Genomic DNA, 57,671 nt, shown 5'->3' with positions numbered 1-57,671 from the left:
CACCGTTGCTTTGTAACTTGAAAATAGCAATGGATATTCAGCTTCTGGCCAATGGCTGTCCCAGCTATCTCCATTCCAGAAGCGATGCTCACTGTAAGTGATCGTTCCAGGATAATGCTCACCTGAATAAGCATGGCGAAGTTGTGCTACTGCCTCATGGTAAATTTGCAAACATTTAGCACCAGCCCCTTTGATGAAGTCACCGTCATAACGTTCATCAGCCACATAATAGCCGCCACGAGATAATAAGGCTTCAACCTCGACAGCCTCAGTCGTCGTCAACCTTGGCGTTAAAGGCTTCATTGCATAATCTAGCCCTGCCCACTTTCTATCTTCAGCAGTTACTTGTGGTAAGTTCTCACATTGAGCAGCCACATTAGCAAGGTATTTAGCATGCCAATCTTCGAAACAAAGTAGATCAGCCTTGGCACCACTTTCGTGTGTTATTGCTCCTTTACCAAAGCCTGGCAGCTGCATCTCCAAAGCAATATCAACCAGCAGTTGCTCCATACAAACATGTTGGCCAGCCTCTGTTTTCACCGTTCGCGGCGTCACCAGTGGCGCAGCAGCAACAACGCCTAGCATGTGTGACCCCCACATACGGTCGGCGGCATACTCTTCCAGCATTGAGCGATCAGGAATAAAGTAATCGGCATAGCGATTGGTCTCATTCATATGACAATCGATGCCAATAATTAATGGCAGACGCTTTGGATCGGCAATGCTCGCGACCACCTCTTGGCTGATTGAAGCGGCACTATAAAGGAAATTATTACGCCAATTGAATAACACTTTAGCTTGATACGGATCGTTATTGGCATGGCTAGTCCACTGCTCTGCAGCATTCATCGCTGGCAGTACTTCATGCCACGGCGTGCTAGCTGGATATGGATTTTCGCCTGTCGCCACTTTTTGCTTATATTCCGTCGATGATTCATAAGCACCATCACGACATGCATTAACCACCCCATCAAGGTTAACGCCATTGCCAATATCAGCTAAATCGTAGCGCCCCTCCATGCCACCAATCGGTCCATTACCATAAATAGCGCCACCTTTAGCGTCATGGCTACCGACTAAGGTATTTAAAGTCGCCCAGATCCAACCCATTACAAAACCATCTGATGAGTTAGTGCCGCCATTTCCAGCCACACAAGCCTTACGGCCAAATTGACCTAAGTCCTTTGCCACTTGGCGCATATCTGCAACTGCAATGCCCGATTTAGCGGCATACTCTTGCATGCTAGTACGTTGCGCTTCCTCTCTAAGCAAATACAACGATGAGGCTAATTTTACCTTGCGTCCGGCTTTGTTCTTAAGGGTTTGACTAACAAACAGCTCCGCCTTATCACCTTTATTAACCGAGACAAACTCTTGGCTACCCGCTTTAATAATGATTGCTTCATCACCACCTAAGCCAAAGTCTTTAGCTTTGGCAAAGCGACGAGATTGCGGATGTTTCGCATCCACAATCACTAAGTGGCCAGCATTAGTGTAGTTTAACTCCCCGGCAGCTTTAGCCGCTTTTTCACTGGCACCTTCAAGGTGAGTTTTATTAAACCAACCCTCTTCCAACATAGTGCGAATAACACCAAAAGAGAATGCTGCATCTTGTCCGGGTTTAACTGCCAACCAAGTCGCATTCGTATCTGCCGCTACAGTAGTTCGAAGCAGTGGGTCAACACACACATACTTGAGCTTTCTATCGACTCGGCTATCTGCAAGGCCACGACCAACGCGGTTTAAGCTCGCGCCAGAAGAGCCAGGGCTGGTACCCATGAACAGACCATATTCGACATTTTCCCAATCAACATCATTGAGCCACTCTTCAAAACCTGCCGCCATACCCAAACTGTAACCCGTTGCTTGAGCAGCGCCACAATAGGCATGCTTAGTGCCTAAATTACTTGTGCCCCATGATTGCTGCATAAAGCGAGCGTAAAAGCTGCCACGTAACGTGTCTTCTGCACAATAAGTGGCAAACAGATGGTTAGCAGCAGAACCAAATTCAGGGAAACCCGGTTTTACTGGTTTATCGAGTTGACGCAGACTGCGTAATCCTTCGACATGCCCTTCGCCAAATAGATCGCCACCGTCCAATATCTCTTTTAATGCTTGCTCGTAACTAATGGTGACCCATTTACCGTCCCCACGTTTACCGTCGCGTTTAAGTACTTGGGTTACACGGCGTTCATCATCGACAGAGTCAGCACAACTAGCACCTTTCGCACAAGTTGTTGCGCGGTTTTCAAGCCCTTTTTCACCCGCTAAAGCGATATAACTTTGCTTTACGCTAGTATCTATTGCTAACGGTGAACCCGAGTTATTTTCACAGTAAGGGTTCCCGCCAACTTTCAAAACTTTGTCATTTTTCTCATCTATACGCACCCGCAAGCCACAAATGTTGTAGCAGCTAAAGCAGCGTGAATATGCGGTACGAACACCAGCAGTTTGTTGCCACTCACCATTCACATCTTGCTGACACTCAGGCGGGATCGGATGGCCGAACCTGCTCACATCTTGGCTACGTGTAGGATGTATCGAGTCGGACTTATCACTACAGCCAACAGTTGCCGCAGTAACAGAAACAATGCCTGCCTGCGTTAAAAATTTACGTCTATCCATTACCAGCTCCTAGCGTTGCCATTCGAGGAAGTTAAGTGACAAGATTTGTTTGTCTTGCGGCTGTTCAGGCAAGCCGATATAGAAGATATTTGGTTTTGTGCCCTCTGCTGCCAACATGGCATATACCTTATTATCAGCAACCAGTTTTGAGACGGCGCTATTGGGATCGTTTAAATCACCAAAGCTGCGTGCCTCGCCAATACAGGTTTCAACACAGGCAGGCAGCAGACCCGCTGACACACGATGAATACAGAAATTACATTTTTCAGGAGGAGTCTCTAAGCTTTCATCTTTACGTCTTGCCCCATATGGACAAGCATCGACACATAACTGGCAATGAATACACTCGTCATGATCGATCACCACAATGCCATCTTCTTCGCGTTTGTAAGTTGCCTCAGCAGGGCAGACATCGACACAAGGAGGGTTATCACATTGATTACATTGATTAGGTACAGCAAGAGTAGCCAAACCAGAGCTGGTTTCGAGTGCTGCTTGGTTGACACGCGTTCGACAACGGCCTGCCTCAGTTTGATTTTCCATTGCACAGGACACAGTACAAGATAGACAGCCTGTGCAACGGCGAACATCAAACACCATAGCCAATCTTTTTCCAGCGGTCTTAGCTTGAAGTTGCGCGCTAGGGATGAGAGTCAACATTGCTCCACCAGCGGCCATTTTTAATATGGATCGTCTATCCAACATATTCTTTCCTTATTGTGAATGCAGTAATTAATACTCATAACACTTATAAAAATCTATTTTTAAAATACACTTAAAAATATAAATATATAAACAAAGGAACAATTAAAGCTGCAAATATCAAATAATGGTCACAATAGAAAAATAATTTAATATTTAATGAAATTAATTCTAGAGATAGTTTTAGGAGAAAGTTCACATTGTAAAAATAATTTTATTTTTGATGAAATTAAATCTATAGATAGGTTTAAGGCAAGCTTCACATGACAAAAACACCGACTTAGACCTATATCACGGTTTTTCAAACACCAAGAAATAAAAGCAGTAAACCCATAACTATCAAGGCGTTGCGAGGTGGTTGATTCGAGAGCGACATAGTGCTGACGTACAAGTTAATAACAACCCACGGCTGAATTAACTCCTCAGAGTAAATATCAATATTTGATATTTGCAAATATTAATATGTAAAACACGAGAGCTAAATCATAAATATAAAAACAAGCTTTTAAAAAGTGTGACTTATAACACTGAATATCACAACTCTTATATAGATTATATAAACCATATAAAACACAGGTGATTTATCCATGAACAAAATAGACCAATTAAATTACAATCAATTAAAAGTATTTATTGCAATATATGAACATGGTCAAAGTCACCAAGCTGCAAATGAGTTAGGTATGACCGCTTCAGGAGTTAGCAGAACTTTAAAAATACTAAGAGATATATTTAAAGATTCTCTCTTTATAAGGCGTTGTTCTGGTTTTGTCGCTACCGAGAAAACCCACCAACTTATTCCTATGGCAAAAAGCCTTGTAGAACAGTATCAAAAAATTGAGATGCAGCATTCTGTATTTACCCCTGCGGAATCAGGAGGACAGTTTGTCATCCATGCCTATGATGAATTTGTTTATGCGGTACAGAAAGTCGTTCGCGATGACATTCAAAAAGAAGCACCCAATCTTAGGTTTGATGTTCGCGTTCTGACTCATGATTGTTCCACAGAGCTTGCCAATGGAGATATGGACTTTGTAGTCGTTTACGAAGGGTTTAATGGCAAGAACCTTAATTATGAAATGTTCTCTGAGACAGACAGCCTGTATATCTTGGCCCAGCGTGATCACCCTATTTTCCATCAAGCTATTACACTTGAAAACCTTTCCCGCTACACCTGCTTAGAGATCGATAACTACGACGATCTCGCCTGTCCACTTTTGGTCAACTTATGTCGTGAGCAAGATCTATGCATGGAAGTGGAAGGTTACACCGACAGCCTAGCATCAGCAATGCGCTTACTCAGCGAGACCGATGCCATCACACTCAGCTGCAACCAGTTTACACGTCAATTTGTCGATATGTTACCCGGCATTGACTACATCAAATTACCCGAAGAGCTAGCACAAAAATGCCGTATACGACGGCGTGAAAACCGCGAAATTGGCAACTATGTGCTGTTCGGAGACACCAATCATTCGGCCGCATTCAACTGGGTCAAATCTAAATTAATTTGCGGGCTAGAAAGAGAATGGCGTATCGCCAGTGAAGCCTAGCGTTATATCAATAGGAGAAGTCAGAAGCCAGGTCGATGAGAGACCTTATTCTGCAGTTAAAGGAGTAATGCCGTAACCATAAACACGCCAGACCGAGTGAGTACTTACCACGCCTGAAATCAAGCTGCTCACAACGCTATATCAATGTCGTCAATGCGAAAAGAATAAGTAGTGAATTAACACTATCAAGATGGGGAAAACATATGAAAATTAACAGACGCACCTTCCTGCAGGGAGTTGGAGCCAGTTCTGTTGTCGGTTCTTTGTCTGGCTTAGTGCCAGGTATTGCCACTGCAACGGAGCGCGGAGGCGCACCAGACAAGATGCTTAAACGTGAAGGAAAGATCGTTTATCACACTTGTCAGCGTAATTGTGCTGACCGTTGTCTGCTGAAGTTTACCGTTCAAAATGGCCGAATGACCTATGTCGAAGGCGCATCAGAGATGAAGAAAATGGGGACATCTCCGTGCGTTAAAGGCCACGCCTACGTCCAGTATACTTATGCTGCCGACCGCATTTTGCACCCAATGGAGCGTGCGGGAGCAAAAGGTGAAGGTAAATGGCGCCGCATCAGCTGGGATGAAGCTTATGAAAAAATCTCTAGCCGCTTACAACAGATCATCAAAGAGCATGGCGCTGACTCCATTTTGCCATACAGCTACTCAGGCCATGAAGGCGTTATCGGTAAATACGGCGGACCGAGCCGTTTCTTTAACGCTGTTGGTTCTCGCAAGCTAGATCGTAAAGTGTGTGTTTTCGCCGCTTATGAAGGGCTCAAGTCTGTTACGGGTACTTACCAAGGACCCGATCCCTACGACAACATTTACACTAACTGTTATATCTCTTGGGGGCAGAACGAAACAGCCACAAACGTACACGGCATTAAGTTCATCAACCAAGCGCGTGATAAAGGTGCCAAGCTATTGGTTGTAAACCCAATACGTACACCTATCGCCTCGCAAGCCGATATCTGGTTACAGCCAAAACCAAGTACCGATACTCATCTTGCAACGGGCATCATGAAGTACCTCATAGAGAATGATCTAGCCGATACCAAATTTATCGAAGCGAATACTATTGGTTACCAAGACCTGCTTAAACGCGTCGACGAAATGAGCTATGACGAGATAGAGAAAGTCACAGGTGTGCCAAGAGAGAAGATGTTTAAGTTTGCCAAAGTTTACGGTGAATCTGAGCTCTCTGTTATTCGCCTAGGCTATGGTATGCAGCGTAACTACAACGGTGCACGTATGTCTCGAGCTATCGCTATGATGCACGCCGTTGCGGGTCAATACGGTAAAATTGGTAATGGCTTCGTTTACGATAACACCCAAGCCGATGACAGCTTAAATTACTCTAAAGGTCGTGCGGATCATATTCATCCTAATGGTGACACTGTCGGTCATGTGAATATGACTGAGATCGCTAAAGCGATCCATCCAACGAACCCAACCGCTTACGGTAAACCCATCAAGCCTATTAAAGCCGTCATTAACTATAACGGTAACTTTGTTTCGGTAGCGCCAGACTCGAATGCCTGTCGTTTAGGCGCAATGCGTGATGATCTGTTCTTGGTGGTGCATGACTTCTTAATGACAGATACCGCAGAACTGGCTGACATTATTGTGCCATCAACCACCCAGTTTGAGTTCCCAGATATGGGCACCGACTACAACTGTTACCACATGCAAACCTCGGAAAAAGTAATTGAACCTTTAGGTGAATCTAAAGATAACTGGATCTTCTTTAAGGAACTTGCTGCTCATATGGGACTCGATCATCACCCAGAGATGCGCGTCGACTATGAGCAGATCCTCCGTGATTTCTTAGACACCGAAGAGCCAGCATTTAGACACAACAACATCACTTATGAGCAGATCATCAAGGAGAAGTTTGTCACTGTCTATGATCAGCGCCCTTACTTTGGCGACGGTAAATATAAGACCCCAAGTGGCAAGATTGAGTTCTACTCAGAGATGATGAAAGAAGCGGGTTACCACCCGGTCATCGACTTTGGTTTACCGGAAGATGAGATGATCCCAGAAGAGAAGAGCTTGCCATTCCGCATGCTATCTCCAGCGATCCCTCAGCGTGCCAACAGTTCATTCTATAACGTGAAGTACATCCGTAACTTCCCAGCATACTTCGCCAAAATTAACACCGAAGATGCAAAAGCACTTGGCATTAGCAATAACGACAGAGTCAGACTCAGCAACCAGCGAGGCGAGGCATTCTTTGTCGCACAGGTTTCAAGTCAAGTGGGTCGCGGCACCGTAATGGCGCCAAAAAACAACTGGCGTCGTATGGACCCACAAGGTAAAGCCAGTTGTACCAACAACCTCACCACCGACAAGTTAACCGATATGGGTGGCTGTTCAGCCTACCACTCGACTAATGTCGCGATAGAAAAAGCCTAAGGAGTAAAAGATGTCTATTAATCAAAAAGTGGGCTTTGTCTTCAGACAAGAAAACTGTGTCGGTTGTGGTGCCTGTACTGTCGCCTGCCAAATTCACAATGAACTGCCTGAAAACCACCGCTTCCGAAAGGTCGATCGCTATGAAGTACAGCGCGAAGATGGCGCGGTTGATGTGTGGCTATCTCACTCTTGCATGCACTGTGAAAACCCAGCCTGTTTGATGGTCTGTCCGGCAAAAGCTTACCACGTTAGAGACGACGGTATTGTGGTACTAGACCGTGAGAAATGTACTGGTTGTGGCTTATGTGCCAGCGCCTGTCCCTATTCAGCAGTCAGTATTCGCGAAGATGATGGCAAGGCCGACAAGTGCAACATGTGCGTTGAACTTCTTGACCGTGGCATGAAGCCTGCCTGCGTCACCGGTTGCCCTGTGCAATGTATTGACACAGGTAACATCGATGAGGTGTTAAAGAGGCCTTCCGCAAGTAAAGAAGGCATCGGCTACGGTGATTGCATCACCAAACCTAACATGGTGATTATTAAGGAACGCGCATAATGACTAGCCAATATGGCCCAACTGCAACGGCTTACTTTGCCTTTAAATCGATGGTTTTCTTTCCATCTAAGACAGAGGCGTTAAACGGATTGATCGCGTATCTCGAAGCGAATAACCCACAAAGCCCTTTGTTAAACGAAGCAAAGCGCTTTATCGACGATGCATCTGAACTGGAATTTGATTTCAACCGCATGTGTATTGGGCCATATAAGCTGTTGGTTGCTCCCTACGAGGGCGTCTACCGCAGCGGCAATCATGTCATGAATACCGACGAGACTGTCAGAGTCGCCGAGTTCTACCAACACATTGGCTTGATCATTGACGAAAAATTCAATGAACCAGCCGATTTTATCGGTAACGAACTGGAGTTTCTCTACTGTGTTCACGCGTTAGCAAGTGAGCAGAAAGCGGCAAACAATATCGAAGCCTTTGAGGAACTCACGGCCATTGCCGATGAATTTCTCACTAAGCATCTGGGTACTTGGATCACTCCCTTCTGTGAAGGAATAAAAAACCATGCCCAACACGCGTTTTGGCGCGAGTTTGCTAGCGAACTGCACCTTTTTGTCACGAAGCAAATGCAGTAATGGTTTAACTTTATAGCACATAAGTTAACCCACTATGCACCAAGAAAAACGGTGATAGCCGTCAATAACTGAACCTTCAGGTAGTCGGCGGGTAGAACCCAAACAGCGATCAACAATCGCTAAAGGAGTTATGAATGAACAGAGCAATAAGATTGTTTAGTTTTATTGTCATCAGCCTGTTTGTCTCAACGGCAGCCATGGCTGCTGACGTGGCAACATTGCAGCCTCAGCAATGGCAAACTATTCAGGAACACGCAATTCCAGGTGATATCCCGGAAATACGTGGTATGCCAACGCAAGTTGAATTGTTAATGCCGGCATCAATACCTGAAGATGCCAATGAAACGGTACTCGGCTACTTAGGTGCCACCGACAGTATCGCATTTTTAGTATTTGCTAGCCTATTTGGCGTCATCGCACTATTTATCATCTTTATTATGGTGAACGGTATCTCACGTCTAGATAAGGGCTTCTCAGGCAAGATGATCAAACGTTGGTCAGGGCTAAGCATCAGTGTGCATTGGCTAGGCGCTATCGCTTGCATCCTGCTCATGCTAACCGGCTTAGTTTTGACTGGCGGTAGACATTACTTCGAGCCAAGCATGAATGCGCCTAGCTGGGCATCACTTGTAGGGATTTCAAGTGGCCTACATGAGCTCATGGCGTTCCCGTTCATCTTGGGTTACGTATTGATGATACTGATGTGGGCACCAAAACAAATTCCAGCAAGCTACGACTTAAAATGGTTTGCAGTTTTAGGTGGCTACCTCAACACAGGTAAGAAACATCATCCAGATGCAGGCTTTGCTAACGCAGGTGAAAAACTGTGGTTCTGGGTATTCGCCCTCTTTGGCGGCGCGATGGTGCTTTCAGGCTTAACCATGATGTTCCCAGAAACCTTTGTGGTCAGCAAAAATACCGCCAATACCATGCTGCTGCTACATATCGTTTCAACGGTAATTATCTCAGCATTCTCAGTAATCCATATCTTCATGGCAACCGTCATGTCTGAAGGCGGTATGTCAAACATGACCTCTGGATACTGTGACGAAAACTGGGCTAAGCAACACCACAACTTATGGTTTAAAGAACTGAAGTAACTCAGTCACTAAATAGTACAGCCCGCCCATCAACGCTTAGCTGTTGATGGGCAATCCAACAGCAAACATTTATTCGTTCAGCACCAACTCTAGCCTCTAGAGAGGGCGAGTTTTTGCTGCCGAAATATAGGGAAATACACAGATGAGATCGTTAAAATCAATTGTCGCGGTTGCAGTAAGCTTATGCTGCGTTAACGCTTATGCCACTGATAACAATGCGGAATTAGAAGCACGTATTGCCAAGCTCGAAAACAATGCAGCACCGTCGCAGTTCAAAAATAGCCAAGTCAGTTTATACGGCTCAATTCGACCTACATTAAGCTACCTAGATGATAGCCAAGATGAAACTTGGGATGTTCGCGATGCTCTATCACGCGTGGGCATTAAAGCCAGTACTGAATTTGCCGACGGCTGGACTGCGATTGCCCAAGGCGAGTGGAGCGTCGACATTGCTAACTCAGGTAACTTCGGCAAAGCGCGCCAAGCCTACGCCGCCATAGCTTCGCCATATGGCCAAGTCGGTATAGGTAAGCAACGCCCTGCACAGTACACCTTAGTGGCTGAATATGTCGATATCTTTAACCACGGTAATAGCCCATACGCGTACGACCATGAAAGCCCATTCTTCGTCGATAACTTTGTCACTTATCAGTTGGTCACGGGTGACTTTACCTGGATGGCGGGCGCCCAGTTTGATGGTGACAAAGGCGATGATGCGACCGACATGGTCAACCTAGGTGTTGGCTATGACATTGACCAACTACATATAGGTTTGGGCTATGTCACGCAAAACACAGTTGATAGTAATAACATTGAAGGCGACGACAGCACCTTTGGTGGCGTAGTGGCTTACACCTTCAGTAATGATCTGTATCTTGCCGTGAGTTATCAAGACAAACAGTACAATTTTGATGCTGGCAGCATGAATAAAGATCGTAGCGGCAGCACCTTAGACACCGCATTGGCCTACCCTATTTTTGATGATTACAAAATCAAACTCGGGTACTTCCAATTTAAAGACGGTATCGATGGGGAAACATCTGCAGATTACGATGGCTTCAACACCACTCTAGAGTGGAACCCGCTCGATAATGTGCGTGTACATTTAGAGTATTTAGATAAGAGCTACGATCATCAAGAGAATGATCACGCGATTACCATCGGCTTTAGATACGACTTTAACCTAACGTGGCAAGGCTAACTTAACCGTAAACCATAAGCTCCCACCAGAAGAGGCCTCCAAGGCCTCTTTTTATTAGCATGACTCCGTGGAGAAAGAAATTGTTAGGATTTAGAAAATCGCTCATCGCGTCAATGGTTGCTATCGTCGCCCTGTGTCTAATTATCTCAAACTGGTTGTCTTACATCGAGATAAAACAAAACACGATTGCTAACACCAATGAAAAACTGACTAACGTCGTTAAATATGAATCCAGTAAGATTGAAAGCTGGTTTAAAGAGAAAGCCGATGCCATCGATGCGCTAGCCCAGCATTATCAAACTGGCACTTATCGCAACAACTTTGTTAATGCAGCAAGACTGTCTACCGATGTGGGCGGCGTAGCGCGGATCTACTTTGGCTTTGACGATGGTAGTGCTTATTCTACTGAGACCAACAGTAAGTGGATCGACGGTAAAGCAATCGCGGATAAATACGATCCTCGAACTAGGCCTTGGTATCAGCAGGGAAAGTCATCACACAACCTTGATATTACTGACATTTATATCGATGACGGTACTGGTCATGATGTCATTTCTATTCTCAAAAACCTCGGTGATGGCGTTGTTCTAGGTGATATTGAGCTCACCTACCTGAGCGAAACGGTCAAAGCCGTTCATTATCCGGGCGCAGTAACATTAATTACCGACCAAACTGGTAAAGTACTGGCATCAGAGTCACAAAAGCTGGTCACCGGAACGCGCTTTTCAGACTTTGGCTTAGCGCAAGTACAACAAAAATTACTATCTAACGATGAAGCGATGCAAGAATACACCTTAGATGGCATCGACAAACTCGCTGTTTCAAAAGCAATTCCATTAGTTAACGGCAAGAAATGGTACCTATTCATTGCGCTTGATAAGTCGGTGGCTTACGCAACAGTTAATAACGCGCTTTATAATTCAATAATCTCCTCCAGCGTAATGCTCACATTAGCGATAAGCCTGTTACTTGGCGTTTTATACCTGCTTTATCGTCCAATTTTGTCGCTAAAAGAGATGGTCACCGAACTGTCTACCGGCAATGGCGATCTCACCCGCCGCCTAGATGTCAAAAATGATGACGATTTAGGCCAAATATCCGCAGGTATTAACCGTTTTATCGAAAACCTGCAAACCATGATGCTAGAGGTATTGCAATCCTCAACTCATATCGCCAACAGCGTAGAGCGCTTAAAGTCAGAAACTGAAGCCAATAGCGCCATCTTGGTCGCCCATACAACAGAGACGGAACAGATAGTTACCGCGGTGGAGGAGATGAGCGCCACCGCCAATGATGTCGCCAGAAATGGCGCAGAAACCGCTTCCTTCACTCAAGTCACCAAAAACCAAACAATGGAGTCAAAGGCCGTTGTTGCAGAGGCAACCTGCACCGTCGCGCAACTGGTGCAAGAGGTGGAAAGTACTTCCAGCAACATTGAGCAGATAGACAAAGACACCATCAACATTACCCAAGTGCTTAAAGTGATTGGTGAGATTGCTGATCAGACTAACCTTTTAGCGCTTAACGCCGCCATTGAAGCGGCTCGCGCAGGGGAACAAGGCCGCGGCTTTGCCGTTGTCGCTGATGAAGTCAGAGCGCTCGCAGCGCGAACCCAAGCCAGTACCGCCGAAATAGAGCTGACGCTTAATCAACTTCGAGAAGCCTCGAATGCAGCGATGGTCTCGATGGATGCGACCAAAAACACCTGTATCAAAACGGCTGAAACCACTGAGGTTGTCGCCTCAGATCTTGACGCTATTGGTGACTCAGTGAATCAAATCAATGATCTTAATACTCAAATCGCTACCGCTGCGGAGGAGCAAAGTTCGGTATCCAGCGAAATTACCCGCAATATGTCAGCCATTAGCGAAATGGCCAGCGAGCTGGCAATCAATGGTGAGACTACTAGCAGCGAAACCGTCAATCTGGCGACAGCGAACCATCAGCTAGAACTGATTGTGGGTCAGTTTAGGCTTAAATAATCAGTCGCTGTGACACACGGCCTTGCTCTAAGCAATCAAACTTCGTTTGATAAAGGTCGTGGTGCTTCGCCCACACCAGACCAAAAAGGGGAAAGCGCTTGTCCCCCTTTTGGATATCCCTCAGCGCCCCGGCGAAATTTAAAAATCAAAATTTCCAACGGGGGAGATTGCTGTCTGCAAGATTAGCTAATTAAATATGAATATGGGTGATTATGGGTACAAAGGTTTATCAATTTTAAAGCACTAACCAGTAACTCAAACGTTGATAATTCACGCCTTTATAACCCAGTGCAGATGCGGCTGAGGCCTTCGAAAACAAGGAGGTTTTCGTAGAGCCCACAGGGATGTGTTAACGGCGAGCCTCTGCAGTATCTGTACATACGCCGACCGCAGGTCATTGGAACCACAAATACTCGATACTACAGCCCAATGGTTTACCGATAACAAAGATATTCCTATCTATTTTTTCATTTTAAATTTGCTTAGTTTTAGAGTATTCAATTCTTGAATGAGGTAAGAAAAAACGATATTTCTCTTTGCTGTGTTTGTAAGGTGAAAACCAACCAATATAGTATTGAATTTCTTGTTGGCTATCCTCTGTTATTAGAGTCGCTTTGCTCATCCCTTTTTCGTATTTTTTATTTATTAGATTTACTTCAGTTGAAATCGCATGATTCAAATTGATGAGATAGACATGTTCCTGATTTACTTTGTTTTCAGTTAAAGTCCTAACTTGCAAATGTAGTGTTGAAATACATTCTGTTATCTTGTCGATCAGAATATTTACATCTATCGGGTTTGCAAAATTATCCAGTAACTTGGCATCTATATTTGATTTCCCCAATACCCTTTCATGGGGTATTGAAGTGTTAGTATTAAAGAAAATATTCTCACTATCATTGTTAAAAGAGGTGCTAATGGTATCTGACAGCAAGACATTGTGTTGCATGAAATTGCGAAGTTTTAAACCTAATTCTAATTCTGGATTTTCTTCTTTAATTTTGGACTGAAACTCTTTAACGTCTATGTTTTTTGAGTCATTTTTTAAAATATTCGAGACCATACTCGAAACTTCAGTGGGCTGCTTTTTTCTATAGTTTTCCCAATAGAACTTTTCGTAGTACATCTTCGCAAGATTCATATACGCACAAATTAGAAAATTTAGGCTTGCCCTGTGTTCATGCATTCTCACATGTATTTGGTCAGATATACCATAGCTTTGCTCCATTAAGCCAATTTCGTATGCTTTTGACTTAAACTGATTAAATGCAAGCATTAGTGCAGCATAGGTACTTTCACTGTCTAAAGCTTCTCTCAGCGAATCCATTGCAAGCTCTACTTTGACAGCATCATAACTAGACATGGAAATATGCTTGGTTATTGTTTTTTCTTTCGAACGGAAAACCTCTAGTTTTAACAGCACAATATCTGACCAACCAATCTAGAATTCATTTGCCATACTTATAGCACTTTTTTGTCGTAAGTGAATAATTAATATACATTATATTGACACTTCTATTTGTAATAAACCAAGACACTGCTTTAGAATAGCCCCCCGTAGTAGTTGGTATAAGAGTTTTATTTGAACTGCTGCGATACAAATTTACCCACCCCAGTAAGTTCGAATAAACACACTTGGAATTCAGCGATGTTTTTTAAAAGAAAAAAAGAAAAAAGGCCAACACTGGCTTGGGAACGACTCGATAATAATGGCGGACCTGCATATACATTTAGAACCAAGGTGCCTGGAGGTTGGTTAGTCGCAACGCGAGAGTCTCATGGTGATGGCGTTGGCAGTGGAGCTACATTTATTCCTGACCCAAATCACCAATGGAATGGCTACTCACTCGGCCAAGAAGAGCGAGAACAACAAGAGATCGAGCAACAAGTTCCAGAAGCTCCTTGCACAAAGTGCAAAAAGTTAACCAATCACATCGTAGGCGGTCAATATAAATGTGGCTGGTGTGACTAATTTGCCACCTCCTTGGCACACACTATAAAATTTGGGGCAAAGTAATGCTCATTGCTAAGCCCCGATAAATGAGTCGTACACTTCAGTGCAATATAAAGCACCTTCGGGGGCTAAAAAACTTTACCAGACCAGCAAACGACCTCGCCTGTCAGCAAGCACTTACCACAGATAAAACGCAACAAGCCATTAACAACTAACTATTTGTTATTTATAGATTAATCTAGTAGCATCCCAGCCATAAACATTGGTAGCCTTGCCATAAACCAATCAGATTTTTCATTTAACAGGACGTTAGAATGGACTCATTTCCAAAATCTCAGGTCATCGCATTCAATCGCAAAGATATCGCCAGTATCGAGCAAGCCTTAATCACATATCAAACAAAGCTCGCAGCGCATCAAGCCTTCAAAAATAGTCAATTTGATATCGCATTTATGGACAATAGCAGCGGCCAATGTCAGCACCTTCAGCTTGCCGATACGCTGCACGCTGAGCTCGCGCTGCAAGCACTAAACCTCACCCCAGATGGCGGCTACAATCTACAAGATATAGTGACGGAAAAGAGCAGCCTGTATATTTCAGAGGCGCTGTTATTTGCTATTGCCCTTGAACATGACACCCTAAAACCACAGCTTCGCCGCACGGCGCAAGCTATGGTCGATTATGCTCGCTATGAAAATGACACCAGCGAGATGTGGGTCGATGATATGCGGGTTTTTGGTGCTGAAGCTCTGTTTATGATGGCGATGCAAGACGCTGAAGATGCCGCCTATTTAGCGCAGTTTTTTATTCCCTACTGGGATGATGAACATGCCACAGGCTATGAGCATATGCTGCTCACTCTGCTGCGCCACCACGGCTGGTGTGACGCCATGATAAAGGCATTTGTCTGGTGTGATAATAGCGCCTTTCGCTTCGCCTTTTATGGCAGCCACAGGGAAAGCACGACGGCGGAATATCAGCCGCTGGGCGAGTTTTTGCAGCAAAACCCGCTGCAATATCCGCGTTTTATTGAATTGCTCAAACAACGTTTTACTGCGCAGCCGATGCTGGTTGAGAACGAAAGCCAAGATTTAGATAGCCAAAAGCCAATACTGGCAATTTATCAAAGTTTATTTCCCGAGTTTTGCAGCTGGGAGGATGAAGAGGTAAGCCGGCAACTCGGGCGTCATTTTATTAATGACACGCTTGAAAATGAGGCAATGGATTTACAGCTACAGCTAGAAAATGAACTCGATAGCCCACTATCGGCCTATGCTCAAAGTGTCTTCCAGCGGCAAGAGGAAGATCGCCGATATGACCAACTCAAGGAGGAGCGACAAGCCGAAATGGGTGGCACCCATATGCTAACGGATTTCATCGCTACTTTAGACAATAGCGATGTACTGTTGAAATATGTGGTACTCAATGAAAATCCTGCGATTCTCGAGACTATTGAGCCCTTTGATATTTGGGCACATTGTAAAATTCATGCTCCTTCGCTTTATGATGCAATGGATGAGGCTTGCTGGGATAGAGGCAATTTAGACAATCTGCGCGAGAACATCCATGAGGTGCTTAGCTATCCAGCCAACGATCTACTCGAAGATGAAGAGTGCTATTTTGATGTTAAGTTTGAGCAAGGGGTTATTTGCAAAGCCTACCTAAGCCCAGGTGAAAACAGTATTAGCCATGTAAAATCTGCGCACATAATGCTGCGGTTTGTCGATATTTTCTATCGTGTTTTAGGTCAGAAAACCTTATCTGCAGAATTATGTGAAATGCTCACCGGTGAAGGTGACTATCAGCCGATTATGACTACTGAAGCCTACTATGCTCGTTTTGACCCTGCGCCCGCTGCAGCAGAAGGCGAACTCAGCAAGCATGATAAACGCAAGCTAGAACAGATTATCGATGCTTTTTGCGATATGGATGATCCGGTCACCCACAGTATGTTGCAGCGAGCCGACAACCTCTTCAAACAGCGAGCTTGCTATGACGTTAGCCACTGGCACGAAGATAATCTTGCCACCGATGCACTTAAAGCGTACCTGCTACAGCAAGATGCCAGTAGGCACATTAATGATACCTATACAGCTGGATTACAAGCAGAAATAGGCAAGGTATTTGAGCGCGCCCTAACCTTGCTGCTTGAACACGCCGAAATTCAAGGCGAAGGTCATTTCGAAGACAAGGGTTTTAATCAAACAGAGCTTGAACAAGTCAGAAACTTTTTCACCCAAGAAAATCCAACGCTTAGCCAATGTGAGATAATTGCGCTGTTTGATAAACACCTGCACCGAGACGAAATATGTCGCAGATCTAATCTGTATTTTCCTAAAATCAGTGAAAAGCAGATCAGTTACCACTTTTTCCAAGACTACGATGATGATTACCAGCGTGTAGCGATTAGCTGTTTTTGGCTTAAACAAGTGCCGAGCGCGACAGCTAAAATTGCAAAGCGATTATGGCAACTGTTGATCACTATGGCACCAACGAAGATGATCCACCATATGGGCCGTCTTTATAGCTGCCGTGATTATGGTTTAAAGTTCGACAATCAGCTCGATGAAATTAACTTTTACCAGCTGCTAAATCGTCACGGTATCGCCGAAGATTACACCTTAGCTTATCAAGTCGAGCAATCGATTGGCAGCAGCAGTCGCCAAAGTGAATACCTTGCGCTAATTGATTTGATGGAAGAGACCATTCCCGCTAATGCAGCCCAAGGCGGCATGATAGCGGCGAGCAATAGAGCTCAAGCAAAAGCTTTACTGCGAGGATTAGACTATACCTACCAGAGCCATAAACTTGAATTTCATCAAGATGTCGCGCTGCAGTTCCCCGAACTTCCTTTTCAGTTAGATGATGACTTACGCCAATGTTTGCAGCACTTTATTGCACTCAATAGTCAGTCATGGGAAAGCGTCATCGCGAATCAGTTTAGCGCAGCCACACTGTATTTCGGTCATGCCACCGACATCAGTGACCTACCAAAGAAGCTGCGCTTACCCTATCGATTACACCCTGATGTCGACACCAGTCAGCCGCGTCATTGCGCCAATATGAGTTGGATTAATGCCACAATCGCCCAACAAGTTGGCGACGAGCTGTTGATCTTGGTGCTCGATAAAGATTCAGCAAACCACGACCAGCTCTATATCGGTGGCCAGCTGCTTATTCTAGACAGCGATATCGATGCGGCGATGGTCATAGAGGCGGTCAATAAGCTGCCAGAGCTCAGTGAGCGTCAACAGATCCTCGAAACCGAGCTTTGGTCTTACCTACAAGGTGACTGCAGCTATGAAGTTATCGCGCCGCTGTTTCAAGCCTACCTGTCAGCCCAAACAGTGGCCGGTGTCGATGAATACCGCAGTTATAGCTTAGGGCAGTTCTTATGGCGTATCGATGAGCCGCGCCGTGAGCGACTGATGCTATTACTGGCGAATCATAGCTATCGTGCGTATAAGATAATTATCGAGCAGATGGTAACGGCACAAATGGATCAACAGGTCAGCCAAGGTAAAATTGACCTAGCCACTCGATTTGAGCTAGATAGCGATGATTATGAGCAGAACGCTTACAAGCAGCTGATGGATTGGTTATTTAGCCATGATGTAAAGCGTGAACTCATCGTACTGTTTGCCATAAAGAACTACCGCAGTTGTATGGGAGATTATCTGGCGCAGCTAGCTCGGCAAGGAGAGCTGAAACCGATATTGGCCTATCTGCATGTGAGCAATCGCGCCACATTAGTGGATATCTTAGCCGAACAAACGGACGCCGCCGAACTGCTAACGATATTTAAAGGTGAGAAATCTCGCCAAGTGCGAGATCGCATTGCCGCAGCCACTCCTATGGTACAAACCTAAAGCCATAGCCATTAGCCAAGACTACGCCTAAAGGTCATCTGTCGATGTCGCTTTAGGCTTCAATCAAACCAAGCTGCGGTCTTTTCCGCGGCTTGGTTTTTGACTTTGCCATCAACGTACATAGACACCATCGCCAAAACTTCTAATTCACTTATTAATAATGACCATAATCGTTATATCGCTTGCCATTAGTGACTTGATAGATTTACTCCTATAAATCATACCGTCGACTGATATTAATTCAGTAGCACCATTTATCATTCTGCCTTTCGATTCTATCGTATATGCTTCCAAAGTGACCAAAAAATTCAAGCTGCAGCGTCAGATGAGTGCATCTAAAACGGGGGCTCTTTTATTTAGCTTTTACATCGCTCAATAAGCACCTTTATAAATACATAAGCAAGTAACATCAAAATACATGGAGAGTATATCAATGCGTAGATTGGATCTAAAAGAAGCATCGCAAGTCAGTGGTGGAGTACACAAAATAATAGTTTATGTTGCTCAAGAAGTTTTTAAAGCTTCAATTAGCAACGTCATGAACGGACATCAAGGTCAACCAGGTGCTCCGTCAGAGCCTGGAGGCTCTCGATATGATGGTGCTGAAGGCTCTCTCACATGTGAGAAGGGCAAGGATTTAAACGTCAATAAAAAGGAAGGGACACTGTCCTGCACTTAACTTGGCAAAGTCGCTGGCTCAGTTTAGCCTGATTACTAATCAGGCTATTTTAAAAGGAATTTTACTACCAATGCAGCTACAGGCTTTACATTTTTCAGGTAAAAAACAACTAATGGAATTAACCTGGAGCGTGCTTCTGATAACAGGCCTATTTTGTTTTTTATATATAAATCAACCTAAAGAGGTTGACTGGTCTAAAGCCCCTGTAAAAACAGCTCAACTAAACATATACATAGGGTCTGAATCGCATACAGGCATACAGTACCTTGAGGTTAGCCATTCTAGACATTATCCAATAACGGTAACCTACAAAGTACTTGATGAATATTTATTACAGTTCACCGAACAGGTGCTGCTCACAAGCCCTGCGAGCATAGCCCCTAATACAAAGACTCGGGTAGCAAATTACCTTCCCATCGATGGAATGAATCAAAGTGGTTTAGGTTTCAGTAACTTTCATACTTCCTATGCCAATAATCAAAATAATATTACGTCAAAACCTTATATTCCCCCAATAAAAGCCGAAGCACTGGTAAAGCAAGCGCCAAATAAGGATCACTTTAAACCTTGGATGCTAAAACTAAATAGCCACCAAGGGGTTAACGTTAACGCCATTGATTTTGACGTACCTATTGGCACCCCCATTTATGCCATGGCAGCGGGGGAAGTTGTAAGCACCTATGAAGACTCCGATTTTGGTTGTCTCTCCAAAAAATGTCGCCCATATGGTAATGAACTAGATATCCTGCACGAGGATGGCAGTGTCGCAGCTTACGCGCACCTTAAGCAAAATGGTATTAGCGTTAATTTAGGCGACAAGGTCACTGCTGGTCAACTGGTCGCTTACAGTGGCGACACTGGTTCTGGAGGAGCCCATTTACACGTACAAATAGAAGCATTGCAGTATAGTGACGACGGAGAGACTAAGATAACGACTTTACCGTTAACTTTTATTGATGAAAATGAAACTGCCATTGAGCTTTCTGAGGGGGACTATATCAATGCGACATCGATGACTGCCACTATGATGAACCGCTTTAATCGCGCTTATTATCACTAGCATCACCCAGTAAAATTAGGCTGGTTTTCAGTCAAAACCTGATGTTCATGCCTTAGTAACATAATGAACGGACACCAATGCCAATCAGGTACTCCAGAAGAGTCTGGAGGCCCTAGTTACAGGAAAGTAAATCCAGATGGCAGTTCTGTTGAAGTGAACTGCGGTTCAGGTCAATCTATGGAAGTAAACACGAGTACAGGCTCTGCGTCCTGTAAATAATGCAATGTAACCTTTATGACCTAGCTGTAAGTTAGGTCATTTCAAAATGAATTATGGTAGATATGCAGTTACAAACTTTGAGCTTTTCAGGAAAAACACAACTTGCAGAGTTAGGCTTGAGCTTGCTGCTATTAGCTGGCTTATTCTATTGGCTATATATCATTCAACCTCAACCCATTGACTGGTCTAATGCCCCTACATTGCAGCAAGACTGGAATATTACGACGAAAATAGAACAACCAAGCGGTATTCAACAGCTTTATATTGAAAATTTCACTCCCTATCCACAAACGTTCACTTACCGGCTGTTAGATGATTACTCACAGTTGCTTACAGAGAAAGCTTACCTGCCAAGCCCTGTAATGGTTCCTGCGAACACCAAAGTGCATGCTGCTGACTATATAGCTATAAAGAACCGTGAACAAAAGGGGATCGGGTTCACCTTCCTGAATCATACCTATGCACATAACACTAACAATATTCAACAGAAGCGATATGTATCCCCCATCAAAAAGGAAGCATTAGTTCTGCAAGCGCCAAATAAAGAGCACTTTAAACCTTGGATGCTAAAACTAAATAGCCACCAAGGGATTAACGTCAACGCCATTGATTTTGATGTCCCGATTGGCACTCCCATTTATGCCATGGCGGCGGGGGAAGTTGTAAGTGCATATGAAGATTCTGATTTTGGTTGCCCGACCGAAGAGTGTGTGCCATATGGTAATGAATTAGAAATATTACACGAGGATGGCAGTGTCGCAGTTTATGCGCACCTAAAGCAAAATGGTATTAACGTTAGCTTAGGAGATAAGGTCACAGCGGGTCAACTGGTCGCTTACAGCGGTGACACTGGCGGCGGAGGGGCGCCGCACCTACACGTGCAAATAGATGCACTTAAGTATAGTGACTCCAGCGACACAACTGTTACTAGCTTACCGTTAATCTTTATTGGTGAGAATAGAACTGTCATTGAGCTTTCAGAGGGTGACTATATCAATGCGACATCGATGACTGCCACTATGATGAACCGCTTTAATCGCGCTTATTATCACTAATATCAGCCTGTAGAACTTAGTTGATATTTAACCTAAATCTAATCAAACCAAGCTGCAGTCTTTTCCGCGGCTTGGTTTTTTACTTTGTCGTCAACGTACATAGAGACCATCGCCAGTGCGGCAGCCAGTGCACCTAAATCGTCGGAGAACCCCACCACCGGGGTTAAGTCGGGAATGGCATCAATAGGTGCGATGAAATAGGCCAGCGCGCCAAAGATCACCGTTTTGGCCCACTTGGGTGTATCCGGCCGCTGCGCCGCATAATACAAACACAGTGCATTATCGATCACTTCACGACCGGCTTTTTTGGCAAATTGTTTTACCTTTAACCAAAAGCTATCGTCGCTGTAATCTGAGTTATTTGGGATATCTGAATTATCAGCCATTATACACTCCAATAAAAAAGGGAATACCCAATGATATTCCCTTATTTTTGATGATTTAGCTAGCGCTTGTGATCAAGAACAATCACTACCTTTGATGCTTTGGCGTGGTGCCCCAGGCATTCTTTTTAACTGGACGTTTTCCGCCTGGCTTCGCCCCTTGGCCCTGTTTATTGCCGTTGGCTTTACCTTGACCAGCTTTACCTTCGCCCGACTTTTTCTGTCCAGCTTTGCCTTGCTCCGACTTGCGCTCAGCAAATTGATCGGCAGAGAAGCGGGTGAAAGCTTTTTTGCCTTTGCCATCATCTTTAGCGTTTAGCTTCTTCTTATTACGCAGTGCTTCACGCTCTTGACGAGATTCAGCTGGCACGAGACAGCTTGGACTGTTACCAATTAATTTCTCCTTACCCATCGCAATTAATGCTTCTCGGATAAGCGGCCAACCTGCGGGATCGTGGTAACGCAACAAGGCTTTATGTAACTTACGCTGACGGCCTTTTTTGGGTACTGACACCTCTTCACTCGTGTGCTTTACATTTTTCAGTGAATTGAGTTCGGTATGATAGATTGTCGTCGCATTCGCCATCGGTGAAGGGTAGAAGTTCTGTACCTGATCAAGCTTGAACTTCTCGCCTTTCAACCATAAGGCAAGGTTGACCATGTCTTCATTGGTGGTTCCCGGATGCGCCGAGATAAAGTAAGGGATCAGGTATTGTTTCTTACCTGCCTCTTTTGAGTACTTATCAAACAGATCTTTAAACTTATCGTAACTGCCCATGCCCGGCTTCATCATCTTATTCAGCGGGCCCTCTTCGGTATGCTCAGGTGCAATCTTCAGATAACCGCCAACATGGTGAGTCGCTAACTCTTTCACGTAACGTGGATCTTCTGTGGCCAAGTCATAACGCACACCCGAAGCAATCAATACTTTTTTGATCCCTGGAACATCTCTTGCCGCACGATATAGATCTATCGTCGCTTGATGATCGGTATCTAAGTGACCACAAATTGATGGGAATACGCAAGATAGACGGCGACAGGTGCTTTCTGCTTTCACGCTTGAACAGCCTAAGCGATACATGTTGGCCGTGGGACCACCAAGATCAGAAATGACGCCAGTAAAACCGGGGACCTTATCTTGGATATCTTTAATCTCTTTCACAATCGAGTCTTGTGAACGGCTTTGAATGATTCGCCCTTCATGCTCTGTAATTGAGCAGAATGAGCAACCACCAAAGCAGCCTCGCATGATATTGATCGAGGTCTTGATCATGTCGTAGGCAGGAATTTTTTCTTTACCGTACGAAGGATGCGGCACGCGCTTATAGGCTAAGTCAAATACGCCGTCCATCTCATCGGTATTCAGCGGCCACGCTGGCGGATTCACCCAAATGGCTCGCTCTGCGTGCTTTTGAAACAGCGCTCGTGCACAGCCAGGATTTTGCTCTTGGTGCAAAATCCGTGATGCATGAGCGTATAAGAATTTGTCTTCAGAGACCTTCTCGAAACTTGGCAGCAGCACATAGGTTTTCTCCCAAGGTTTAGGCCTTGGGGGCTGTACGCTAATCGCTTTCGGCGCATCATTGTCGAAAATTTTCTCATCCGTTGGCCCCGACAAGTTTTTACAACCCACATCATCGGCGCCATAAGGATTCGGAATAGGATCTATCTTATGCAACTGATCCAGCTTGCGCGAATCCATCCCTTTCCATTCAGGCAGAGGTTCTTTGCGGATAACAGTCGTACCGCGAATATTATGCAGTTGACTGACAGGCTCGCCGCTGGCTAACCGGTGTGACAGCTCAACTAAAGGACGCTCGGCATTGCCGTAAACCAAAATGTCGGCTTTAGCATCTAAAATGACACTGCGGCGCACCTTATCTGACCAGTAATCATAGTGGGCAATACGGCGCAGGCTGGCTTCGATACCGCCGATAACAACTGGCACCTGTTTGAAAGCTTCTTTACAGCGTTGGGTATAAACCGTAACGGCTCGATCTGGGCGCTTACCACCAAGGTTACCCGCGGTATAAGCATCATCATGTCGCATACGGCGCTCTGCCGTGTAACGGTTGATCATCGAATCCATATTGCCGGCGGTAACACCGAAATAGAGGTTAGGTTTACCTAATTTCATGAAGTCGTTTTTATTAGACCAATCTGGCTGCGAGATAATGCCAACTCTAAAGCCCTGTGCTTCAAGCATCCGCCCAATCACAGCCATACCAAAGCTTGGATGATCCACATAGGCATCGCCTGTCACAATAATAATGTCACAGCTATCCCAGCCTAATTTATCCATCTCTTTGCGAGACATAGGCAGAAATGGCGCGGGCCGAGTCAGCTCAGGACGAAACTTAGGGTGAGTAAAGAGTGTGGATTCTACTTGCATGGATTAGATAGCCTAACTGAAATAACAAAGAATACGCAGATTACGCGCCCCGACTTATACCTACTGCAGGGACGCGGAGTATAACAGGCTCCGCCCCATAGGTGTGACTAAAAAAGCATCAAATTAGTGCTTTTTTTAGTATAGATTATATAACCCTTTGGCCGCTGAGTGTATTCTCCTGTGGGGCCTAGCAGCTACATTCGGATGAAAAAGCAGCCTAAACGGCCGACTTGTTACTCGCCTATAATGATGTGACAAAAGCGAGTAGATTAACCACCACGAGTCCTAAGATCACAGCCCAGCTGGTTAGCACGCCCCAAAAACGTCCAAAGTGGTAACCGCCTCTGCCTTGGGTTAAACCAATAGCATGCATTAGTCGTGCGACAATCCATGCCGTACCAAATATATGTAACGCAGCGGCGCTCGTGCCGTTCATCTCTGCGACGATAAGTAACAACAATGCTATGGGTGCATTTTCAAGCAAGTTACCATGGACGCGTTGAGCTAACGCCAGAGCTTCATTACCGGCACTACCTATACCAATTTTATGGGTACGTCTCAGTTTTATCACTCTGTATGTGAGTGCTACAGTAAGTATTGCAGTGAGGCTAATATATAGCCCCGAAATCGCGAGTGGCATTGCTTATCCTTTTAAAACCTGCCCTTAAAAGTACAGCATTACAATTTAGGATCATTATGTAAATAAATGGCAACCTTTTAGTTCAAATAGGTTAAGATGCGCTCGTAAAATCATGACCAATAAACAGTCGCTCAAATCAACAAGGCTTAACAAGCGTAAGTAACTGTTTAATTGAAATAAATAATCCTAAATCACCTTTGGCGAGTAAGATATTGGATAATCAAGAATTCCTAGAGAAACGCCGTTTTATTATTAGACTCGGGAAAGCTCTACATAAATTTGGCACCCCAGCCTACCGACTCGAAGCCCACCTGATAGCAGTCTCCGATCTGCTTGGTATTGAAGGCTATTTCTTGATCTCGCCACCGCATTGACATTTGTTCTGCAACACGACGAAGATCAAGAGTATAACCACGTTGCTCGGGTTAAACCTGGCGAGCTCGATTTAGGCTCTCTTGCCCGTACCGATGAACTCGTTGAGGAGTTAATGTCGGGTAAGCGAACACTTTCCGAAGCCCTTGAAAGGCTGGAAGAGATATCAAATAAACCGAACCCATATGGTACAGGCTTAACGTTATTGGCGTTTGGCAGTTCGGCTGGTGCCTTTGCCATGCTAATGGGAACCAGCTGGAACGATGTATTTTGGTCCGCCATTTTAGGCCTTATGGTGTACGGCTTAGTGTACCGCGCCGAGCGTTCAAAACGTATGGCGGAGATGCTCGAGCCCCTCGCGGCCATTTTATGTGCCATTGCCGCCAGTGGTATCGCACAGTTTGACCCTAGTATGAATATTCCAGTGGTGATCCTGTCAGGCATCATCATCTTTATCCCGGGTCTAGCGTTAACATTAGGCTTAGCAGAGCTTGCTGCCAGAGACTTAATATCGGGAACAGCGAGGGTGATGGATGCCTTTATGCTGCTGTTTAAGCTCTATTTTGGAGTGATTCTTGGTTTAACCATAGGTAAAACCTTGTTTGGTGAAACCACCTATATTGCACCAGACTCTCTGCCGAAGTGGGCAATATGGACAGCGGTACCAATCCTTTCCATGGCGCTGGTTATTATCTTTAAAGCCCGCATGAAAGATTCACCTTGGGGTGTTATGGCAGGGGTTGTGGCATTCTTTTCTGCCATGCTTGGCGGGATCTACTTTGGCGACTCGATTGGTATTTTCTTTGGCGCATTAGCGGTCGGAGTCTACTCGAACTTGTTTGCTCGATGGATGAAAGCACCGGCGACAATTGCGCTATTACAAGGCATCGTGATTTTAGTACCGGGAAGCAAAACCTATATAGGCCTTAACACTCTTATACTAGGTGAAACCATGTTTAATCAGTCGCACCTTGGCACGCAGATCTTCCTTATTTTCATGTCAATTGTTGCCGGACTAATCTTCGCTAATGTAGCAGTCCCGCCCCGCCGAACTTTGTAATTTTCTCAACGTTTTAATTTAATACATGCGAGCGCGTCTACGCGCTCGCATTCTGCAGATTACATTCAATTCCCCTTAAGTAAAATCATTAACTTAAGCTTGACTAAAGCCTTAGTTCCATGTGTTATGGACTTGTGAATCATTTGTTTATACCAATCAGTATAAAGATTTGATCGCTCAGCGAGAGTTTAGCGGCTTTGAGGTAAGGTCATTAAATGACCCTGCATTAGTGACATTCACCACATCTGACCTCCAGGGATGGAGGGAGTGCCTTAAGCATGTCAGGAACATGCTAGGCCATGTGGTTAGCAATGAATGAAGAGCATAGTTAAACTAGCTTCAATTTCATTAACGCAGCATTAGAGTCGATAAAACTCGCCTGTAGGAGTGTTTTTGGCTTGCTACTTCTGCGTTGAATAAACTCATAAGGGAATAACCATTATGTCATTTATTCGCCTTGAACTAGCGTGCCCAAAACGCTCTGAGTAGATCAATTTCTTATACTGATTGGTATTACTTCTTAGTTGCGACGGGGTGCTTTTCCTATCTATGACTCGATTTAGCAGTTTCACTTTAGCATTACTGACTTTCGCACTATCTAGTGCTGCTTGTGCTGAGGAAACCGCAGCGAGTAAACCTGATTCCAAAGCATTGGATTACGAGCAGAAAAAGAGAGTCGAAAACATTGTTATTAAGAGCAATGATATTTTTGACCTGTCGGATCCCGAGACTTTTTTTATTCACCGCTGGGCTAACTACCTGCATATCAATACCCGCGACTATGTCATACGCGATAAGCTCAGTTTTAAAGAAAATGACAATGTCAGCCAGAAAGATCTCGATGAAGTGCAACGTATTTTGCGCGCAGAGCCCTACATTCGAGATGCTGAAATTGATTTTGCCACACCAGCTCCAGATGCCGATATAGCCGATGACGACGCTGAAAATATTCTAGTAGAGACTTGGGATAACTGGTCTTTACTACCTACCTTTAGTGTTGGCCGTAGTGGTGGTGAAAGTAAATTCTCTATTGGTATTAAAGAGGATAACCTGCTTGGTTTAGGGATCCGTACGCGTTTTAAATATCAGTCAAATGCCGATAGAACTGGCTATAAGTTTGCCATAAAAGCCCCGCTTAATTTTATTGAACATGCCACTATAGCGGCAGACTTTTATGACAATAGTGACGGCCAAGCGACTCATCTGTATTTTGAAAAGCCTTTTTACACACTTGACGGCAGCAACATGTATTCCGCGGAGTATTTAGATGATCTTCGTGTCGACACCTTAAAACAAAACGGTTTAGAATTTAACGAGTTTGAACATGCAGTCACCTATAACAGCGCTCGATTCGGCTGGTTACTCGACCACAACAATGATGAGCTTTCACGGATCATTACAGGGCTGACCCAAGATAAGCATGAGTTTGCCAACATTGAAGAGTACCCGACCTCAGAGTTACCGCAAGATCGCGATTTCCTCTACCCTTGGGTTGCCTATCAATACCTGCAAGACGATTTTAAAGTGCTCAATAATGTCCACCTGATTAACTACAATGAGGATTTTAACCTCGGCTGGCAACACTATGTCAAACTCGGGTTAGAGACTCGAGATCTCAATGATGACTCCCCTGTGGGTTACCATATCAATTGGCAATCTAGCAGAGGCTTTCAAGCCCAAGATCATTTATTACTACTCGAGATGGATGGTGAGGGTGTATTTGCCACCAGCCAAAAGGACTACTTTAAGGTTAATGTCGCCGCAGAGTATTTTTATCACATTACATCTAAGTGGACTGCTTACTCCAAGTTAAGATTGAGCGCCTCACAAAATAACTATGTCGACCGACCTTTTGCTCTTGGTGATGATACTGGGATCCGCGGTTACCCTAACGATTATCAATATGGTGATAATCAATGGGCGTTTACAGCTGAAGTGCGTAACTACCCGAATATTAACCTGTATCAGTTAGCGGAATTAGGATGGGCGGTCTTTACCGACGTTGGTCAAGCTACAGGCGGAAACGACGACAACAACGAAATATCAGGTGTGATAGGCAGCGTCGGGATTGGTGCACGGATCTACTCTTCTAAATCGAGTTATGGCAACGTCGCGCATATCGATTTTAGTGTGCCATTTACCACTGGCGTAGAAGTCAATAATTGGGAATGGCGTTTCTTAGTCAAAAACAGGTTCTAGATATGCCTCAAATAGCTTAATGAACGTCACTTAGCTACACCGCTTTTTCGACGACCTTAGCTTAATGACGCGCAGCTAAAGATACACTGTAAATATCAGCGTCATTAATCCCAAGCATACTAATCACAACACTCTCATCATCAGCTTTTGCTAGCGCTCGCTGGCCACGAATACTCACGGCGGGCAAACTAAACACAGTATGTTGCTGTCCATCTGCCGTTATCGCGATGACTTGATCATTAGTATCTGTGCGCTTAATAAAATAAAGGGCATTGTTTTGATAAAAAAAGCTGCCCCAGTCACTACTCGATAGCTCACTCGTCACTTGAATATCTTCACTACCGTCGTTGGCATGGTAATAAATGCCAGCTTGGTTATCACGGGTATAATAGAGACCTCCAACATCATCCTCAACTGCGTACTTAGCAGCCTGACCGAACATAAACTCAACCCGTTGGCTGTTAAGATCATAAGCGTAAACTCCCCAATGACCTTCGAGGTTACTAGAGTAGTATATCTTACTACCATTGTTCGAGAATGAAGGGTTACGAACATCCCCTTTTATACCGCGTATTTTAGCGAGCGATTCAGTAGCAACATCTCCCAAATAAAGGCTGTAACTGTCAGCATCTTTTGCTTTGATGGGGAGCACATATTGACTGCCTATGGGTGATGCTGCCGGAATGCCAACAATCCCCATCTGCTGCGTCAGTTGCTTACTACCGGCATCTTGATTAACCCATAACTCCCAGCCACCGCTGCGGTTTGACAAAAACAGTACTTCTTGTGAGCTTGCTATAAACTGACCAAACATATCGCGGGAAGAGGAGGCGAGCCGATGCTTTACCTGCCCATTAGTCAATGAGTGCACTGTAATATGCTCTTGGGACAAGTGACGAGAGTAGTAAAGACGGTTATTTTTTTCATTAATTGCCAAGCTGCTGATAGTGTCATCTCGGTGAAAATCGGTAATCGATTGCGATTCAAAACTATATTGCTCAATAACAAATGCACCATCGCGCAGCGCATTAAAGTACAGCATATTGGCATCATGTTCCCACTCAAGACTTATCACCATCGTTTCGCTCTCTACCACTTTAACGACACTATCGTTTGAACGTGATAACACAATAATACTGGCATCCATCGCCACCGAGCGCACCACGGCAAACTCATCGCTATTCGCTGACCAGCTTACTAATAGATCTTCTTCTCCCGTGTTCGGATAAGAGAGCTGACTGATCTCCGAAGAGGCGAAACTATAAGCATATATTGCTACGCTAGCTTCACCCGCTTTGGCATAAGCAAGAAATTTACCGTCTGGTGACCAGTCTAAACTGTGAACGTAACCACTACTTGTACAGCCCGTATCGATCAGTCGATCTTGATTTGTAATAAGCTCTCTGACATGGAGTTCGCACTGTCCACTGGCATTAAAACTGAAGTAAGCCAATGCTTGCCCATCTGGTGACCAAGTCGGCGACGTTTCTTTATCTTCACTCATCGATACTTGCCTTAAAGGCGCGCTTTTATCGGTGAGATCTTTAATGTAAATTTGTGCCTTTTTCAGCTCTCTACGCCACTGAAAAGCCATGAAACGACCGTCAGGCGAGATAGCGGCTTGCTCCTCAACACCTTCAAAGTTAGTGATCCGCTCGACTGTGAGTGCTTCAAGTTGCGAACTGGGAAGATAAAACGAGTGGAACATATAACCCAAAGAAGTAAATAGCATGAGGCTCAATAGGGCGATAACAGGTTTGAAAATGGCGTGAGCACGGGGCGGATAACTATCGACAGTCACTGCTGCAGGCTGATATGACTCCTCATCAATGGCCTCTGGGGTCAGTAATAGTTGATAGCCTATTTTAGTGATCGTTTTGAAATAGTGCTCTGGTTCTTCTCCAAGTTCGCTAACGGTTTTTCTTAGTTGCCATATCGCATTACCAGTACCACGCTTGCCCACCTCAACGTTACCGAGCCACACTTGCTCAATAGCAACGTCTTTAGTAACTGTTTGGTTTGCATGCAAGATCAATAACTTTAAAAATTCGAAGACTTTTGCAGGCAAGGTAACAACATTTTCATCCTTGCTTATCGTCATGTCGTGGCAATTTACGCTACATTGGCCAATCAGATATTTTTGATGTGGTAATGAAATCATATTAGCTTACGACACTCCCTTAATAGCCTTTAAAACGATCCTTTCCAAGCTAATAAAACATCTCTTATTAACCTTTACCTAACATGCATCTTATCTCTGCATGTTCAGCAATCCAACACCTAAGCCATTACCGCGACAAAAAACTGCCTCTAAATCACATAAATAAAAGCGCTACCAATTAATGCATTCAAATTTAATTATTAAGAATCAGCAACTTGAATTTATCTCACCTATGAGTCGCTTTAGCTGTATCAAATTGTACCTTTGCCATAAAAAAGAGAGCACTGATGTGCTCTCTTTTAACTAACGACAGATGTCAGTTAGATCATGCTTTACTTAACGGCGTACTTTTCGGCGCAGACCTAGCAGTGCAAATAAGCTAAGTAATCCAACACCTAAACTACCACCGTTATCTACACTTACCGGCTCCTTAGCAACAGGAGCATTTAGCGTCATCACGAAGCTAGCTTCTGTTTTATTCACTGCATCATCTGCAGTTACAACCACTTCGTACTCTCCAGCAGCCCCTGCAGCTGCGCTACCACTGATCATGCCACTGACACTGTCAATGCTCACACCTTCTGGCAACCCTGTCGCACTATAGGTCAGAGCATCACCTTCCGCTTCGCTAAAGTACATAGAAGCATCAATTTCAACTGTATCAGTTTCTCCCATGGAAACTGCAGGCATTTCAGCGACAAGCTCAGGAGCAATGTCATTAACGTTGTTAACCATTACTTGTACATTTGATACCGCAGTATAAGTATTACCATGGCGACCAATGACCTCTAGGTTAAAACTAGTATTGCCTAAGTCGTAATCAATCGCTGCTGGATTGTTAACAATAATTTCACCTTGATCATTAATAGCAAATGGATCGCCAGGAATCGCGTTAGCTAAACTCAGCGAATAGGGCGTCCACTCTGCATCAAAATTCGCGGCAGCAAAGAATGACTCTGAGTCAAGCAACACAGCTCCAACGAGGTCACCCATCTCAGCATCTTCATCAACACTGTGCGATTGACCATCTAATGGGTGAGCGATAAACGAGTAACTGCCTTGCCCCATTGGCGAAGTCATGCCCCAGTTATCTTCCAAGCTGATTAACATCATGCCGTGATTAGTACAGCCATCTCCGCCAAAGCCAAAGGTAAAGTTACATTCGCTAGCCATACCTAATTCTACTGTTTCACCAGCAGCTAAGGTCATCATAGGACTATAGGTTTTGCTTTCACCCTCTTCGACTAGGCGTGACATTAATGGTAATCCACCGCCATTGCTTTCAATCTCTTTCATCTCACCGCTAAACCAATCAAAGTAAGATTGCTTCTCTACCTTGCCGTACTTAACAGGGTTGTATTGAATAATCGGCTCGCCAAGATCGGCCACTGCATCACGGTCTGTTGCGAAAATCCAACCGTGATTTTGATCGAAATCTTCAATACTAGCCATGTTGTCACCATGGTAAAGATCTTCTAGACAATACTGAGACACAAAGTTCTGCCCGTGGCCTGTCATATAGGTTGGCAGTTTAGATTTAGTGTAACGCTTACGCGGCTGCATCCAGTCGTATTCTTGGTTATAATCGATATACCATGAAGCTGGTGCACCGTTTTCATCAGGTTCAATAAAGCCTCCCATAACAACCTGGTTAGCTTCATCCCACGCAAAAGGTTCACCATTCACCGCCTGATCAAACCCGTTATCCAATACGAACTGCTCTTGGTAAACATTCCACCAAATAAGCGCTGCACCAGCTTTATCGAAATGGTTCGCCATCCCGGCATCGTTAGGCTTGAAGAAACGACCTGCTACAACCAGTTTTTTACCCGTTGAACACATAGCTTCGTCATAGATGCCGCCCCCGACTACATTCGGCATATTACCTTGGGTATTTTCTTTACCTTCAGGAAGCTGTTTCTGATGATACATTGCAGGAAACACCGCAATCGTAGTCTCAGTTGGGCTGCTGTTTGAGAATTGCTGCACATACGAACCTGCTTCTGGGCTAAACTGAATGCTCATCTCAGAACTAAACTGCTCTTCAAATGTACTAAAGTCGCGGCTAATGCTAGTACCAACTCTCGGCTTCACCAACCAACTCATGCTCACAGTTGGCTTCTCTTCTGCAGTCAATTGCAGTTGACCTGATAATTCAATCTCAGACCAGTTCTTAGAGTTAAAATCCGAGGCCATCTTAAATGGCCAATTTTCTAACTTACTAAAATCAATTTCAAGTACCACCGGGAAGATAACAGTTTGACCAGCAGGAACGCTAACCGAAGCCGGAACATCCCATGTCAGTGAGCCGTTACCGCTTTTAGCCATAGCGTTTACAGCAACTTCATAGGTTACTGTTTCTTCTGATAAATTCTTTAACTGCACCTCTTTAACGAAGCGTTGTACCCCCATTCCCTCTTCAAAACCAAAGCTCAAGTTAGGTTGGTAGCTATTTTTCTCCCAAGCGACCACTGAAGAGCTCAGCGCGGCTTCTAAATCCTCGACACCATTACCAATTAGCACAAGATCAGCTTGCTTGTCTTCGAGATCCATTACATTGTTATTTGCCGTGTTCATCAGCAAGGCTTTGATCTCAACCATCGACAGTTCTGGTCGCTTCGACTTTATGATAGCCGCTGCTGCTGCAGTTCGCGCAGCAGCCATGACCGTGGTTGATTCAACATCGGTTTGCGTGCCTCCACCTACGACTGCTACGTCAATGTTCTCGGCGTAGCTCACCATGTCAGGTTTAGAATACCCATTCGCACCACGAACTGGGCCATGGGGAGTACTTTCCGTCACCATCATATTGCCATCAGCATCTGCTGACATACCGCCAACGGTTAATGCGCTTGGAGCGGCGCCACGCCAAGTTATATTAAAACGGTTATCGAACCATTCTCCACCGATACCGGCATTGACAACCACTAATGCCCCTAACCCAGACGCCATCTCAATCGCATGAGCTTCGGCTACTAAACCTGAAATCCCGGTATCCGAAGGCGCATAGAATGCATTGCCACCAAAAGCATCGACTACGATAATGTCAGCGCGGTCATCAAAACTGCCATCTTGATTAGGATCTAGCGCATACTCTAACGCCAGCATAAATGTACTGCTTGATTCTGGTGATAGCTGATAACCATTACCGTACGGATCTGACACATTCGAAGTTTTAAATGCCGATATTTTCGCACCAGGGGCAAGGGAGTGAACCACACTTGCAAGTCGAGTTCCATGGCCAGTGTTATGGGTTGCACCGTCATGCTCTCGGGTGAAATAGATATTTTGGTCAATTGGGTTTGGATCGAGCCCCCAGCCAGCATCACTGCTCAAGTCCATTCCTTCAACAACGACATCGGTTGGGAAACCATCATAGGCGTTCAAAGCATTTACCATCGCTTCGCCATAAGTCTCTGCTTGACCGTCTCCACCAAGACCTACGTGAGTGTAATCCACACCTGTGCCAATAATCGCAACTTTAACACCTTCCCCTGCAGTAGCATCATCCACTAGCGCAGGAGCCTTGGTCGATGAAGTCGAACTTACGACAGGTTTAGCCAACGCATTGGCCGGAATAACAGCAGTCGTGGTTTCAGTCACAACGGCCTTAACACCCGCTATATTTTTAATTTTATTGGCATAAGATGCATCAGCTTGTACACGGACGAAGTTGCCAAAAATCTTGGCACCTGGAAGCACGTTGATATTACCATCAAGCGCTGTAATGTCAGCCAGTACCGCAGCTTGCTTAGCTTCAACCTGCTTAAGGTTTGCGGCGAATTTTTGCTTGTTATTGACTGTCGCTTTAGTCAATGAGCCAACATCCGCTAGATAGACATTGAAAGTAACCAGTTGGCCTTTTTTAGCTTGTGCACTGTAGCTAGATAACGCATCAGTGCTTTGTGCGACAGCAATCGTTGCTGGTACCATGGCAGCGAGTGCAATACAGGTTGCCAGTTTTGATTTTTTAAATGACATATTTTTTCCCTAAAAGGTTGCGATATTATTTTTATTGTCTAGGTCGAATTATTTACGGCTAACCAGTTACATCGCCTTACCAGGTTAACAACTTATTAACTCTCTACGTTTATGGTTTTCTGCTAATTGCCACCAAACAACAAGCACCGCAGCTTTCATTTTGTTTCTTTTCTCTTTCTATTTATCTTCATTTCCTTTAAATACAAAAACTTAAAACCCACCAGATTTTAAGTTTTGTTCTCTCATTCGTTAAATTAACCAGTCTTTCACTTGTCAAATCGGCAAGTTTGCCGTGTTGCACAGACGCTTTTAAAGCGTGTGACGAGAAAGAACAGGTATAACCAACTATAAAACAACAAGTTAAATAAGAATAAGCACAAATACTCTCCTCCATACCCCAACGCTTTTACAGGAGTGAATTGTGCATAAAAATCAAAAAACAACGATACATTCAGATACAAAAATAACTTGCAAGCTGTTGTTTTAAAAGAAAATGAAAAAGAAATGAAGGATAAGTGAAGTCGAATAGTAGTCTGAGGTTTGCTCAGTAGGGTTTCGATGGGGTATCAAGTTTACGTCGAATTAACAACTCCTACCTATTTTCTGTTCGCTGCCATCAGCAACAACAGAAAAATACTAAAAATAATTACAAAGACAGAAAACGAGGAAGACCAGGTGAAATTAACATATAAGAAAAGCCTCATAGCAGTGGCTCTCAGCATAGTATTAAGCCCTGTATCTCAGGCTAATATGGTTGATAGCCGTGGCTTAGACGCTGACTCGGGTCAGCGCAGCAATCAGCTACAAGCGAGCAAACGTAATACTGATAACCTCTACATGGTATTACTCGATGACCAACCATTAGCGACTTATAAAGGCGAAATCGCCAACCTTAAGGCCACCAGCATACTTAGCAACCCAGCAAATAAACGTAAAGGCAATGGCACACTAGATGTGCAGAGTGCTGCCAGCCAAAACTACCTTAAGTATTTGGCAGAGCAGACTAATTCAACTTTACAACGGGCACAGTCTAGTTTGAAAAGACAACTGACTGTTGAGAGCGATTACCAAATTGCACTCAATGGATTTAGTACTCAATTAAGTGAACAGGAAGCTGCAACACTCCAAGGTGTGGCAGGCATTAAAGCCGTTCAGAAAGTACAGCGCCGCCACTTAATGACAGATACAGGTCCGAAACATATCCAAGCACCGTCAGCATGGGATGGTAGTGCAACCGGTATGGCTAGTAAAGGTGAAGGCGTAATCGTTGGTATCCTTGACACAGGGATTAGCGCCTTTAACCCATCATTTGCCGATATTGGTGGCGATGGTTATGATCATACCAACCCACTAGGTGAAGGTGTCTATCTTGGTCATTGTGCCGACTCAGAACTTGCCTATTACTGTAATGACAAGCTGATAGGGATCTGGGCTAATGATGGCGTATTAGCCGATTACGTGCCAGAAGGTGATGACCTCATCGGTATCGACCACAATGGTCACGGCTCACATACTGCCTCTACAACCGCGGGCAACGTAGTAATAAACGTGCCTGTTTACAATGTTATTGGCGATGAAGCCGATTTTAGCTTTGGCCAAATCAGTGGCGTGGCTCCCCATGCAAACATCGTCTCTTACCAAGTCTGTGCTGCTGATGTTGGTTGTTGGACTGACCTCTCTGCCCTCGCCGTTGAACATGCCATTGAAAACGGCGTACAGGTACTCAATTACTCAGTGGGTGGTGGCGCCAGCGACCCTTGGTATGATACCGATGCACTTGCCTTTTTATCGGCACGAGAAGCCGGCATCCACGTTGCGACTTCTGCGGGTAACTCTGGTCCAGAAGCTGAAACTGTAGGCTCCCCTGGCAATGCACCATGGCTTACAACCGTTGCAGCTTACACTCACGACCGTGGCTTTACTGATAAGGATGTGAGTTTTACCGGTGGTGATAATGCCCTTGCTAGCCTGACAGGTAAAGGCGCAACAACCGGGATCACAGCTGCTGTTGTTAATGCAGCTGATTTCGGTGATGCCGACTGCTTAAACCCATTTGCTGAAAACACCTTTTCTGGCGAGATTGTTGTCTGCCAACGTGGAGAAATAGCCAGAGTTTCAAAAGGCAGTAATGTATTAGCTGGCGGTGCGGGCGGTTTAATTCTAGTGAACACCGATGGCGGCTCAGAAACTGTCGATGCCGATTTCCATTCATTACCAGCGATACACCTCAATGCAGCGCAAGGCAATGACTTAAAAGCCTGGCTAGCAAGTGGTAGTGACCATACCGCTACCATTGGAAGCTCTAGCCTGGAAAGCAATCCTGATAATGCCGATATTGCCGCCTGGTTTACCTCTCGCGGTCCAGAACCAATTATGAATCGCTGGCTAACGCCACACGTTGCTGCTCCCGGCGTTGCTATTTATGCAGCCAATTCGGAGTACCAACCTTGGCGTGAAGAGAAAACTGAGTCTCCTTATACCTTCATGGACGGCACCTCAATGTCTAGCCCTCACGTAGCTGGAGCCATGGCCCTAATCACCGCCCTGAAACCAGACTGGACACCTGCCGAACTACAATCTGCATTAATGTTAAGTGCGGTATTTGAAACTCGTAAAGATGACGGTGTCACACCATCAGACTTCTTCGATTCTGGTGCTGGTAGTATTCGAATCGCTAAAGCCCTCAACACCGGCTTGATTATGGATGTGACTTACCAAGAATATATGGATGCTAATCCTGATGTTGGTGGTAAACCAGAAGAGATGAACATGCCATCGGCTGTGCAGAGTGACTGTATGATCAGCTGTAGCTGGACGCGAACTTTCACCGCAACATCGGCTTCGACTTGGACCACTTCAGGTGATGCAAGTGTTGATGGGTTAACCGTAAGCTCATCACCCAGCAGTTTTACCCTTGCAGCGGGCGAGAGCATTACGCTCGATGTCACAGCAACAATTTCAAGTGGCTTCGACTCAGAGTATGGCATGGGCAGATTATTACTCACGCCGGCAGACGCCAGCCTCACCCGCTCGGCGATGCCCGTAATCGGTACCTTTGTAGCAGGAAGTTTCCCAGCAGAAACCTACCTTGAAACGAGTAAAAATCAGGGCAGCATCGCTATTGAGGGTGTTACAACCGTCGGCACTAGCGATCTACAAGTTGCCGTGTTTGAATTAGCTGAAGTCGAAGTCATTGAAGCTGACATCCCTCGCGATGATAGTGACGAGAGCAATTGGCCAGCAAATGTCTATAACGACAGCAGCTACTTGTACTCTACGCTTATCAACGTCACACCTAATACCAAGCGTATCGTCGCTCGTATTAAAGAGACTAGCTCACCAGATCTCGACCTCTATATCGGCCGAGATGCTAACTATAACGGTAAGCCTGATGATGCTTATGAGATGGGTGATCTGCTTTGTATGAGCGCAACAGAAACAGCCTATGAAAATTGTGAAGTCAACGATCCACAGCCTGGCAGTTACTATGTCGCGATACACAATTTTGGTGATACATCTGCACCTTCAGATACCATTGACAGTGTCAGCCTTGAACTCGCGATTATCGGCAAAGATGATTCTTCAGTGAGCGTAGACTTCAACTCTCAAGTCGATGCTAATGAAGATGTTGGTATCGTAGTAAATTGGGACAAGGCGCTTAAGTCTGACACTTTATATGTTACCGCTCTTGAGATCGGTACTGGTGTTGATGCAGCCGACAACATTGGTTTGATGCCAATTGAGCTTTATCGACATGCCACCTACCTGACTACTACAGCCGATAGTGAATTGGTAAATACTGGTGACACATTAACGCTTAGCCTAGAGTTAGCCGCAAACGCTAGCGATGAGGAGATGGTATTTGACATACAAACTGCTATCCCTGCAGGGCTAACAATTGAAAGTGACTCTCACGACGGCGTTGTCGATGGTCAAAACATCGCTTGGCAAGTTACTCAAGCAGCCGGCAGCGATGCACAGGTAATCGTACTGGCGCTGGCAACGAGTAATATGGTGATGTCTACTGAGCTGAATTTTGAAGTGAGCCATACAGTAAATAGTGTCAGCTTAACCGAAACACTCACGCCGGTTCATCTAGAGGGGATCCCTGTCGCCAAGATCAATGGTGATGCAACATGGACAGCTAATGCCAATGAGAAAACTGTGGTCAACCTTTCGGCAAGTGACAGTACTGCACCAAACAGTACCGATACACTTAGCTATGCTTGGGCGCAGACCTCAGGGCCAGATGTCACCATAGATGATGCAACAGGGATGGATATCGCAGTGACCTTGCCGGATGTTGAAACTGATAGCACAGTTGAGCTTGAGCTAACAGTCAGTAATGGCACTAAAACCGCGGTTGCAGCAACAGCTAGCATTGCAGTTAAAGCAGATATCGTTCCAGAGCCAACACCAGAACCTAGTGACTCTAGTGGTGGTGCAATGGGCTTGTCGGTTCTGTTATTGGGAGCATTAGGTTTACGTCGTCGCACAAAGAAGTCGTCAACTTAGTCATAAGACCGGGCGCTGTTTTGAAGTGACAACGCCCAACATTAAGATTTCTTGTCAATTAGGATCGCTCACACAGGATCTTTTAGGGTTAATACTTTTGCCGACTGCACTGCAGTCGGCTTTTTTCTGCCAATGACAAATCATACCAATTGCATTAAGTATTTGGCCAGTTCAGAGTCCCTCAGTCTTTTCAATTCAAAGCGCATTGGTAAAGAAATGGTTATTCCCTTTTAAGCCAATGCAAAGCAGAAGTGGAAAGACTGAGGGCCTCACGTAGTGCGGGTTTCAAAACGCTGTATGCTTCGCTATGGGATTTGGGTATAGAATAACTATTAGCTCAAATCCCACTACTTACCTACAACGTTTTGAATTCCCGCTGAATGGTCAAACTTTTAATGCAATTGGTATCACACTAAAATTTGTAATCTAAGGTTAGATAAATCTGCTGGCTGTTATCGATAGTGATCCCATGACGATCGTAATCTTGCTCTAAATAACGGTAGCCTAAGTCTGATGAAAGATGGTCGCTCCACTTATATTGCACACCCACTTGCCCTCCCCAAGCCACGTCTGTATCGGCACGGCCAGCGATCTTATTGTCATTGGCGCCCACAGAAACACCAGCAAAAAGATTAACGTCTTTATGTACAGGCATCAGGTAGTCATAAGACAGTAACCAGCTATATTGCTCCTGCTTATAATCGATACCTGCTTGCGAGAACTCATCCTCCATGTAACCGAAGGTGCCAGTAATTCGATGTTGCTTTTCAATCAACACACCGACGCGCCCTTGCCACGAAACATCTTCGGTATCATGGCTAATTTTGCCGTCGACGCTATCAGTTTGATAACCAGCCGCAGCACCAACAAAAAACTCAACTTCAGCAGCATTTACGCTGCTGACGAGCAACCCTGAACATAATACACCGGCTAGTATTGTTTTAATTTTCATAACAAACCTCACTAATGACTTCTCTATTTCACGTCGTAATCGACGTTGAGGTTAGATTACTCATTGGGAACACGATGAAAAAGTGCCTATTGCCAGCCAGTTTGTATTAAATAATGAGACAGTAATACCAATCAGTATAAGAAGTTGATCTACTCAGAGTGTTTCTGGCGAACTAATTCAAGGCGGATATAGAACACAATGGTTGTTCCCTTATGAGTTTATTCAACGCAGAAGTAGGAAGCCAAAAACACTCCTTACAGGCGAGTTTTAGCGGCTTTGATGCTGCGTTAATGAACTTGAACGTAGAATAACTATGTCCTTCATTTATTGCCTTACCTCAAAGCAGCTAAATTCTCGCTGAGCGATCAAATCTTTATACTGATTGGTATAACAAATCATAGTTATAAATTAGTCTTGTCCGCTAGGGTAAAAACTCCGAGGATATAGCGCTTTGGAGAAACATCAGTTCAACGGGATAAACGCAAGGCGACTGGCTATTAGGGGCTGTTGATCTTTCACGGTTGTTTTTGCCGCAGTTTATTGGCTATTTTGACAAGGCGGAGGCTATGCCGTTTAGTTATTCTCCACAAATAGTCTACAACACAGTAAAAATAGCCAAGAAACGCGGCCCTTTGGGTTCGCTTCAATGCTTCTATTACGGTGTTATGAGCTTTTCACTTAGCCAGCTAAGCTTTATCGCTCAAGCCTTGTATTAGAAGCATTGAATTCGAACAAAAACTAAGCTCGAAAGATCAACAGCCCCTAGTGACTATGTCCTTGAGACAAGTTAATCATTATCACTCCTGCGGCCACTAGCCCCATGCCAACCCAAGCAGTTAAATCCAAATGTTGACGATAAAACAGCGCGGATAGTAATGTGACGGTGACAATAGCCAGACCCGCCCATAACGCATGCACCACTCCAACCGGCATGCCTTTCATCGCTTGGCCTAGAAAGATAAATGCCGTCAAATGGCCCAGTATGACCATAGCAGCAGGCAACGGCTTGCTAAAACCATCAGTCGCTTTTAGCGCCACATGAGATAAAGCTTCAGCCATGACACCCAGTAATAGAAAAATCCAACTCATAATGTAAGCCTTAAATCTAAAGTAAGCGGCGGGAATCCCCGCAGTAAAAATGGGGACACTGATTTTATTGCGAGTATTATATTAATAATCAATCAGGTAATAATCGGGTGAAATGGTAAATCACTTTTGCTATTGAGTAATAAAGCAAGAAGCCCAAACGTATTCAGGCTCGACCTCTTTAAAGTCTAAGGCGATAACTTTTCGAGAAATAGTCATCAGTGCGGAAAAGGACTCACAATGAGGGCGAAAAGAAGTTTAGAAAGGTGTAAACAATTAGCAAACGCTAAGAAGGTGCCTGAAAAGTTAACATCACCGAACAACCAAAGTGCATGTATAGCACAACGATCTCTGTCGCCCTTAAATAACGATTTAATGTCTCAAGGACGGCCAGCACCAAGCCTACACTTCGATTATTACTATTTGGTAAAAGTAATTTGCCTTTTAAGCCAATTGTTCCAAATACGATGGTAACTATAATGAGCCCCATCTTAAGTCCTAAGGAAGAGCATTCTTTTTGAACGCTCAAGCCCTAAGGCAATTGTCAAAAGTATTACAGCACCGATTACGGTGCACAGAGGAACTATTATGTCTCGTATTGTTATTGTTGGTGGCGGCGCTGCTGGTCTTGAAATCGCTAGTCTCTTAGGACGTTCTGTCAATCGTCAAGATGAAGTCGTCCTTGTCGAAGGGGAAACTCACCATTACTGGAAGCCTCGTTTCCATGAGATTGCTGCGGGAACTTTTGATAGCGACCTCGACAGCCTTTGCTATTTTAGTCATGGCGCTAAGAATGGTTACATGCATTATCAAGCGTGGATGATAGACATCAACCGACAAGATAAACAGCTCGTGGTGCGTAAGCCTAACGGTGAAGCAGATACTATTGAATATGATTACTTAGTGATTGCTATCGGCGCCATTAGCAACGATTTTGCGACTCAAGGTGCTAAAGAGCACTGCCTGTTTCTCGACACTCCAGAGCAAGCTCGAGATAGTTGGCACCAGATAAGCACCCTGTTACGCTCAGGCCAAGAGCGCACCATTAATATCGTCGGTGCAGGCGCTACCGGTCTTGAACTCGCTGCTGAGTTAGCGAAAGTAAGTGCAAAATTGGCGAAAAACCCTTATGCCGCCAAACTAAACATCAACCTGATAGAAGCTGCTGACAGGGTATTACCTAATAGTCCACAGAAAATGTCAGATCTAGCTCAATCACGACTTGAGCAGTACCAGGTCAACATCATGCTCAACACTCGTATCGCCAGTGTTGAAGCTTCGCGCATGACCACTGTCGATGGCAAAATATTAACCGCTGATGTCCAGTTTTGGGCTGCTGGAATTAAAGCGCCCGATTGGCTTAAAAACATCGGTGGTTTGCAGAGTAATAACGCGAATCAGTTGGTCGTTGAGCAAACACTGGCTACAACAGCTGATGCATCAATTTTCTCCCTAGGTGATTGCGCCGCAATCCCTCAGGCAGATGGTACTCAAGTCCCACCAAAAGCACAGGCTGCTAATCGCGCCGCAGTGCATTTAGCAAAGAACTTGGTGGCGCATTTAGAGGGCAAAGCGCTGAAACCTTTCGTCTACAAGGATGGCGGAATGGTCGTTGCAATTGGGCATAACTTTGCCATCAGCACCCTGATGAATGACAGATTAGTGTTAAAAGGCCGCTTAGTTCGCCGCCTGTACGATACGATTTTCCGCCTGCATCAAAAAACGGTCAGTGGCCTGTTTACCATGTCACGACTGATTATCATCAAGCGCTTAAAATGTATGTTTAAGCCAGCTTAAACTACGCAACATCCCCTGACTCGAAAGGTGCTTCAGGTCAGGGGAGCATTAAACATACAAGAAAGGAGGCAAGCGCCTCCTTTTTATGCTTCTACCAATCGGTAGAAGGATTTGATCTACTCAGAGTGTTTTTGGCGAACTCATTCAAGGTAGGCTAATCCATATTAAAAGCTAAGTGTCACCTGCTCGTTGGCTGCCAGAGGACGATCGAAACCAATATGCGATGCAGCTGCGGCATCATCAGACATGGGTTTGAAGTTCGGTTGACTCGAAAATGCTGACTGCCACTCGATCAAGTTTATGTCATCAACATAAATCGACTCACTTGATTGGCTTAGGTTTTCAAATTCAACTAATACGCGGATACTACGATAACCAATCCGAGGTGAATTAAATTGTGCCTCAATGTTTTGCCATTGTGCATTTTCGCCAGATAGAAGCTGACTACTTATCAAGTGTTTTTCACCCTGCTGTAATGCCGTGTCTAATTTTTCTCGCGTCTTGCGCCCCTGCCAATAAAGATTCACCTTAGTATTTTGAGGCGCTTTGATATTCAAGGCTAAGGTCATCGGGCTGCTAGAGTTATAAACTCGACGAAAATTAGTCATACCTATGGTTGCAGTCGCCTTGGCTGGTAATCTTGCTTCGAGCGCATATTGGCCACTACTTGCCTCTGCAGTGGTTATTTCAAACGGTGATTGGTCGAGATCCCAACCACGCTCTGCGGTATTAAACAGCGCAAAGCTTTCAAAATCAGAACCATTAACCAGATTTTTGCCAACGCGATACTTTATCCCCGTCTTGTTACTTTCGACACGCTTAAGTTGCTGACTCCAATCACTGTTATAGAGATCAAATACACTCTGCTTTGCCAACGGCTTTATCGTTAACATCCCAGGTTGGCGCGATGGAGAGTGACGCGTAATCACCCCATGCCCACCTGAGACTTGAATGTCGACACCGCGCTTTTTAGATAGTGTACTCAAGCGTTTTAGTACCGTATAGCGCTGCGCACCCGTCGCGGGCGTCGGCTTATAGCCTTTCAAATAAACAGGGACAATTTCAGCACGGTGAAAAACATCACCGTCCATCCACACATTTAACATAAAAGAATAGGGTGTCGCGTAAAAATACTGATCGAAGATGAAATTCCCCATTGAGTAAGCAATTAATTTGTCATTGTAGATCTCAAAACCTTGAGTGACATGGGGATGATGCCCAACGGCTAAATCCGCACCGCTATCAATGGCTAACTTTAGTTTTTGCTCCAAAACCATTGTCGGCTCAGCGCTATATTCCAATCCACCATGATACTGCACCACGGTCGTTCTGCTTGCCGAAGCCTCTTGCGCGACTGACGCTTGAATATTGTCCTCAGAACCGAAAGCGGCGCCACCTTTTTTAAGCGAAGCGGTTTGATTTGGTGTGAAATTTCCCTGCCACCCCACGTAACCTAAAAATGAAAACGGGTTACCGTTGAGCGTGGTTCGGTAAGCGGCTAATGCGTCAGCTTGATCTTTGCCTGCACCGGCATAAGCCAGAGGGCTTTGTGCAAGATAAGCAAGTGTTGACTCCAGCCCTTCATCTAGATAGTCATAAGTATGATTGTTACCTAAGGTGACAAAATCGATCCCAGCCCATTCTAATGCCGCGAGGGTTTCCGGGGGCGAATAGAAGGTTACTGATTTTGGCGCGCGCTCTGCAGGTTTATGAGCGGCGATCTGCGTTTCCAAATTAACCGAGGCGAGATCAGCCAAGCTTAAATAGGGCTTAACATGTTGAACTATCGATCTCGTGTCTTCAGTTTTACTCTCTGCGTTAATAATCACTGCGTTATTAAAACGCGGTTTTGCATAACGACGACCCATCATCACATCGCCACCGAAGGTGAGCAATGTACGACCTGCTTTTTCCGCCACCAATTGGATATCACCAATAGTGTTATTACTTGCGCCTAACTCATAATGGCTGAATGTTTGCAGCCCCTGATAGTGACCTTTCGCCTGCAACTTTAACAAGTAAGATTCCGCCGCCGCGACCTTAAGCTCATAGCGTCCTTCATTATCCGTTTGCACAAGTTGTTGACCGACCGATACCTGCGCCAGTGCAATCGGCCTATGAGCCTCAGTAAACACTCGCCCTTTTAGGGTTATCAAGTCTGCCGCAGTTGCGACATTGGCCGAGAGCAGAAATACGCTGCAGCAGATCAGTTTGAAGGTCATATGTTAGTCACCCAAAGGTAAATGAATCGTTAAATATATCCGATTAAAGCGAGCTACACACCGCAAATAATCAGCCAAGTTCATAACGTTAGGTTATGAAGTAAAAAGGGAAATATCACGCTATAGACACTGTCTATAGTTTAAGCAACCTTCTGTCTTAGCCAAGCAATATAAAACTTGCTAACGTAAACAAACTAGACAAATGAGGCAGCCGACATGGAACATCAATTACAGCATTTCAGTGTAGATAAAAACGAGCAGCAATTAGCATTGGACGAGGTAAATAGCGATAAAAAACCAACAGATACTTGGACTAACGAGTATTTAGCCGATGAATCTTGCTATGTGCTCGGTTACAACTAGCGCCTAAATAACCAACACTAAAATCAACGCCTTTAAAGAAAGGCGCTATTTCACAACTCGGCCCCCAAGCAAGCCCGTATATTGGCCTTGGTTGATGGCCAGCTTTCCGTTTATAACAACGTAATCAACTCCACTAGACAAGCGGTTCCAGTGAGCAAAGTCAGCCTCATCACGTAATCGCTCAGAATCAAAAATAACGATATCTGCAAAATAGCCGGTTTGTAATAAACCTCGCTTATCCAGCTTCAATATTGCGGCTGTCTTACTGCTACTTTGCTGAATAAACTGCGGCAAGGTTAGCAAAGATTTTTGCTGCACATACTCACGATATTTCTTAGGGAAGCTGGCATACTTTCGAGGATGACCATCGGTGCCATCCGATGAGGTAACGACCCAAGGCTGCACCATAAATCGCTCTATATCTGCCGGTGACATGTTAAAAGATGCCACTCGAATTCGGCTACCCTTGACCAATTCCAGCACGGTCTCTGCTGCCGTTTTTTGATACTTAGCAGCGATCTCTTTTAGCGTCTCCCCCTCTAAAGACTCATCTTCTGCTGCGGTGATAAGTAGTGAATCGGGTCCACCCCTACGCCTAATATTCTCTTCAATTTCACTGATAATTTGCGCTCGCTTTGAAGGGTCTTCGAGTCGACTTAAAAAATGAGAACGTGAATCGGCCATCACCCACTTTGGCACCACAGCACTCTTAAGGTTGGTACCTGAGGCTCGCCATGGATATTGGTCAGCTGAGATACTGCTACCCGATTGCTGCGCCGCATTAATCAATTTGATGACATCTTTACTTTGCCCCCAAACATCTTTTCCTAAGGCTTTTATATGGGCAATATGTAGATGGATATCCGCAGCGTTGGTAATCTTAATGGCTTCCTCTATCGCCGCTGTAAAACCGATATTAAAGGTACTTTCATCCCGTAAGTGGGTATCGTAAATGCCATCATATTTTGCTGCGACTTTCGCCAATGCAATCACTTCTTCGGCGTCGGCATACACACCCGGAACATAATACAATCCGCTCGATAGCCCCACCGCCCCCTGCTCCATCGCTTGCGTTAACAACATTTGCATTTGAGCTATCTCAGCCTTAGTGGCATAGCGCTCAGCTAAACCCATTACTGCCCTACGAATATAGCCATGGCCCGCAAGTAATGCGGTATTGGTACCGATACCATTTTTAGTAAGCTGCATGCTTAATCGTTGAATGTCGGCACGACCATCGCCGTCGTTACCGTTGACCACAGTTGTAACACCTTGATAGAGATAGTTGAGGTTGGCTTTTTTATCCTCACTCAGTAACTGTTCAATGCTATGGGTATGTGGATCAATAAACCCAGGACTCACGACAGAGTTTTTAGCATCAATCCTTTGCTTAGCAACGTACTTCACTTCGCCCAGCGGACTGATACCGCAAATTTTATCGCCGCAAATGGCTATATCTAACGCTCTTTGCGCTGAACCATCACCAATATGCACGCGCTTACCACTGATTAATAGATCGACCTCTTGTGGTTCCACAGCAATGGAACTGAGCGACACGCATAGTAAACTGGCAACTAATGACAATTGTTTCATTTCAGCGACTTCCCTTTAAACTCACTCGGCGTTGTGGTGAGCATTTTTTGCATCAAACTGTCGCTAGCGACTACTGCAAGCTTCTTAATTACCGCTCTATCGGTATTGTCACCCATCTCATAGGTGATCCCATGAACCCCATATTCATCAGCAATAAACTGCTTAAAGATCCCCTTGTCTGAATTGTGTCCAGGCTGCTCGCGGATCACAAAGGGCGACACGGTCTCTCTCAACTCCGCAAGCCAGCTTTCAACCAACAACGGCGGGTTTAAACCATAATCAGAAGGCATGGTGTAAAAAATATCTTTCTTGGTTGAGTGGAAATCAACGGCAAATACGATCTTGCCGCCGCTCTGAGTGATGGCCTTAAGCTTATCGCGCACCAATCTCGACTCTACCTGCTTAAATGCTTTCCAATCACGGTTAAGATCCACACCATTTGCATTGTGTCTCCAATTACCTAAGGCCACACCGTCTGGGTTTAAGTCTGGCACGATCAATATATTGAATCGCTGCATAAAGCGGGCTGATAATTGGCTATCAGCAATCAAGTTATTAACGAATGGAAATAGCGCTAAAGCACCGGTGACTTCAGGCGGGTGTTGACGTCCGAGAACAACTATCCACTCATCTCCCTCGCCTGTGACCTCAAGCGCACCAATATCTCGGAGTTGTGTTGATTGGCCCAGAGTGTAATGACGCACATTTGGCTGTTTAGCTAAGCTTTTCATCCATATGTCATAGTCTTTATTAGTGATTAACTCTTGGCCTGCAATAAACGTAGGCGTCGGGCTTACTGCAACCTTAAAGTGCAGCACATTATTACGCACTCGATACTTTAAAGGCTGCCAGTTAATACGGTTTTGACTGGCTTTAGGGGTATATCTTTGATGCCCACCTTGGTAACTGATTGATACCTCAACCTCCTTCTCTGTCGTAGAGGTGATCTTAAAAGCGTACCAAGGGCTATCATTAATAGGCTCATTTTCTGGGGTAATGCTGAGCTTGATTTTACCATCGACAATCTTGCAATCGTTAACTCTTGCATTCTCAAAGTTACTGCTGATCTTAAGATCTGGCCCGTCACAACGCGTTACCGGCTGGACTGAACTGCAGGCAATAACCACAAAGCTGAGAATAATAAAACTGATTTTATACAACATATTCAAAAACCTTAGCCATAGAGAGCGTTTGCTCTCTATGGTTTATTGTGTTTTAAGAGGTAGATTTAGAATGATTTACGAATATCGATATAGAAATAACGACCACGATTTGAATGAACACTAGAGAAGTAACCGAAGCTTTCATCTGCTATTGGTGGCTGCTCATCTGCAATGTTTTTCACTCCGAGTCGGATCCGAGTATCATCTAATAAACTGGCATCATTAAAGGTGTAATCAGCGTACATATTGACAGTAATCATACTGTCGATAGGCAGAGGTTCACCCTCGCTGGTCGCGGTACTGGTGTCAACGAAATCGCTAACATAGTTAGCCGTTACACCAGCACTCCAAGGCTGGAACTTCCAACGCACAGACGTATATGCACGCCATTCAGGTCTACCATTTTGCTTTATCAAATCATTGGCGCCTGCTACCACTTGTGACTGTGGTACCGAAGGGTCACCCGCTTCTTGTGCCGCCAATACTTCAGCTGTAATTGCGTCTGGTTCTTGATCAAACTTGATGAGGTGCGCGGCATTAAGATTAAAATCAAATTCACCGATGGCAGTCTCTAAACCATAAAAAACACTAAAATCTATACCCTCGATCTCTCTTGGGCTAAGGTTTTGGTACTGGTTTTGGATCTCAATCACTTCACCGTCAGCTCCACGGATAACCGCGGTATTGGTTGAGCCTTGAGAGCGTTTTAATGAGTCATAAAGTAGATGAGTCTGACTAGGTAATATGCCAACAACACCCTCTTGTTCGATATTCCACCAATCAAAAGTAAAGGTTAGGTTATCAAGGGGAGAGATGACCAAACCAAGTGACTTGTTAATATCATCTTCCGGTTCCAGGTTAGCATTACCAGAACGGATCTCGGTCATTGCATAGGATGAATCCGTGACGGGGTCATATCGTGTATTTGAACGTGAAACTCCTTGCTCAACAACTTGGGGCAGGTTGGGCGCTCTAAACCCACCAGAGTATGCGCCACGAAGCTGTAAACCATCCACTGGTACCCAAGATAGCGCCACCTTAGGTTTTAGCACATCACCCACATCAGAGAAGTTTTCATAACGTAACGCTAACTGTAGCTCTAAACTCTGCGCCCAGGACATATCCGCTAGGATTGGCGCTATTACTTCGCCGTATGCCGAAAACACATTACGGCTACCATCAGCATCAGGTGTTGGACTCGAGCCCAGCACACTACTACCTGATAGCACTTCGCCGCTATTTGGATCCGTAAGCGGATGACTACCATCAAGTAGAGGGTCACGGTCATCACTGTAAGTTTCACGTCGCCACTCTATACCACTGGCAAAGCCAACATCACCTGCGGGTAACTCAAACAGCTCTGCTGTCGAGACCTTAAAGTCGGCTAGCGCCAATGATGTTTCACTCTCTCGAGTAACATCTGTTGTGAATAGATCAATCACCGCTTGTGGGTTAGGTGTGCCATCACCACTATTGATATTATTAATATCACCACCATTAAAAATGTCATACGCACTGCTCATTTCAGTACTATTAACGGCTCTAACAAATTTGTTGGCATCAATACGATTGCGCGCGGTATCTAAGGTATTGGCTTCTGAATATAGTAGTCCGGTTTCCCAGTCCCAATCTCCCGCGTATCCGGTTAAACCCGTTAGTAATCTAAAGCTAGTATCTTCTACTTCAATGTCTCTGCCACCCGCATCGATTGGACGGTAACTACGTACAGTCACCTCCTCTCCGAATGGATTGTAATAAGCGTCTTCAGCAATGGTGAAACGCTGTGCAGTCAAATTACCCGATTGTTCACGAACACGGTTTGAGTCCGCTTTGTAGTAGATAGCCTCGCCAAAAAGCTCTAAATCTTCATTTATTTCATGGGTTAGATAACTATAGAAGTTAAGGCGTTTTACATCGGACGTCATCGATTGATCTGCCGCCCTGTCATATCTCATGTCTCGCGGAAGGCTGCCTTTATCGGCACAAAGACCATTTTCTAACTGCTGAACACAACCATCCATAGTGTCTGGTTGAATATGAAATTTGCCTAAAGAGCTAGAGGAAAATGAGCCCCAAGGTGTGCTGCTACTTCTGTTATCGAGTTGAGTGTCACCGACAAACTCTTCTGGTAATCCAGGGTACTCACGTCTATCTTGCGACTTAGAATAATCACGCTCACTTGCATCCATACCATTACGATCGTAATAGCCTAGTGACATTGTCATGTGCGTTTTATCTTCGTTAAAACTAAAGCCTGTTGCACCATTGATAGTCACCTGATCTAGATCAGTTCCCTCAGAGCTACCATAGTTAACACTCACATTGGTGCCTTCAAAATCACTTTTCAAGACATAGTTAACCACGCCTGCTACCGCATCAGAACCATAAACAGCAGCGGCACCATCGCGCAACACTTCTAAACGCTTAAGCCCTTTCACAGGTAGTGTATTCGCGTTCACTGTTGCAACAGGGACATAGTTTTCAGTCTGGGTTCCTGGGTGTAACACTAGCCGGCGACCGTTCAATAGGGTTAATGTGTTACCCGTTCCAAGGCCTCTTAAGTTAATTGACGATACATCACCACGCGCATCATTCACTCCACCAACGGCTCGCTCATTATTAAAAGCGACCTCACCAACTTGAGGTATTGATCGCAATAACTCATCAATTGTCGCGGCACCTGTAGCTTCAATATCATCTTCACTCAATACCGTGACGGGTAAAGTCCCTTCCGCCTCAGCTCGCTTAATGTTTGAACCTAAAACCTGAATACGTTCAACCGTTTCCTCTATTGCTGGCGGGGTCTCTTCTGCAAGTACAGGAGCAGCCAAAGTAGTTAGTAAACCTAGGGTTATAGAGTTAAGCGCAAAGTTGCGAATATCCTTATTTTTCATCATATCACCATTAATTATTTCTTATTATTCGGCTACCGCAAAACGCCATTCAATTCGGGACTATAGTGATGACAGTTTCTGCTGGCACATACAATTTACATTTTATAACCATCGTATAACCTTTGTTTATACCGTGTAAAATTTATGTTTAATACAAGCACATAAAATGGTGTTAAATTGTTGGGCAGATAATAAAAAGAGATATATTCCAATGGACAGTTTGAAAAAACCTGTGGTGTTACTATTCACCTTACTGAGCTTTGCTCTCTGCGCTTATGTTCACTTCACTGTAGAACCGACTTGGAAAGAGCAGCTCTATTCCTTTGCTACCCAAGAAAATGAAGCTGGAGCACTTTTTTATGAAGAGGACGGGGTAAAAAAACGCATTGAATCACTCACTCCCTATGCGAAATCACCGTTAACACAAGCGGCACTCAACCTCTACTCTAAGCCAGTCGATTTAGACCAACAATGGGTGACAAAGGACGGTTCAATCTACCTTTCCAAACCGAGCTTTCATCTCGGGTTTTGGTCGATATTCCCGGCATTTTTGGCTATCTTTCTATGCCTTGTCACCAAAGAACCGCTTATCGCGTTAATGAGCGGTATTATATCTGGCGCCCTATTACTGGGTAAGTTTGACCTTATCGATGCCATCATAATACCGAGCCTGGCAACCGAGAGTGCTGCAGGTATCTTGTTGTTATATCTATGGTTACTAGGTGGCTTGATGGGGGTATGGTCAAAAACTGGGGCGGCGCAAGCGTTTGCCGACCATATGACAGAGCATTATGTTAGCGGGCCCAGATCAGCCAAATTAGTCGCTTGGTTTTTAGGCGTGATCTTCTTTCAAGGCGGAACCGTCAGCACTGTATTAGTCGGTACGACCGTTAAGCCACTTGCCGATAAGGCTAATGTGAGCCATGAAGAGATGGCGTATATCGTCGACTCTACGGCGTCACCGATTGCTTCGGTTATCGCCTTCAACGCTTGGCCTGCTTATGTTCAAGCGCTTATTTTTGTACCCGGTGTGGCCTTTTTAGCGACCGCACAAGACAGAATCAACTTCTTCTTTTCCAGTATCCCTTTTAGCTTTTACGGCATTATCGCGGTATTGGGTACCTTACTTTTGAGCCTGAATATCATGACTTTTTCAGGAAAAAGGCTGCGCCAAGCCCGACTCCGCGCGATAAAGACTGGTCAGCTTGATGCCCCAACGGCTCGACCAATGAGCGCAGAAGAGCTGTCTAAGCCCAGTGTTCCTACAGGATATAAATCGAGTATGCTGGAATTCATATTGCCATTACTGCTGTTAATTGGCATCGCAATAACCACATTCCTAACGCTTGGTTCCCCCAAGGTCGCATGGGCATTTGCCGCTGCACTCCTATTAAGTGTCTTGATCGCCTTAGCTAAAAATATGTCCATTCACGATCTTATCGACGGTTTCAATCAAGGCGTAAAAGGAGTCGTACTCGGGTCTGTTATCTTAATGCTCGCCGTTATTATTGGATTACTAAGCCGGCAAGTGGGCGGCGGGCTGTACCTTATCGATTTTCTCGGTGAAGGAATGCCTTATTGGTGTCTGCCCATTTTCTTGCAAGTGTTAACCATGGTTATCGCATTTTCGACAGGCACAAGCTGGGGCACCTACGCCATTGCCTTTCCATTAGCTATGCCGCTCGCTTGGTCTATTGCCATGAGTAGTGGAATTGATAACCCAGAGATCTATATGATGATCTGCTTTGCCACTGTGCTCAATGGCAGTGTTTGCGGCGATCAATGTTCGCCGATCTCAGATACCACGATATTAAGTTCGATGACGACCGGTTGCGATTTAATGGATCATGTTAAATCACAAATTTACCCCGCCAGCCTAGCTGCTGTGCTGGCTGCCATTTTGTGGACTCTGTCTGCACTGATTTTCGCCTAACTTTAACGAGGCTTTATGAGATTACGTCATATAGAGATTTTTCACGCAATTTATACCACCGGCTCGATAACCAATGCTGCGCAGTTTTTACATGTGTCACAACCTTCGGTGAGTAAGGTGTTAGCCCATGCTGAAATGCAGCTGGGGTTCTCACTATTTCAACGACAGAAGGGACGCCTCACGCCCACCAGCGAAGCACAAATGCTATTTAGCGAGGTCGATAAGGTATATAAGCAGATCCACTCGGTGCGTAATACGGCAGAAAATATCAGAAAAAGTCGCAGCGGCAGCATAAGCATTGGCGTCACCCCTGCACTCGGGTTTGATTACTTACCGGAAACCGTGGCTGCATACCGGAAGTCACACCCCGACATCAACATCAATCTAGAGACCATACACAATGAAGATGTGCTACAAGCCTTGCTTGAGCACCGAATCGATTTCGCGCTGGTGTTCTCTCCACCACCACTCGCTGGAGTTAGCCAACATGTTATTTGTAACTCGGAGTTGGTGCTGATGTATCCAACCGGATCAGAGCACTCGTTTGCGGCAACCGTTCCCATTCAAGCGTTAGAAAACAAAGAGCTCATTGGGATTTGGGATAGTGGCCCTCTTGGCGATATTTTATGGAATCGCATAAACCAAGAGGCGATATCAGTTAACAGCAATATTCAGGTACAGACCTACTTCATTGCAGCCAGATTGGTGGCACAAAAGATGGGTGTCTGTGTGGTGGATGAATATACAGCGGCCGGAAACCTGAATGATGAAGTGTCGATGGCCAACTTTGAACCTCCACTTAACTTCAAATTATCGGCACTTCATTTAGAGAACAAAGCACTGTCTAACGTCGCAACCGCTTTTCTAGAAGCGTTGAGAAAAACAGCCGAAAAAGCAGAGGTATAACCTTTAGTTATGTTGCTGGTAATTGTTGGTATTTTCAACTCAAACAAGGATCGCTTAGCTTTAAGTTATGTACTAAAACACACTTAAGGCTACTATGAATATAACAGCGCCGTATCTACTCTTCTTGGGCGATGCAACCGATAAGCTCTCGATCAAAATGGCTCAAGGCGTCGCCGATTGGCGTCCTGATTTGTGTGTTGGTCAACTTAGGCTTCCTGGTTGCGAGGTGTCTACAAACTTGCCCGACATGAGCATTCAAGATGCCCATGCAAAAGGGGCAAAGACCTTTGTTCTTGGATTTGCTAACAGTGGCGGCACTATCGATCCCAGTTGGGTTCCCTACATTATTGAAGCGCTCAATGCAGGGCTTAATATCGTTAGTGGCCTACATGATAAATTGACGGATATCGCTGAAATTAGGCAAGCAGCCGCAGCAAAAGGGCTGCAACTTATCGATATACGTCACCCTCAACAAAAATTCAAAACCGCTAATGGCGTAAGTCGCTCAGGAAAACGGTTACTCACCGTTGGTACTGACTGCTCAGTGGGTAAAATGTATACCTCCCTTGCCCTAGAAAAAGCGATGAAACAGCATGGTTTTGATGTTGATTTCAGGGCTACCGGTCAATGCGGGATCTTAATTGCTGGTAGCGGGGTTGCAATTGACTGCGTCGTTGCAGATTTCATCGCTGGTGCCAGTGAAAGCTTGAGCCCTGCAAATGAGCCTCTGCACTGGGATATCATTGAAGGCCAAGGTTCACTGTCACACCCTGCATTTGCTGGTGTTAGTTTAGGTTTACTTCATGGCGCTCAACCCGACGCACTGGTCATTTGTCATGCCTTAGGTAGAAGTTCGATGCGCGGCCTAAGCCACTGTTTACCGCCTTCAATCAGCGACACCATTGCGATGAACTTAGCGGCGGCTAAGCTTACCAACCCTGACTGCTCCATTGCGGGCATAGCAATTAACACGTCAAGTGTTGATGAAGAGGAAGCCTTGCTGATCTGTGAACGCATCACAGCTGAGTTTAAACTGCCTTGTGTCGACCCACTGCGCCACGGCGTGGATATGATTATCGAGCGCTTATCATGAAGCTATCCTATCAATTAGTTGAACAATCATGGCCGTTGGCGAAAGAGTTTAGGATCTCTCGCGGCGCCAAGACACAGGCCAACGTGCTACTACTCGCGCTCTCAGATGGTGAACATGTTGCGTGGGGAGAATCCGTTCCCTATGCTCGTTACGGTGAAACACTCACTTCGGTTTCACAGCAAATTGAGCGCATCATGCCGCTTCTGTCGAGCCAAACGAGTGGCGAACAATTAAACCAGATGATGCCTGCTGGCGCGGCACGTAACTTAGTCGATTGTGCGCTTTGGGATTTACGCGCTAAAAAAGCTAACGCCTCTGTAGCGACTTTACTGGGGCTAACACCTGCATCAACAGTGATCACCGCACAGACCCTTAGCATAGACACCAAAGAGCGCATGGCGGCTGAAGCCCGAACGATTGGCAACGCTCAACTGATAAAAATTAAGCTAGATGAGCATGACATCATCGAAAAAATGGAGCAGATCCACCTTGCAGCGCCACAAAGCCAATTCATTATCGATGCCAATGAAGCCTGGAGTTTTGAAACCTTAATCCAGGTATTACCTGCACTCGCAAAGCTCAATGTGGCACTCATTGAGCAACCGTTACCCAGCAACAACGACACCGACTTAGCGACTCTATCTTCACCGATACCGATTTGCGCCGATGAATCCTGTCATGTCAGTGCTGATCTAGCCAAATTAAAAGGAAAGTACCAAGCAATAAATATCAAACTGGATAAAGCCGGTGGTTTAACTGAAGCGGTAAAACTAATGCAAGCTGCGACTGAACAAGGTTTTATCATTATGACAGGTTGTATGGTCGGCACATCGTTGGCGATGGCCCCCGCCTACCTTCTCTCTGGCGCATCCTCTTTTGTCGATCTTGATGGACCACTGCTCATTGCTAAAGATAGAGATAACGGCTTTACCTTTGCTGATGGCCAAATGCAACCTCACTCAAGTGCTTTTTGGGGCGGTGAAAACAATCAAACTAATGTTGAGCTAGCAAGGTTATTTACGTCTTAACACTTACACGTCATCCCCTAGCGTCTAAGTCCTGTTTATAGACACTGTTGTGCCACGCTTAATTGGGCACAACAGCTTATCTTTCTGTTAGTCGCGAGCTGGTAACAACGCTCTGTAAGTCTTGCCACTCAAACACCGATCTGATTTAATCATTGTCGTTACTGATAATTGAAGATAACAACCATCAATAAAACAAAAAACCAGGCAAGGCGACTCAATACGCCTCCCCAGCAGTCAAAAAAAACGTTAGCGATCATGCTAATGCTGTTGCTGTGCCAGTTTTTTGTAATGAGCTCAGCCTATTCGGTGCAATACCCTAATGGTAAACATCCAATGGGGAGCAGCGTAAGTCACCACCATAGTCATGAATCAGCCCACTCTCATGATGCTCCAATGCCAACGTCTTTTAATGCCACCGAATCTATTGTCGATCTTGTCGAAAGCTCTACAGCTTTAATGACCGAAACTGGTGAACATGACCATAACAATCATTCACACACACCATCGCATCCGCCTGTAGAGTCACGTTTCAGCAGTGAGTTTTATCTGGCAGATACCATAGACGATAACGACGTACCGTTTAGAAACCACAGATACGCACCACCCAACCCACCGCCATACCACTAATTGTTTTTCCCTTGCGCGCCATGTCCGCGCAAATAATATTAATGCACACCTGCCACAGTTCGATTCAGGCTTGAGTGACTGCGCATAATAAATAATTGGAGTATCTGTAATGAGCCAAACTTTGGCTAAACCAATGGCGAATACCCTTCGGCTATTGGTGATTTTTTTGGGTTTTTTTGCCTCTTTCTCTCTATTTGCCCACGGTGTCGATGAGAGCACCAAGCAATTTTTAGCCGCAAACCAAGGGGTATCAATTCTGCCCTTTATCTATATCGGCGCTAAGCACATGGTCACCGGCTATGACCATCTACTGTTTTTAGTAGGGGTGATTTTCTTTCTCTATCGCACCAAAGATGTGTTGCTATATGTCAGCTTGTTTACCATAGGTCACAGCATTACCTTGCTATACGGCGTCTTCAATGACATCCAAGTGAACCCCTATATTATTGATGCAATTATCGGTTTTTCAATTGTCTATAAAGGCTTTGATAACTTAGGTGGCTTTCAACGTATCTTCGGCCACCAGCCCAACACCAAGGCGGCAGTGATGATCTTTGGCTTGTTTCACGGCTTCGGTTTAGCCACCAAGATCCAAGAGTTTGACCTACCCCAAGAGGGACTCATGGCCAATATTATCGCCTTTAATGTCGGCGTCGAAATTGGTCAATTCTTAGCGTTAGGTATGGTGCTTATCTTAATGAGTTTCTGGCGTAGACATAAAAGCTTCCTGCAGTTTTCGACCGCAGCAAACA

At 44.9% G+C, this 57,671-nt stretch carries 39 protein-coding genes and 1 pseudogene (2 of these 40 only partly in view); 25 read left to right on the top strand and 15 right to left on the bottom strand.

What is annotated here, in order from left to right; genetic code table 11:
* Both SWP_RS09575 and SWP_RS09570 read right to left on the bottom strand, forming a co-directional pair.
* Positions 1 to 2,625, bottom strand: partial view of a molybdopterin-dependent oxidoreductase gene (locus SWP_RS09575; protein ID WP_020912259.1) — the 5' portion only. It extends 411 nt beyond the left edge of the window; 2,625 of the gene's 3,036 nt are visible here — the first part of the coding sequence; the start codon lies at positions 2,623 to 2,625; its stop codon lies beyond the left edge, outside the window.
* 9 nt (positions 2,626 to 2,634) lie between these two features.
* Positions 2,635 to 3,330: a 4Fe-4S dicluster domain-containing protein gene (locus tag SWP_RS09570; protein ID WP_020912258.1), complete on the bottom strand. Its 696-nt coding sequence runs from the start codon at positions 3,328 to 3,330 to the stop codon at positions 2,635 to 2,637.
* A 584-nt stretch (positions 3,331 to 3,914) separates the two neighbouring features.
* Between SWP_RS09570 and SWP_RS09565 the strand changes: the two genes are divergently transcribed.
* From SWP_RS09565 to SWP_RS09535, 7 genes are all read left to right on the top strand, one after another.
* The gene (locus tag SWP_RS09565; RefSeq protein WP_044555815.1) at positions 3,915 to 4,880 is read left to right on the top strand and encodes a LysR family transcriptional regulator; all 966 of its coding nucleotides are present in this window, start codon (positions 3,915 to 3,917) and stop codon (positions 4,878 to 4,880) included.
* Positions 4,881 to 5,083: 203 nt separating this feature from the next.
* Entirely contained in the window at positions 5,084 to 7,297 is a 2,214-nt protein-coding gene (locus tag SWP_RS09560) for a molybdopterin-containing oxidoreductase family protein (protein WP_020912256.1), read from the top strand.
* Positions 7,298 to 7,307: 10 nt separating this feature from the next.
* Complete coding sequence (locus SWP_RS09555; RefSeq protein WP_020912255.1) at positions 7,308 to 7,853, top strand: 4Fe-4S dicluster domain-containing protein; 546 nt, start codon at positions 7,308 to 7,310, stop codon at positions 7,851 to 7,853.
* On the top strand, positions 7,853 to 8,440 hold the full coding sequence (locus SWP_RS09550; protein WP_020912254.1) for a TorD/DmsD family molecular chaperone: 588 nt from the start codon (positions 7,853 to 7,855) through the stop codon (positions 8,438 to 8,440). Before SWP_RS09555 ends, SWP_RS09550 begins: the two co-directional genes overlap by 1 nt.
* A gap of 134 nt (positions 8,441 to 8,574) precedes the next feature.
* Complete coding sequence (locus tag SWP_RS09545) at positions 8,575 to 9,540, top strand: formate dehydrogenase subunit gamma (RefSeq protein ID WP_020912253.1); 966 nt, start codon at positions 8,575 to 8,577, stop codon at positions 9,538 to 9,540.
* A 142-nt stretch (positions 9,541 to 9,682) separates the two neighbouring features.
* Positions 9,683 to 10,741: a porin gene (locus SWP_RS09540; RefSeq protein ID WP_020912252.1), complete on the top strand. Its 1,059-nt coding sequence runs from the start codon at positions 9,683 to 9,685 to the stop codon at positions 10,739 to 10,741.
* Positions 10,742 to 10,800: 59 nt separating this feature from the next.
* Positions 10,801 to 12,723: a methyl-accepting chemotaxis protein gene (locus SWP_RS09535; protein WP_044555814.1), complete on the top strand. Its 1,923-nt coding sequence runs from the start codon at positions 10,801 to 10,803 to the stop codon at positions 12,721 to 12,723.
* Positions 12,724 to 13,195: 472 nt separating this feature from the next.
* On the opposite strand, the gene SWP_RS09530 is transcribed toward SWP_RS09535, so the two are convergent.
* Positions 13,196 to 14,086: a hypothetical protein gene (locus tag SWP_RS09530; protein ID WP_044555813.1), complete on the bottom strand. Its 891-nt coding sequence runs from the start codon at positions 14,084 to 14,086 to the stop codon at positions 13,196 to 13,198.
* Positions 14,087 to 14,371: 285 nt separating this feature from the next.
* Between SWP_RS09530 and SWP_RS09525 the strand changes: the two genes are divergently transcribed.
* The 6 genes from SWP_RS09525 (at position 14,372) to SWP_RS23015 (ending at position 21,559) form a co-directional block, all read left to right on the top strand.
* Entirely contained in the window at positions 14,372 to 14,695 is a 324-nt protein-coding gene (locus SWP_RS09525; RefSeq protein WP_044555812.1) for a hypothetical protein, read from the top strand.
* A 296-nt stretch (positions 14,696 to 14,991) separates the two neighbouring features.
* A complete protein-coding gene (locus tag SWP_RS09520) occupies positions 14,992 to 18,546 on the top strand; it encodes a hypothetical protein (RefSeq protein ID WP_020912248.1) in 3,555 nt (1,184 codons plus the stop codon).
* A 433-nt stretch (positions 18,547 to 18,979) separates the two neighbouring features.
* Entirely contained in the window at positions 18,980 to 19,225 is a 246-nt protein-coding gene (locus SWP_RS09515; RefSeq protein WP_044555811.1) for a hypothetical protein, read from the top strand.
* A 112-nt stretch (positions 19,226 to 19,337) separates the two neighbouring features.
* Complete coding sequence (locus tag SWP_RS23020) at positions 19,338 to 20,285, top strand: M23 family metallopeptidase (RefSeq protein ID WP_187148548.1); 948 nt, start codon at positions 19,338 to 19,340, stop codon at positions 20,283 to 20,285.
* 63 nt (positions 20,286 to 20,348) lie between these two features.
* Complete coding sequence (locus SWP_RS24160) at positions 20,349 to 20,504, top strand: hypothetical protein (protein WP_187148547.1); 156 nt, start codon at positions 20,349 to 20,351, stop codon at positions 20,502 to 20,504.
* Positions 20,505 to 20,566: 62 nt separating this feature from the next.
* On the top strand, positions 20,567 to 21,559 hold the full coding sequence (locus SWP_RS23015) for a M23 family metallopeptidase (protein WP_187148546.1): 993 nt from the start codon (positions 20,567 to 20,569) through the stop codon (positions 21,557 to 21,559).
* A 38-nt stretch (positions 21,560 to 21,597) separates the two neighbouring features.
* On the opposite strand, the gene SWP_RS09500 is transcribed toward SWP_RS23015, so the two are convergent.
* From SWP_RS09500 to SWP_RS09490, 3 genes are all read right to left on the bottom strand, one after another.
* Entirely contained in the window at positions 21,598 to 21,945 is a 348-nt protein-coding gene (locus SWP_RS09500) for a YkvA family protein (RefSeq protein ID WP_020912245.1), read from the bottom strand.
* A gap of 85 nt (positions 21,946 to 22,030) precedes the next feature.
* Positions 22,031 to 24,334, bottom strand: coding sequence for a YgiQ family radical SAM protein (locus SWP_RS09495; protein WP_020912244.1), 2,304 nt, complete (start codon positions 24,332 to 24,334; stop codon positions 22,031 to 22,033).
* 241 nt (positions 24,335 to 24,575) lie between these two features.
* Positions 24,576 to 24,974, bottom strand: coding sequence for an MAPEG family protein (locus tag SWP_RS09490; RefSeq protein ID WP_020912243.1), 399 nt, complete (start codon positions 24,972 to 24,974; stop codon positions 24,576 to 24,578).
* Between the two features lie 212 nt (positions 24,975 to 25,186).
* On the opposite strand from SWP_RS09490, the pseudogene SWP_RS09485 reads away from it, so the two are divergent.
* Both SWP_RS09485 and SWP_RS09480 read left to right on the top strand, forming a co-directional pair.
* Positions 25,187 to 26,406: pseudogene (locus SWP_RS09485) on the top strand (threonine/serine exporter family protein).
* A 549-nt stretch (positions 26,407 to 26,955) separates the two neighbouring features.
* Complete coding sequence (locus tag SWP_RS09480) at positions 26,956 to 28,605, top strand: BamA/TamA family outer membrane protein (RefSeq protein WP_044555810.1); 1,650 nt, start codon at positions 26,956 to 26,958, stop codon at positions 28,603 to 28,605.
* Positions 28,606 to 28,666: 61 nt separating this feature from the next.
* Here SWP_RS09480 and SWP_RS09475 read toward each other — a convergent pair whose 3' ends face one another.
* Positions 28,667 to 30,766, bottom strand: coding sequence for a DPP IV N-terminal domain-containing protein (locus tag SWP_RS09475; protein ID WP_020912239.1), 2,100 nt, complete (start codon positions 30,764 to 30,766; stop codon positions 28,667 to 28,669).
* A gap of 336 nt (positions 30,767 to 31,102) precedes the next feature.
* Positions 31,103 to 34,747 carry a S8 family serine peptidase gene (locus tag SWP_RS09470; protein WP_020912238.1) on the bottom strand — a complete coding sequence of 1,215 codons (3,645 nt, stop codon included), beginning with the start codon at positions 34,745 to 34,747 and terminating at the stop codon, positions 31,103 to 31,105.
* A 675-nt stretch (positions 34,748 to 35,422) separates the two neighbouring features.
* Here SWP_RS09470 and SWP_RS09465 point away from each other — a divergent pair.
* The gene (locus SWP_RS09465) at positions 35,423 to 39,262 is read left to right on the top strand and encodes a S8 family serine peptidase (protein ID WP_187148545.1); all 3,840 of its coding nucleotides are present in this window, start codon (positions 35,423 to 35,425) and stop codon (positions 39,260 to 39,262) included.
* A gap of 412 nt (positions 39,263 to 39,674) precedes the next feature.
* Here the strand turns inward: SWP_RS09465 and SWP_RS09460 are convergent, their stop codons facing one another.
* Entirely contained in the window at positions 39,675 to 40,214 is a 540-nt protein-coding gene (locus SWP_RS09460; protein WP_020912236.1) for an outer membrane beta-barrel protein, read from the bottom strand.
* 566 nt (positions 40,215 to 40,780) lie between these two features.
* On the opposite strand from SWP_RS09460, the gene SWP_RS24155 reads away from it, so the two are divergent.
* Positions 40,781 to 40,930, top strand: coding sequence for a hypothetical protein (locus SWP_RS24155; RefSeq protein ID WP_187148509.1), 150 nt, complete (start codon positions 40,781 to 40,783; stop codon positions 40,928 to 40,930).
* A gap of 46 nt (positions 40,931 to 40,976) precedes the next feature.
* Here SWP_RS24155 and SWP_RS09455 read toward each other — a convergent pair whose 3' ends face one another.
* Together SWP_RS09455 and SWP_RS09450 are read right to left on the bottom strand one after the other, a co-directional pair.
* Positions 40,977 to 41,303 (bottom strand): DMT family transporter, encoded by a 327-nt coding sequence (locus SWP_RS09455; protein WP_020912233.1) that lies wholly within the window; start codon positions 41,301 to 41,303, stop codon positions 40,977 to 40,979.
* A gap of 283 nt (positions 41,304 to 41,586) precedes the next feature.
* The gene (locus SWP_RS09450) at positions 41,587 to 41,790 is read right to left on the bottom strand and encodes a hypothetical protein (protein WP_044555809.1); all 204 of its coding nucleotides are present in this window, start codon (positions 41,788 to 41,790) and stop codon (positions 41,587 to 41,589) included.
* A 98-nt stretch (positions 41,791 to 41,888) separates the two neighbouring features.
* Between SWP_RS09450 and SWP_RS09445 the strand changes: the two genes are divergently transcribed.
* A complete protein-coding gene (locus SWP_RS09445) occupies positions 41,889 to 43,097 on the top strand; it encodes an NAD(P)/FAD-dependent oxidoreductase (RefSeq protein WP_020912232.1) in 1,209 nt (402 codons plus the stop codon).
* Between the two features lie 164 nt (positions 43,098 to 43,261).
* On the opposite strand, the gene SWP_RS09440 is transcribed toward SWP_RS09445, so the two are convergent.
* Positions 43,262 to 45,319, bottom strand: coding sequence for a CapA family protein (locus SWP_RS09440; RefSeq protein ID WP_020912231.1), 2,058 nt, complete (start codon positions 45,317 to 45,319; stop codon positions 43,262 to 43,264).
* Positions 45,320 to 45,535: 216 nt separating this feature from the next.
* Here SWP_RS09440 and SWP_RS24150 point away from each other — a divergent pair, with 216 nt between their 5' ends.
* Positions 45,536 to 45,682: a hypothetical protein gene (locus SWP_RS24150; protein WP_020912230.1), complete on the top strand. Its 147-nt coding sequence runs from the start codon at positions 45,536 to 45,538 to the stop codon at positions 45,680 to 45,682.
* Positions 45,683 to 45,727: 45 nt separating this feature from the next.
* Here the strand turns inward: SWP_RS24150 and SWP_RS09435 are convergent, their stop codons facing one another.
* The 3 genes from SWP_RS09435 to SWP_RS09425 form a co-directional block, all read right to left on the bottom strand.
* Positions 45,728 to 47,275 (bottom strand): N-acyl-D-amino-acid deacylase family protein, encoded by a 1,548-nt coding sequence (locus SWP_RS09435; RefSeq protein ID WP_020912229.1) that lies wholly within the window; start codon positions 47,273 to 47,275, stop codon positions 45,728 to 45,730.
* A complete protein-coding gene (locus SWP_RS09430; protein ID WP_052634168.1) occupies positions 47,272 to 48,438 on the bottom strand; it encodes a M14 family metallopeptidase in 1,167 nt (388 codons plus the stop codon). The genes SWP_RS09435 and SWP_RS09430 overlap by 4 nt, the downstream gene beginning before the upstream one ends.
* A 65-nt stretch (positions 48,439 to 48,503) precedes the next feature.
* Complete coding sequence (locus tag SWP_RS09425) at positions 48,504 to 51,332, bottom strand: TonB-dependent receptor domain-containing protein (RefSeq protein WP_020912227.1); 2,829 nt, start codon at positions 51,330 to 51,332, stop codon at positions 48,504 to 48,506.
* Positions 51,333 to 51,543: 211 nt separating this feature from the next.
* On the opposite strand from SWP_RS09425, the gene SWP_RS09420 reads away from it, so the two are divergent.
* The 6 genes from SWP_RS09420 to SWP_RS09395 all read left to right on the top strand — a co-directional run.
* Positions 51,544 to 53,265, top strand: coding sequence for a Na+/H+ antiporter NhaC family protein (locus SWP_RS09420; protein WP_020912226.1), 1,722 nt, complete (start codon positions 51,544 to 51,546; stop codon positions 53,263 to 53,265).
* A gap of 15 nt (positions 53,266 to 53,280) precedes the next feature.
* Positions 53,281 to 54,171: a LysR family transcriptional regulator gene (locus SWP_RS09415; protein WP_020912225.1), complete on the top strand. Its 891-nt coding sequence runs from the start codon at positions 53,281 to 53,283 to the stop codon at positions 54,169 to 54,171.
* Between the two features lie 94 nt (positions 54,172 to 54,265).
* Positions 54,266 to 55,264: an N-acetyltransferase DgcN gene (gene dgcN / locus SWP_RS09410; RefSeq protein WP_020912224.1), complete on the top strand. Its 999-nt coding sequence runs from the start codon at positions 54,266 to 54,268 to the stop codon at positions 55,262 to 55,264.
* Positions 55,261 to 56,292, top strand: coding sequence for an N-acetyl-D-Glu racemase DgcA (gene dgcA / locus SWP_RS09405; RefSeq protein ID WP_044555808.1), 1,032 nt, complete (start codon positions 55,261 to 55,263; stop codon positions 56,290 to 56,292). Before dgcN ends, dgcA begins: the two co-directional genes overlap by 4 nt.
* Positions 56,293 to 56,580: 288 nt before the next feature.
* Positions 56,581 to 56,919 (top strand): hypothetical protein, encoded by a 339-nt coding sequence (locus tag SWP_RS09400; protein WP_228371125.1) that lies wholly within the window; start codon positions 56,581 to 56,583, stop codon positions 56,917 to 56,919.
* Positions 56,920 to 57,028: 109 nt separating this feature from the next.
* Positions 57,029 to 57,671, top strand: partial view of a HupE/UreJ family protein gene (locus SWP_RS09395; RefSeq protein WP_020912221.1) — the 5' portion only. It continues 65 nt past the right edge of the window; the window shows 643 of its 708 coding nt (coding positions 1-643); the start codon lies at positions 57,029 to 57,031; the stop codon falls past the right edge of the window.

The sequence above is a fragment of the Shewanella piezotolerans WP3 genome (assembly GCF_000014885.1).
GTDB classification, from domain to species: domain Bacteria; phylum Pseudomonadota; class Gammaproteobacteria; order Enterobacterales; family Shewanellaceae; genus Shewanella; species Shewanella piezotolerans.
The sequence above is the reverse complement of the archived record's forward strand: the minus strand, read 5'-3'. Positions and strand labels throughout refer to the sequence as shown.

Bases quoted from the DNA above. Each gene is read 5' to 3' on its own strand.
- SWP_RS24155 (WP_187148509.1), top strand. From the start codon at position 40,781: ATGCCGTTTAGTTATTCTCCACAAATAGTCTACAACACAGTAAAAATA.
- dgcN (WP_020912224.1), top strand. From the start codon at position 54,266: ATGAATATAACAGCGCCGTATCTACTCTTCTTGGGCGATGCAACCGAT.
- SWP_RS09425 (WP_020912227.1), bottom strand. From the start codon at position 51,332: ATGAAAAATAAGGATATTCGCAACTTTGCGCTTAACTCTATAACCCTA.
- SWP_RS09440 (WP_020912231.1), bottom strand. From the start codon at position 45,319: ATGACCTTCAAACTGATCTGCTGCAGCGTATTTCTGCTCTCGGCCAAT.
- SWP_RS09460 (WP_020912236.1), bottom strand. From the start codon at position 40,214: ATGAAAATTAAAACAATACTAGCCGGTGTATTATGTTCAGGGTTGCTC.
- SWP_RS09400 (WP_228371125.1), top strand. From the start codon at position 56,581: ATGAGCTCAGCCTATTCGGTGCAATACCCTAATGGTAAACATCCAATG.
- SWP_RS09430 (WP_052634168.1), bottom strand. From the start codon at position 48,438: ATGTTGTATAAAATCAGTTTTATTATTCTCAGCTTTGTGGTTATTGCC.
- SWP_RS09550 (WP_020912254.1), top strand. From the start codon at position 7,853: ATGACTAGCCAATATGGCCCAACTGCAACGGCTTACTTTGCCTTTAAA.
- dgcA (WP_044555808.1), top strand. From the start codon at position 55,261: ATGAAGCTATCCTATCAATTAGTTGAACAATCATGGCCGTTGGCGAAA.
- SWP_RS09535 (WP_044555814.1), top strand. From the start codon at position 10,801: ATGACTCCGTGGAGAAAGAAATTGTTAGGATTTAGAAAATCGCTCATC.
- SWP_RS09445 (WP_020912232.1), top strand. From the start codon at position 41,889: ATGTCTCGTATTGTTATTGTTGGTGGCGGCGCTGCTGGTCTTGAAATC.
- SWP_RS09480 (WP_044555810.1), top strand. From the start codon at position 26,956: ATGACTCGATTTAGCAGTTTCACTTTAGCATTACTGACTTTCGCACTA.
- SWP_RS09555 (WP_020912255.1), top strand. From the start codon at position 7,308: ATGTCTATTAATCAAAAAGTGGGCTTTGTCTTCAGACAAGAAAACTGT.
- SWP_RS23020 (WP_187148548.1), top strand. From the start codon at position 19,338: ATGGAATTAACCTGGAGCGTGCTTCTGATAACAGGCCTATTTTGTTTT.
- SWP_RS09415 (WP_020912225.1), top strand. From the start codon at position 53,281: ATGAGATTACGTCATATAGAGATTTTTCACGCAATTTATACCACCGGC.
- SWP_RS09470 (WP_020912238.1), bottom strand. From the start codon at position 34,747: ATGTCATTTAAAAAATCAAAACTGGCAACCTGTATTGCACTCGCTGCC.
- SWP_RS09420 (WP_020912226.1), top strand. From the start codon at position 51,544: ATGGACAGTTTGAAAAAACCTGTGGTGTTACTATTCACCTTACTGAGC.
- SWP_RS09435 (WP_020912229.1), bottom strand. From the start codon at position 47,275: ATGAAACAATTGTCATTAGTTGCCAGTTTACTATGCGTGTCGCTCAGT.
- SWP_RS09540 (WP_020912252.1), top strand. From the start codon at position 9,683: ATGAGATCGTTAAAATCAATTGTCGCGGTTGCAGTAAGCTTATGCTGC.
- SWP_RS09500 (WP_020912245.1), bottom strand. From the start codon at position 21,945: ATGGCTGATAATTCAGATATCCCAAATAACTCAGATTACAGCGACGAT.
- SWP_RS09530 (WP_044555813.1), bottom strand. From the start codon at position 14,086: ATGTCTAGTTATGATGCTGTCAAAGTAGAGCTTGCAATGGATTCGCTG.
- SWP_RS09455 (WP_020912233.1), bottom strand. From the start codon at position 41,303: ATGAGTTGGATTTTTCTATTACTGGGTGTCATGGCTGAAGCTTTATCT.
- SWP_RS09560 (WP_020912256.1), top strand. From the start codon at position 5,084: ATGAAAATTAACAGACGCACCTTCCTGCAGGGAGTTGGAGCCAGTTCT.
- SWP_RS09525 (WP_044555812.1), top strand. From the start codon at position 14,372: ATGTTTTTTAAAAGAAAAAAAGAAAAAAGGCCAACACTGGCTTGGGAA.
- SWP_RS09475 (WP_020912239.1), bottom strand. From the start codon at position 30,766: ATGATTTCATTACCACATCAAAAATATCTGATTGGCCAATGTAGCGTA.
- SWP_RS09490 (WP_020912243.1), bottom strand. From the start codon at position 24,974: ATGCCACTCGCGATTTCGGGGCTATATATTAGCCTCACTGCAATACTT.
- SWP_RS23015 (WP_187148546.1), top strand. From the start codon at position 20,567: ATGCAGTTACAAACTTTGAGCTTTTCAGGAAAAACACAACTTGCAGAG.
- SWP_RS24150 (WP_020912230.1), top strand. From the start codon at position 45,536: ATGGAACATCAATTACAGCATTTCAGTGTAGATAAAAACGAGCAGCAA.
- SWP_RS24160 (WP_187148547.1), top strand. From the start codon at position 20,349: ATGAACGGACACCAATGCCAATCAGGTACTCCAGAAGAGTCTGGAGGC.
- SWP_RS09450 (WP_044555809.1), bottom strand. From the start codon at position 41,790: ATGGGGCTCATTATAGTTACCATCGTATTTGGAACAATTGGCTTAAAA.
- SWP_RS09520 (WP_020912248.1), top strand. From the start codon at position 14,992: ATGGACTCATTTCCAAAATCTCAGGTCATCGCATTCAATCGCAAAGAT.
- SWP_RS09515 (WP_044555811.1), top strand. From the start codon at position 18,980: ATGCGTAGATTGGATCTAAAAGAAGCATCGCAAGTCAGTGGTGGAGTA.
- SWP_RS09570 (WP_020912258.1), bottom strand. From the start codon at position 3,330: ATGTTGGATAGACGATCCATATTAAAAATGGCCGCTGGTGGAGCAATG.
- SWP_RS09565 (WP_044555815.1), top strand. From the start codon at position 3,915: ATGAACAAAATAGACCAATTAAATTACAATCAATTAAAAGTATTTATT.
- SWP_RS09495 (WP_020912244.1), bottom strand. From the start codon at position 24,334: ATGCAAGTAGAATCCACACTCTTTACTCACCCTAAGTTTCGTCCTGAG.
- SWP_RS09545 (WP_020912253.1), top strand. From the start codon at position 8,575: ATGAACAGAGCAATAAGATTGTTTAGTTTTATTGTCATCAGCCTGTTT.